The 55,650-nt window shown below is 60.6% G+C and carries 57 protein-coding genes, 1 tRNA gene and 1 pseudogene (1 of these 59 only partly in view); 23 read left to right on the top strand and 36 right to left on the bottom strand.

Annotated elements, in window-relative coordinates:
* The 4 genes from accB to EOC93_RS08875 all read right to left on the bottom strand — a co-directional run.
* Positions 1-112, bottom strand: partial view of an acetyl-CoA carboxylase biotin carboxyl carrier protein gene (gene accB / locus EOC93_RS08890; protein ID WP_095489488.1) — the start only. The gene continues 347 nt to the left of window position 1, outside the view; 112 of the gene's 459 nt are visible here — the first part of the coding sequence; its start codon is at positions 110-112; its stop codon lies beyond the left edge, outside the window.
* 26 nt (positions 113-138) lie between these two features.
* On the bottom strand, positions 139-573 hold the full coding sequence (aroQ, locus tag EOC93_RS08885; RefSeq protein ID WP_095489668.1) for a type II 3-dehydroquinate dehydratase: 435 nt from the start codon (positions 571-573) through the stop codon (positions 139-141).
* A 144-nt stretch (positions 574-717) separates the two neighbouring features.
* The gene (locus EOC93_RS08880) at positions 718-1,521 is read right to left on the bottom strand and encodes a DsbA family protein (protein WP_095489487.1); all 804 of its coding nucleotides are present in this window, start codon (positions 1,519-1,521) and stop codon (positions 718-720) included.
* A 73-nt stretch (positions 1,522-1,594) separates the two neighbouring features.
* Positions 1,595-2,989, bottom strand: a complete 1,395-nt coding sequence (locus EOC93_RS08875; RefSeq protein WP_126106744.1) for a M48 family metalloprotease — start codon at positions 2,987-2,989, stop codon at positions 1,595-1,597.
* Positions 2,990-3,157: 168 nt separating this feature from the next.
* On the opposite strand from EOC93_RS08875, the gene EOC93_RS08870 reads away from it, so the two are divergent.
* Together EOC93_RS08870 and EOC93_RS08865 are read left to right on the top strand one after the other, a co-directional pair.
* A complete protein-coding gene (locus EOC93_RS08870; RefSeq protein WP_127204409.1) occupies positions 3,158-4,306 on the top strand; it encodes an aminotransferase class I/II-fold pyridoxal phosphate-dependent enzyme in 1,149 nt (382 codons plus the stop codon).
* 5 nt (positions 4,307-4,311) lie between these two features.
* Entirely contained in the window at positions 4,312-5,241 is a 930-nt protein-coding gene (locus tag EOC93_RS08865) for a glutaminase (protein WP_164759084.1), read from the top strand.
* An 89-nt stretch (positions 5,242-5,330) separates the two neighbouring features.
* Here EOC93_RS08865 and EOC93_RS08860 read toward each other — a convergent pair whose 3' ends face one another.
* The gene (locus EOC93_RS08860) at positions 5,331-8,261 is read right to left on the bottom strand and encodes a ribonuclease E/G (protein WP_127204408.1); all 2,931 of its coding nucleotides are present in this window, start codon (positions 8,259-8,261) and stop codon (positions 5,331-5,333) included.
* A 674-nt stretch (positions 8,262-8,935) separates the two neighbouring features.
* On the opposite strand from EOC93_RS08860, the gene EOC93_RS08855 reads away from it, so the two are divergent.
* The 6 genes from EOC93_RS08855 to EOC93_RS08830 all read left to right on the top strand — a co-directional run bounded on the left by EOC93_RS08855 (position 8,936) and on the right by EOC93_RS08830 (position 16,382).
* Positions 8,936-10,198 (top strand): N-acetylmuramoyl-L-alanine amidase, encoded by a 1,263-nt coding sequence (locus EOC93_RS08855; protein ID WP_127204407.1) that lies wholly within the window; start codon positions 8,936-8,938, stop codon positions 10,196-10,198.
* A gap of 211 nt (positions 10,199-10,409) precedes the next feature.
* On the top strand, positions 10,410-12,866 hold the full coding sequence (locus EOC93_RS08850) for a penicillin-binding protein 1A (protein WP_126106740.1): 2,457 nt from the start codon (positions 10,410-10,412) through the stop codon (positions 12,864-12,866).
* Positions 12,867-13,008: 142 nt separating this feature from the next.
* Positions 13,009-14,140, top strand: a protein-coding gene (gene prfB, locus EOC93_RS08845) for a peptide chain release factor 2 (protein ID WP_101954579.1) whose coding sequence is annotated in 2 segments (ribosomal slippage) — positions 13,009-13,074 and positions 13,076-14,140 — 1,131 coding nt in all. Because the reading frame shifts where the segments join, the coding sequence is not laid out codon by codon here.
* A gap of 445 nt (positions 14,141-14,585) precedes the next feature.
* On the top strand, positions 14,586-14,972 hold the full coding sequence (locus EOC93_RS08840) for a hypothetical protein (protein ID WP_095489480.1): 387 nt from the start codon (positions 14,586-14,588) through the stop codon (positions 14,970-14,972).
* 109 nt (positions 14,973-15,081) lie between these two features.
* On the top strand, positions 15,082-15,450 hold the full coding sequence (locus tag EOC93_RS08835; RefSeq protein ID WP_095489479.1) for a GFA family protein: 369 nt from the start codon (positions 15,082-15,084) through the stop codon (positions 15,448-15,450).
* A 281-nt stretch (positions 15,451-15,731) separates the two neighbouring features.
* Positions 15,732-16,382, top strand: coding sequence for an OmpA family protein (locus EOC93_RS08830; protein ID WP_095489478.1), 651 nt, complete (start codon positions 15,732-15,734; stop codon positions 16,380-16,382).
* Positions 16,383-16,490: 108 nt separating this feature from the next.
* On the opposite strand, the gene EOC93_RS08825 is transcribed toward EOC93_RS08830, so the two are convergent.
* Together EOC93_RS08825 and EOC93_RS08820 are read right to left on the bottom strand one after the other, a co-directional pair.
* Positions 16,491-16,763 carry a DUF2798 domain-containing protein gene (locus EOC93_RS08825; protein WP_127204406.1) on the bottom strand — a complete coding sequence of 91 codons (273 nt, stop codon included), beginning with the start codon at positions 16,761-16,763 and terminating at the stop codon, positions 16,491-16,493.
* Positions 16,764-16,799: 36 nt separating this feature from the next.
* Positions 16,800-17,684, bottom strand: a complete 885-nt coding sequence (locus tag EOC93_RS08820; protein ID WP_127204405.1) for an NmrA/HSCARG family protein — start codon at positions 17,682-17,684, stop codon at positions 16,800-16,802.
* A 127-nt stretch (positions 17,685-17,811) separates the two neighbouring features.
* Here EOC93_RS08820 and EOC93_RS08815 point away from each other — a divergent pair, with 127 nt between their 5' ends.
* Positions 17,812-18,705, top strand: coding sequence for a LysR family transcriptional regulator (locus EOC93_RS08815; protein WP_127204404.1), 894 nt, complete (start codon positions 17,812-17,814; stop codon positions 18,703-18,705).
* A gap of 193 nt (positions 18,706-18,898) precedes the next feature.
* On the opposite strand, the gene EOC93_RS08810 is transcribed toward EOC93_RS08815, so the two are convergent.
* Both EOC93_RS08810 and EOC93_RS08805 read right to left on the bottom strand, forming a co-directional pair.
* Entirely contained in the window at positions 18,899-20,539 is a 1,641-nt protein-coding gene (locus EOC93_RS08810; RefSeq protein WP_164759083.1) for a DEAD/DEAH box helicase, read from the bottom strand.
* Positions 20,540-20,730: 191 nt separating this feature from the next.
* Positions 20,731-21,504, bottom strand: coding sequence for an NAD kinase (locus EOC93_RS08805; protein WP_127204403.1), 774 nt, complete (start codon positions 21,502-21,504; stop codon positions 20,731-20,733).
* Between the two features lie 253 nt (positions 21,505-21,757).
* Here EOC93_RS08805 and EOC93_RS08800 point away from each other — a divergent pair, with 253 nt between their 5' ends.
* Positions 21,758-21,922, top strand: a complete 165-nt coding sequence (locus tag EOC93_RS08800; RefSeq protein ID WP_245458044.1) for a hypothetical protein — start codon at positions 21,758-21,760, stop codon at positions 21,920-21,922.
* Between the two features lie 38 nt (positions 21,923-21,960).
* Here EOC93_RS08800 and EOC93_RS08795 read toward each other — a convergent pair whose 3' ends face one another.
* The 5 genes from EOC93_RS08795 to EOC93_RS08775 are packed head-to-tail and all read right to left on the bottom strand — an operon-like array spanning position 21,961 to position 26,578.
* Positions 21,961-22,722 carry an MBL fold metallo-hydrolase gene (locus EOC93_RS08795; RefSeq protein WP_127204402.1) on the bottom strand — a complete coding sequence of 254 codons (762 nt, stop codon included), beginning with the start codon at positions 22,720-22,722 and terminating at the stop codon, positions 21,961-21,963.
* A 3-nt stretch (positions 22,723-22,725) separates the two neighbouring features.
* Complete coding sequence (locus EOC93_RS08790) at positions 22,726-23,790, bottom strand: ABC transporter ATP-binding protein (protein WP_127204401.1); 1,065 nt, start codon at positions 23,788-23,790, stop codon at positions 22,726-22,728.
* A complete protein-coding gene (locus tag EOC93_RS08785; RefSeq protein ID WP_127204400.1) occupies positions 23,787-24,569 on the bottom strand; it encodes an ABC transporter permease in 783 nt (260 codons plus the stop codon). The genes EOC93_RS08790 and EOC93_RS08785 overlap by 4 nt, the downstream gene beginning before the upstream one ends.
* A gap of 1 nt (position 24,570) precedes the next feature.
* Complete coding sequence (locus EOC93_RS08780) at positions 24,571-25,458, bottom strand: ABC transporter permease (protein WP_127204399.1); 888 nt, start codon at positions 25,456-25,458, stop codon at positions 24,571-24,573.
* 13 nt (positions 25,459-25,471) lie between these two features.
* Positions 25,472-26,578, bottom strand: a complete 1,107-nt coding sequence (locus tag EOC93_RS08775; protein ID WP_127204398.1) for a spermidine/putrescine ABC transporter substrate-binding protein — start codon at positions 26,576-26,578, stop codon at positions 25,472-25,474.
* A 91-nt stretch (positions 26,579-26,669) separates the two neighbouring features.
* Between EOC93_RS08775 and EOC93_RS08770 the strand changes: the two genes are divergently transcribed.
* Positions 26,670-27,284, top strand: a complete 615-nt coding sequence (locus tag EOC93_RS08770) for a TetR/AcrR family transcriptional regulator (RefSeq protein ID WP_127204397.1) — start codon at positions 26,670-26,672, stop codon at positions 27,282-27,284.
* A gap of 86 nt (positions 27,285-27,370) precedes the next feature.
* The gene (locus tag EOC93_RS08765) at positions 27,371-27,937 is read left to right on the top strand and encodes a DUF2569 family protein (RefSeq protein WP_127204396.1); all 567 of its coding nucleotides are present in this window, start codon (positions 27,371-27,373) and stop codon (positions 27,935-27,937) included.
* Positions 27,938-27,952: 15 nt separating this feature from the next.
* Here EOC93_RS08765 and EOC93_RS08760 read toward each other — a convergent pair whose 3' ends face one another.
* Together EOC93_RS08760 and EOC93_RS08755 are read right to left on the bottom strand one after the other, a co-directional pair.
* A complete protein-coding gene (locus EOC93_RS08760) occupies positions 27,953-28,147 on the bottom strand; it encodes a hypothetical protein (protein WP_126107507.1) in 195 nt (64 codons plus the stop codon).
* Between the two features lie 225 nt (positions 28,148-28,372).
* Entirely contained in the window at positions 28,373-28,618 is a 246-nt protein-coding gene (locus EOC93_RS08755) for a hypothetical protein (protein WP_126106725.1), read from the bottom strand.
* 486 nt (positions 28,619-29,104) lie between these two features.
* On the opposite strand from EOC93_RS08755, the gene EOC93_RS08750 reads away from it, so the two are divergent.
* On the top strand, positions 29,105-29,338 hold the full coding sequence (locus tag EOC93_RS08750) for a hypothetical protein (protein ID WP_126106720.1): 234 nt from the start codon (positions 29,105-29,107) through the stop codon (positions 29,336-29,338).
* 348 nt (positions 29,339-29,686) lie between these two features.
* Here EOC93_RS08750 and EOC93_RS34040 read toward each other — a convergent pair.
* A tRNA-Thr gene (locus EOC93_RS34040) sits at positions 29,687-29,768 on the bottom strand.
* Positions 29,769-29,814: 46 nt separating this feature from the next.
* On the bottom strand, positions 29,815-30,948 hold the full coding sequence (locus tag EOC93_RS08745) for a tyrosine-type recombinase/integrase (protein ID WP_127204395.1): 1,134 nt from the start codon (positions 30,946-30,948) through the stop codon (positions 29,815-29,817).
* Positions 30,949-31,235: 287 nt separating this feature from the next.
* Between EOC93_RS08745 and EOC93_RS08740 the strand changes: the two genes are divergently transcribed.
* The 4 genes from EOC93_RS08740 to EOC93_RS08725 all read left to right on the top strand — a co-directional run bounded on the left by EOC93_RS08740 (position 31,236) and on the right by EOC93_RS08725 (position 33,687).
* On the top strand, positions 31,236-31,442 hold the full coding sequence (locus tag EOC93_RS08740) for an excisionase family DNA-binding protein (protein WP_127204394.1): 207 nt from the start codon (positions 31,236-31,238) through the stop codon (positions 31,440-31,442).
* Positions 31,443-31,510: 68 nt separating this feature from the next.
* Positions 31,511-31,768: a hypothetical protein gene (locus EOC93_RS08735; RefSeq protein ID WP_127204393.1), complete on the top strand. Its 258-nt coding sequence runs from the start codon at positions 31,511-31,513 to the stop codon at positions 31,766-31,768.
* Positions 31,749-33,200, top strand: coding sequence for a hypothetical protein (locus tag EOC93_RS08730; protein WP_127204392.1), 1,452 nt, complete (start codon positions 31,749-31,751; stop codon positions 33,198-33,200). Before EOC93_RS08735 ends, EOC93_RS08730 begins: the two co-directional genes overlap by 20 nt.
* A gap of 307 nt (positions 33,201-33,507) precedes the next feature.
* Positions 33,508-33,687 (top strand): DUF3606 domain-containing protein, encoded by a 180-nt coding sequence (locus EOC93_RS08725; RefSeq protein ID WP_127204391.1) that lies wholly within the window; start codon positions 33,508-33,510, stop codon positions 33,685-33,687.
* 81 nt (positions 33,688-33,768) lie between these two features.
* Here the strand turns inward: EOC93_RS08725 and EOC93_RS08720 are convergent, their stop codons facing one another.
* A complete protein-coding gene (locus EOC93_RS08720) occupies positions 33,769-34,026 on the bottom strand; it encodes an HNH endonuclease (protein WP_127204390.1) in 258 nt (85 codons plus the stop codon).
* Positions 34,027-34,871: 845 nt separating this feature from the next.
* Between EOC93_RS08720 and EOC93_RS08710 the strand changes: the two genes are divergently transcribed.
* Positions 34,872-35,192, top strand: coding sequence for a hypothetical protein (locus EOC93_RS08710; RefSeq protein WP_127204389.1), 321 nt, complete (start codon positions 34,872-34,874; stop codon positions 35,190-35,192).
* Between the two features lie 76 nt (positions 35,193-35,268).
* Here the strand turns inward: EOC93_RS08710 and EOC93_RS08705 are convergent, their stop codons facing one another.
* The 6 genes from EOC93_RS08705 to EOC93_RS08675 all read right to left on the bottom strand — a co-directional run bounded on the left by EOC93_RS08705 (position 35,269) and on the right by EOC93_RS08675 (position 38,292).
* Positions 35,269-35,475 (bottom strand): hypothetical protein, encoded by a 207-nt coding sequence (locus tag EOC93_RS08705; RefSeq protein ID WP_127204388.1) that lies wholly within the window; start codon positions 35,473-35,475, stop codon positions 35,269-35,271.
* A 134-nt stretch (positions 35,476-35,609) separates the two neighbouring features.
* Entirely contained in the window at positions 35,610-35,846 is a 237-nt protein-coding gene (locus EOC93_RS08700; protein ID WP_245461416.1) for a DUF3892 domain-containing protein, read from the bottom strand.
* Between the two features lie 96 nt (positions 35,847-35,942).
* Positions 35,943-36,263, bottom strand: coding sequence for a hypothetical protein (locus EOC93_RS08695; protein WP_127204387.1), 321 nt, complete (start codon positions 36,261-36,263; stop codon positions 35,943-35,945).
* Positions 36,264-36,423: 160 nt separating this feature from the next.
* Entirely contained in the window at positions 36,424-36,789 is a 366-nt protein-coding gene (locus tag EOC93_RS08690) for a hypothetical protein (RefSeq protein WP_127204386.1), read from the bottom strand.
* A gap of 375 nt (positions 36,790-37,164) precedes the next feature.
* Positions 37,165-37,731 carry a DUF3489 domain-containing protein gene (locus EOC93_RS34405; RefSeq protein WP_206532225.1) on the bottom strand — a complete coding sequence of 189 codons (567 nt, stop codon included), beginning with the start codon at positions 37,729-37,731 and terminating at the stop codon, positions 37,165-37,167.
* 378 nt (positions 37,732-38,109) lie between these two features.
* Positions 38,110-38,292 (bottom strand): hypothetical protein, encoded by a 183-nt coding sequence (locus EOC93_RS08675; RefSeq protein WP_127204384.1) that lies wholly within the window; start codon positions 38,290-38,292, stop codon positions 38,110-38,112.
* A gap of 38 nt (positions 38,293-38,330) precedes the next feature.
* Here EOC93_RS08675 and EOC93_RS08670 point away from each other — a divergent pair, with 38 nt between their 5' ends.
* Together EOC93_RS08670 and EOC93_RS08665 are read left to right on the top strand one after the other, a co-directional pair.
* Complete coding sequence (locus EOC93_RS08670) at positions 38,331-39,287, top strand: alpha/beta hydrolase (protein WP_127204383.1); 957 nt, start codon at positions 38,331-38,333, stop codon at positions 39,285-39,287.
* A gap of 117 nt (positions 39,288-39,404) precedes the next feature.
* Positions 39,405-42,803 carry a DEAD/DEAH box helicase gene (locus tag EOC93_RS08665; RefSeq protein ID WP_127204382.1) on the top strand — a complete coding sequence of 1,133 codons (3,399 nt, stop codon included), beginning with the start codon at positions 39,405-39,407 and terminating at the stop codon, positions 42,801-42,803.
* Positions 42,804-43,178: 375 nt separating this feature from the next.
* Here EOC93_RS08665 and EOC93_RS08660 read toward each other — a convergent pair whose 3' ends face one another.
* The 11 genes from EOC93_RS08660 to EOC93_RS08610 form a co-directional block, all read right to left on the bottom strand.
* Positions 43,179-43,883 carry an SGNH/GDSL hydrolase family protein gene (locus EOC93_RS08660; protein WP_245461415.1) on the bottom strand — a complete coding sequence of 235 codons (705 nt, stop codon included), beginning with the start codon at positions 43,881-43,883 and terminating at the stop codon, positions 43,179-43,181.
* 374 nt (positions 43,884-44,257) lie between these two features.
* Positions 44,258-44,668 carry a c-type cytochrome gene (locus EOC93_RS08655; protein WP_127204381.1) on the bottom strand — a complete coding sequence of 137 codons (411 nt, stop codon included), beginning with the start codon at positions 44,666-44,668 and terminating at the stop codon, positions 44,258-44,260.
* On the bottom strand, positions 44,649-45,464 hold the full coding sequence (locus EOC93_RS08650; RefSeq protein ID WP_245461414.1) for a cytochrome c oxidase assembly protein: 816 nt from the start codon (positions 45,462-45,464) through the stop codon (positions 44,649-44,651). Before EOC93_RS08650 ends, EOC93_RS08655 begins: the two co-directional genes overlap by 20 nt.
* 59 nt (positions 45,465-45,523) lie before the next feature.
* Positions 45,524-45,865: a hypothetical protein gene (locus tag EOC93_RS08645; protein ID WP_127204420.1), complete on the bottom strand. Its 342-nt coding sequence runs from the start codon at positions 45,863-45,865 to the stop codon at positions 45,524-45,526.
* Position 45,866: 1 nt separating this feature from the next.
* Positions 45,867-46,472, bottom strand: coding sequence for a cytochrome c oxidase subunit 3 (locus tag EOC93_RS08640; RefSeq protein WP_127204379.1), 606 nt, complete (start codon positions 46,470-46,472; stop codon positions 45,867-45,869).
* Positions 46,469-48,445: a cytochrome c oxidase subunit I gene (gene ctaD, locus EOC93_RS08635; RefSeq protein ID WP_127204378.1), complete on the bottom strand. Its 1,977-nt coding sequence runs from the start codon at positions 48,443-48,445 to the stop codon at positions 46,469-46,471. The genes EOC93_RS08640 and ctaD overlap by 4 nt, the downstream gene beginning before the upstream one ends.
* The gene (gene coxB, locus EOC93_RS08630) at positions 48,442-49,455 is read right to left on the bottom strand and encodes a cytochrome c oxidase subunit II (RefSeq protein ID WP_164759080.1); all 1,014 of its coding nucleotides are present in this window, start codon (positions 49,453-49,455) and stop codon (positions 48,442-48,444) included. The genes ctaD and coxB overlap by 4 nt, the downstream gene beginning before the upstream one ends.
* On the bottom strand, positions 49,452-49,985 hold the full coding sequence (locus EOC93_RS08625) for a c-type cytochrome (protein WP_127204377.1): 534 nt from the start codon (positions 49,983-49,985) through the stop codon (positions 49,452-49,454). Before EOC93_RS08625 ends, coxB begins: the two co-directional genes overlap by 4 nt.
* Position 49,986: 1 nt before the next feature.
* Positions 49,987-50,799: a substrate-binding domain-containing protein gene (locus EOC93_RS08620; RefSeq protein ID WP_164759079.1), complete on the bottom strand. Its 813-nt coding sequence runs from the start codon at positions 50,797-50,799 to the stop codon at positions 49,987-49,989.
* Positions 50,800-50,830: 31 nt separating this feature from the next.
* On the bottom strand, positions 50,831-52,654 hold the full coding sequence (locus tag EOC93_RS08615) for a methanol/ethanol family PQQ-dependent dehydrogenase (protein WP_281033123.1): 1,824 nt from the start codon (positions 52,652-52,654) through the stop codon (positions 50,831-50,833).
* A 59-nt stretch (positions 52,655-52,713) separates the two neighbouring features.
* The gene (locus tag EOC93_RS08610) at positions 52,714-53,493 is read right to left on the bottom strand and encodes a heme-binding protein (protein ID WP_127204375.1); all 780 of its coding nucleotides are present in this window, start codon (positions 53,491-53,493) and stop codon (positions 52,714-52,716) included.
* Positions 53,494-53,708: 215 nt separating this feature from the next.
* Here EOC93_RS08610 and EOC93_RS35335 point away from each other — a divergent pair, with 215 nt between their 5' ends.
* From EOC93_RS35335 to EOC93_RS08600, 3 genes and pseudogenes are all read left to right on the top strand, one after another.
* Positions 53,709-53,834, top strand: coding sequence for a hypothetical protein (locus EOC93_RS35335; protein WP_281033122.1), 126 nt, complete (start codon positions 53,709-53,711; stop codon positions 53,832-53,834).
* Between the two features lie 221 nt (positions 53,835-54,055).
* Entirely contained in the window at positions 54,056-54,565 is a 510-nt protein-coding gene (locus tag EOC93_RS08605) for a DUF892 family protein (protein ID WP_127204374.1), read from the top strand.
* A gap of 326 nt (positions 54,566-54,891) precedes the next feature.
* Positions 54,892-55,526, top strand: a pseudogene (locus tag EOC93_RS08600) (PAS domain-containing protein); the annotation flags it as partial.
* Positions 55,527-55,650: the final 124 nt, after the last annotated feature.

The raw sequence follows: 55,650 nt of genomic DNA, 5'->3' as shown, positions 1-55,650 counted from the left end.
GGACCTTCAAGTCGCCCAGCTCGACCTCGATCTCGGTGAGGTTGGTGTCGTTCAGTATGCCCGCCAGGTCGCGGATAAGCTGCTGGTCAACACCGTTCTTCTTTATCGACATTTTCGAGCCTTCTGTTTGTTGGCCGGTCATAGGCGTGCGGCCAGCGCCTGCAGCGCCAGCGTGTAGCCGAGCGGCCCGAACCCGCAGATCATGCCGACGGCGACCGGCGAGACCATGGAGACGTGGCGAAATGATTCCCGCGCATGGATGTTGGAAAGATGAACTTCGGCGACGGGCAATGGCACGACGGAGCGGATGGCGTCGTGAATGGCGATCGAGGTGTGGCTGTAGGCGCCCGGATTGATGACGATGCCGACAGCCTTGTCGGCGGCTTCCTGTATCCAGTCGACGAGGTCGCCCTCATGGTTCGACTGACGGAAATCGATCTCGAGCCCAAGCGCCGCACCCGCCTGCTTGCAATCGTCAGCGATCGCCGCAAGCGTCTTGCCGCCATAGATGCCTGGCTCGCGCTTGCCGAGCGCGTTGAGGTTGGGACCGTTCAGGACGAAAACCGTTTTCAAAATGCCGACCTTTCCCGCCGCCCGCATCAGCCGGCGCACCGGGCCTCTATACTGGGCTTAGACGCCTGCGAAAAGAGCGCAAGTGGGTTCTTTCGCTGTCCACAACAGGTGGAAAAACGGCTTGCGCCGAAAACCAGCGGTCGATCAGAGTGCGGCCTTGGCCGCCTCGATCTTCTCCGCCAGCACTTCCTGCCCGAGCGCCCCGAATACCACCTCGTTGCCGACCACATAAGAGGGCGTTCCGGTGATGGCCAGCTTGTTGGCAAGGTCATAGGTCTTGGAGAGGGCCTCGGCGATCGACGGGTCCTTCATCTTCTCGCGCAGCGCCGCTTCGTCGGCGCCGAGCGAAAGCGCTACCTTGAGGGCCGCCGCCTCGGTGGCGCGTCCCTGGCCGCCGAGCAGCGCGTTGTGGAACTCGCCGTATTTCTCCGGCATCATCAGGTGGAAGGCCATCGAGACGACGCTCGCCTTCTGCGAATCCGGGCCCAGGATAGGGAACTCCTTGAGCACGAAGCGCAGGTCCGGATCGGCTGTCGTCAGTGCCTGCATGTCCTCCATGGCGCGTTTGCAGTAGCCGCAATTGTAATCGTAGAACTCGACGATGGTGACCTTGCCGTTCGGATTGCCGACGACGCCGTCGAAGGTCGAATTGAAGATCTGGTCCTTGGCATTTTTGATGACGCTGAGGCTGGCAACCTGCTGCGCCTCCTTCTGCTTGGCCTCGAGCGCTTGCTGAGCCTCCAGCAGCACTTCCGGGTTCTTCAAGAGGTAATCGCGGATGATGCCCTCGACTTCGGCCCGGTCAATCTTGGTGTCGGCGGACGCCGCCTGGGCGATCTGCGCGGCATCGGCCTTTGCCGCTTGCGGACTTCCGGTCACGAACCCGAAACCCAGCATGGCGAGAGCGACCGCCACTCCCGTGGTGCCCAGCAGAATTGCCTTGTTCATGGTCCTCGATCCTCTTGCCTGGTTTCCGGCCCCAATTGGTCCGACTATATGTCGCCGCGCACGGCCGGATGGTTCACTTTTTCTTGCCTGATGGTGCGTAGTTTATGATGTCCTGCGCGCGGATCCAGCCCGGCTCGCCGCGCTTCATTTTCATCTGCGCGCGCATTGCGAAGATCTTGGCATCCTTATAGGCGCCGGAATAGAAATGACCTTCGGCGGTCGCAAGGTCGGCGGCCGGGATTTTGCCGAGCTCGCCATAGGCCTGCGCCAGATAGCGATACCCGACCGCGTTTTCCCGGTCGCGCCCGAGGCCTTTGTTGATCTGCACCACCGCTTTCTCCAGGGAATCGGGCGTGCCGACGGCCATCAGCGCCTGGCCGTAGGAGACCGGCAGCAGCCCGGACCTGGCTGGATCGAGGCTGACCGCCTTGGCATAGGCTTCCGCCGCGTCCCTCGGCTTGTTCGCCTTCATCAGGACGTCGCCACGCAATTCCTGGAAATAGGGGTTTTTCGGCTGTGCCTTGATCAGTGCGTTGGTCTTGGCAAGCGCTTTGGCCAGATTGCCATAGAGATAGGCCGTCTGCGCGTCGCCATATTGCGAGGCGAGGCTGCCCGGGTTTTTGCGCATCAGCCGCGATGCGGCAGCCTGGCCTTCCATGTAGGCGGCGATCTTGATGCGCGTCATGTCGTGCCGCTGCTGCAGTGCCGGCGGATCGACCTTGTCGACATAGGGGCTCTGCTTAACCAGCACTTCGAGATTGGCGATGCGTTCCCGCGGCAGCGGATGGCTGATCCGGTAGGGATCGACCTGCGCCCCCGACAGCGAGAGCGCGCTCTGGAAGCGGTCGAAGGTTTTCAGCATGCCCATGCCGGACTGGCCGGTGGCATTGAGATAGGTTATCGCCGAGCGGTCGGCGGTCATCTCCTCGGTGCGCTGATAGGCGAGGATGCTGCGCTGCGCCATCTCGCCGCCGCCAGCCGCAACCCCCATGCCGGCGCCGGCGAGGCCCCGGCTTTTGGTGGTGGCGCCGGCGACGACGGCACCGGCGCCAAGCAGCGTCGCGATGATGGCCATCGTCTTGGCGCGTTCGAGCTGGTTGCGCAATTTCTGCTGGTGCCCGCCGGCAATGTGACCGGCTTCATGGGCGATGACGCCGATGATCTCGTTGGGCGTCTCCGCCGACATCAGGGCACCGGTGTTGATGAACAGACGAGATCCGGCAACGAAAGCGTTGAAACTCTGGTCGTTGACCAGCACGATGTCGACGCCGTCTTCCGGCAGGCCCGCCGCCCTGAAGATCGGCCGCGCATAGTCACGCACCAGCGCCTCGATCTCGGCATCGCGCACCACCGGCACGTTTTGCGCGAAGGCGCTGACCGTGCTGGTCACGGCGACCGTCGCGGCAAGCGAAAGCGTCGCGAAGACGCGCGCTGCCCTGGCAATCGTCGATTTGGGTCGATTCAACATGGCAGGTCCACTGGTAGACGAGCGGGCGAAAGATGAAAAGTCGGCACTGAAACTTTACTGAACTTGTGATCCTCACATCAATCGGGCATTTGTGCGGCGCGGGACGCCAAAGCTCGGCGCCGGCAGCCGGCAGGGGCCGACCCGAGGGCCGACAAGGAATGAGGTCAAATGGTTGTATCGCTTTCGCGTCGCGGCGAAGTCGAGCCGTTCCACGCCATGGACATTCTGGCGGAAGCGAATCGGCTGAAGGCTAAGGGCGTTCCGGTTGTTTCCATGGCCGTTGGCCAGCCGTCCGACCCGGCGCCGGCCGGGGTCAGGGAAGCGGCGGCGAACGCATTGAAGATGGGGCGTATCGGCTACACCGACGCATTGGGTCTTGCGGGCCTGCGCGAGGCAATCGCGCAGCACTATGCGGACCACTACGGGTTTGACGTCTCGCCCGGCCGGATCGCCGTCACCACCGGATCGTCGGCCGCCTTCAATCTGGCCTTTCTGGCGATGTTCGATCCAGGTGATCGTGTCGCCATCGCCGCACCCGGCTATCCGGCCTATCGCAACATCATGGCCGCGCTCGGCATCGAGATCGTCGAGATCGAGCTCGACGGTGATGCCTATCTCCACGCTGAACACCTGAAGGCCGCGCATCGCGAAAAGAAGCTGAAGGGCGTGTTGTTCGCCAGCCCGGCCAATCCGACCGGCGCGATTATCCCCGCCGACGAGCTGTCGGCTCTGGTGACGACGGCGGAAGAGCTCGGCATTGCCGTGATCTCCGACGAGATCTATCACCGGCTGGCTTATGCTGCGCCGGACACCACGGCGCTTGCCTACGGCCGTGACATGACGGTGATCAATTCCTTCTCGAAATATTACTGCATGACCGGTTGGCGCATCGGCTGGATGGTGCTGCCGGAACAATTGGTGCGGCCGGTCGAGCGCATCGCCCAGAGCCTTTACATCTCGCCGCCGGAACTGTCCCAGATCGCCGCGATCGAGGCATTCAAGGCGACTGGGGAATTGGAAGCGGTGAAGGCGCGCTACGCCTGGAATCGCGAGCTTTTGATGAAACGCCTGCCCGAACTCGGCTTTGCGCTGGCGGCACCGATGGATGGCGCCTTCTACGCCTTCTGCGATGTCACCAGGCACACCAACGACAGCATGGCCTTCGCGCGCAGGATGCTGGCCGAGGCGCATGTTGCGGCGACGCCCGGCCGCGATTTCGATCCGCTGCAAGGCCATCGAACCATGCGCTTTTCCTATGCCGGCAGCCACGACGAGATGGTCGAGGCGATGGCGCGCATCGAACGCTGGCTGAAGTAGCGCGAATGCCGGACCTTGAACAAGCTTTGACCGAAGTTGCCGCCGAAATGGCGGAGCGCACGGATCGCGGCGATGTCGCGACCTACATTCCGCAACTCGGCAAGGTCGATCCGAAGAAGTTCGGCATTGCCGCCGTGACCAATGACGGTCGCGTGCTGATGGCGGGCGACGCCGATGAGCCGTTTTCAATCCAGAGCATTTCGAAGGTGTTCACGCTGACATTGGCGCTCGGCAATGTCGGCGACGCGCTGTGGCAGCGTGTCGGGCGCGAGCCTTCGGGCAACCCGTTCAACTCGATCGTCCAGCTCGAGCATGAGAACGGCATTCCGCGCAATCCGTTCATCAATGCCGGCGCCATCGTCATTTCCGACATTCTGCTCGCCGGCCACCAGCCGCGCGAGGCGATCGGCGAGATCCTGCGCTTCATCCAGTTCCTGGCCGACGACGAGACCATCATCATCGACCGCGAAGTCGCGGCTTCGGAACGCGCCACTGGTTTTCGCAATTTGGCGCTTGCCAATTACATGAAATCCTTCGGCAATCTCAACCACGCGCCGGACCTGGCGCTGGGCGTCTATTTCCACCATTGCGCCATCGCCATGAGCTGCCGGCAACTGGCTTTGGCCGGCCGCTTCCTCGCCAATGGCGGCAAGAACCCGGCGACCGGCCATTCCGTGGTGTCGGCCGAGCGCGCGCGCCGCATTGGCGCGATGATGCTGACTTGCGGTCATTATGACGGCTCCGGCGATTTCGCCTTTCGCGTCGGCATCCCGGGCAAGAGCGGCGTAGGCGGCGGCATATTGGGGGTCGTTCCTGGTGTGGCGTCGCTCGCCGTCTGGTCGCCCGGCCTCAACGCCAACGGCAATTCCAGGCTGGGATCGATCGCGCTGGAAAGGCTGGCGAAGATGATGAACTGGTCGATCTTCGCGCCATAGCGTTGGGATCTCAGGCAAGAAAAATCCCGCGCCGTCTTTGGATGGCGCGGGATTTTTTGTCAGAAGATCAGTCTAAGCAACTGAAAGGCTTAGAAAAAACCTTTCTTCTGCCACCAGCCGGCACGCTTCGGCTTGTCCTCGGTCTTTGCCTCGTCGGCAACAGTCGAGGACACGATCGGCTCAACCGGAGCATCAACCGGTGCCGGCTTGCGTCGCGATGGGCGGGCCTTCGGCTTTTCGTCGATGGCGGCCACGGCTGTTTCCTCCGAAACAGGCGCCGGAGCCTCGGCGGAGGCTTCCGGCTCGGCAACCGGTGTCTCGGCGACGGCGTCTGCTGCAGCCTTCTTCGGCTTGGCGGCGCGGCGCGGCTTCTTCGGCTTCTCGGCGCTCGGCGTGTCGTCGTTGGCCGGAGCAAGGTCCGCAGGCTCTTCGACCGGCGTTGCTGCTACCGGCTCGCTGGAGACGGACTCCAAGACGTCGCCTTCGGGACTGTCAGCCGCCTCGGCAGTGCCTACATCGACCTCGCCTTCGCCGTCTTCACGGCGATTGCGCTTGCCGCCGCGCTTGCCACGCCGGCGCTTCTTGCCCTGACCGTCATCCGACGCGTCCACCGCCTCGGTAACGCCGACCTGCGCCTCTTGGTCTGCTTCGGCGCCTTCATCGTTTGAGGCTTCGGAGACGCCATCGGCAGTGGCCGAGAGGGACGCGCCTTCCACGGGGGCGCCATGCTCGCGGTCGCGATCCTTGCCGCCGCGCCGTCTGCGGCGCTTGCGACGCTTGCGGTCGCGGCCTTCGCCATCCTCGGCGAGCCTTGGCTGCTGCGGCTGCTGGGCCTGGCGCGGTTGCTCGGCCGGTGCAACAGCCTCGTCCTCAGCCTCCTCGATGACGATTTCGTCCGCGGGCTCTTCCGGCTCGACATAGGCGGGCAAGGTGCGCACCTCGACGAAGCCTTCAGGCTTTTCCGCCAGCGCGCCGCGGAAGATCGCATAATGCTGGGCGCCAACCGTGTCGTCGGCTTCGACGGTGATGGTCAGGCCGAAGCGGCTTTCGAGTTCCACCAGCGTGCCGCGCTTGTGGTTGAGCACATAGAGCGCGGTTGCGGCCGGCGTCCGCACCGTGATGTGGCTGCGCGAATCCTTGAGCAGGAATTCCTCGATCGCTCGCACCACCATCAGCGCGACAGACGAATCGGACCTGACATGGCCGGTGCCGCCGCAATGCGGACACGGCTTCATCGTCGATTCCAGCACGCTGGCACGGATGCGCTGGCGCGACATCTCCATCAGGCCGAAATGCGAGATGCGGCCGACCTGGATGCGGGCGCGATCGTTCTTGAGGTGATCCTTCAGCCGCTTCTCGACGGAGCGGTTGTTGCGGTTCTCCTCCATGTCGATGAAGTCGATGACGATCAGGCCGGCGAGATCGCGCAGCCTCAGCTGCCGTGCGACTTCCTCGGCCGCTTCCAGGTTGGTGTGAAGCGCCGTGTCCTCGATCGAGTGCTCCTTGGTCGAGCGGCCCGAATTGACGTCAATGGCGACCAGCGCTTCGGTCTGGTTGATGATGATGTAGCCGCCGCTCTTCAGCGTCACCTGCGGCTGCAGCATGCGGTCGAGCTGCGCTTCGATGCCATTGCGCACGAAGATCGGCGTCGTGTCGCGGAACGGCTGCACGACCTTGGCGTGGCTCGGCATCAGCATGCGCATGAAGTCCTTGGCCTCGCGATAGCCCTCTTCGCCGGAGACCTGGATCTCGTCGATGTCCTTGTTGTAGAGGTCGCGCACCGAGCGCTTGATCAGGCTGCCTTCTTCGTAGACCAGGGCAGGGGCCGTGGACTGCAGCGTCAGATTGCGGACGTTTTCCCAAAGCCGCATCAGATATTCGTAGTCGCGCTTGATCTCGGCCTTGGTGCGGCTTTCGCCGGCCGTGCGCAGGATGACGCCCATGCCCTGCGGCACTTCGAGATCGGCGACGACCTCCTTTAGTCGCTTGCGGTCCTGTGCGTTGGTGATCTTGCGCGAGATGCCGCCGCCGCGCGCCGTGTTCGGCATCAGCACCGAATAGCGGCCGGCAAGCGACAGATAGGTGGTGAGCGCCGCGCCCTTGTTGCCGCGCTCTTCCTTCACGACCTGCACCAGAAGGATCTGCCGGCGCTTGATCACTTCCTGGATCTTGTACTGCCGGCGCACCGGCTTGCGGCGATTGCGCGCTTCTTCCAGCGCATCCTCGGCGCCGACCGATTCGACCTCATGATCATCCGAATGCGTAGAGTGCACCTCTTCCAGCATGCCGCGATCATTGTCGGTGGACGTGGCTTCTCCGGCCGACTCCGCCTGCGGCATGGCTTCGGAAATCACATCCGCTTCGATGCTGGCGGCAATGGAATTGGGTCCGCCTTCGGAAGGCCCAGTCTCATTACGACTCGTCTCATCATGACTCGTCTCATGACTGGCGACATCCTCGCGATGTTCCGAAGTCTGGGGCGCCGTCTCCACATTTTCGGAAACGGCATCGACGGTCTCTGCGACCGCATCCTCGCCACTCTCATTGGAGCCGTTCTCGCTGGAATCGGCAGAAACGGGGGAATCGACAGAATCGTCGGAATCGGCCGCACCTGCATCACGCTTGTGCTCGCCTCGGTCGCGGCTCTTGCCACCGCGCCGGCGCCCGCGCCGGCCGCGATCGCGGCTCTGGCGGTCGTCGCCTTCGCCGTCCTCATCGTCCTCGTCTTCAGCCTCCTGCGCTTCCGCGCGCAGCAGCGCCTGACGGTCGGCGACCGGAATCTGGTAGTAGTCGGGATGAATTTCACTGAAGGCGAGGAAACCGTGACGGTTGCCGCCATATTCGACAAAGGCTGCCTGAAGCGAGGGTTCGACGCGGGTTACGCGGGCGAGGTAGATATTTCCTTTGAGCTGCTTCTTGTCCTGGGATTCAAAGTCGAATTCTTCAATACGGTTACCGCGAACGACGACAACGCGTGTTTCCTCCGGGTGGGAGGCGTCTATCAGCATCTTGTTGGGCATTATTTCGTTTCCCCCCGGCAGCCGTCAGCCGCAGCTTGCGGGGCAAAGCCCGCCGCTGTGAGTGTGGATGAACATGGGTGCCGGGCAATTGAATGTCCGCCGGCCGCTGCCTTAGCGCCATGGCGGTGCCGCCCGCAGCCATAATGGCGCGGTTTGCTGCGGACCTTTCCATGATTGCGCTTGAAGCCATCGTAACCAGCAGAACCTTTTTGAACCAAAGCCCGGGAAAACCGGACCAGCTTGTTTGCTCGTACAGAGCCGGCGCGGGACAATCCCGGCCGTTTTCCTCACGCAGGCGTTTCCCCCGCCACGGGCTCACACCTGCGAAATTCGTCGCGATCACCTGATACCTTTTTCGCCTGAAGCGAAAGGAGCCGTCGTTCATCTGACCTGTAGCGGGAAGCTGCGGAGAAGGACGGTTCCAGGATTGCAGTGATCCACCATCGCTTTTATGATTTGGCGGGTTGGAAGGCAACCCCGATTTCGGATGCCGGCAAAAAGCGGTTCCGCAACGGAAGCACGGCTTTAAGCCTTTGGATGAAAAGGCTTGGTTAACCTTCTCTGGATACCAATCGTTAATCGAGTTCGCGGCCTAGCCGGCATTTCGACAAGACGCCGACACTCCGACAAGTAAGATTGGGCGCCTGGCGCCAAACCGGAGCGACTGGAAAGAGATGGGACTGGCAGTCTTCACGCACAAGGGCGGTCGTGCCAGAGACGGTCTCTTCCACGCCGCTTGTCTGCTGTTGCTGGTTGTCGCTTGCCTGGCTTCTTCGCCTGTTTCCTTTGCTGGCGACGCGCCGCTTACCGCGACGACCTATAAAATGGCGGGTGACGCCACCAAGATGCGCATCGTCATGAATTTCGACCGCGAGCCCGACGTCAAATGGTTCCTGCTGCGTGGCCCCCACCGTCTGGTCGTCGACCTGCCAAGCACGAAATTTGCCATCAATGCCAAGGATGTGAAGGCGCGCGGCCTGGTCAGGGGGGTGCGCTACGGCGATCTCGGCGAGGGAGTGTCGCGGCTGATTCTCACCGGCAAGGGCCCGTTCGCCGTCGACAGGCTCGACGTGCTCAAGAATGAAGACGGCAACGGCTACCGCATCGCCATCGACATGTCGGCGGCGTCCGCGCGGGAGTTCGACGCCGCCCTTGCCAATCAGGCGCTGACCACCGGTTCGACGATCTCCCCCGACAAGGGCGGCAGGGTCGGCACCGGGCCGATCTCCAATCCAGGCCATCGCTTCACCGTCGTCATCGATCCAGGTCATGGCGGCATCGACGGCGGCGCCGAGGGTCTGAACGGCACGGTCGAGAAGAACGTCACGCTCGCCTTCGCCACCGAATTGCGGGCCAGACTTGCCGCAGTCGGCAAGTACGACGTGTTCATGACGCGCGAGACGGATCAATTCCTGCGGCTGGACGACCGCGTGCGCATTGCTCGCCAGCACGAGGCCGATCTGCTCATTTCGATCCACGCTGACACGATCAGGGTCAAGGGCCTTCGCGGCGCAACCGTCTACACGGTCTCCGACAAGGCTTCCGATCCCGAAGCGCAGGCGCTCGCCGACCGTGAAAACCTTTCCGACCAATTCGCCGGCATGGAGATCAAGGACGATAACAAGGAAGTGACCGACATTCTGATCGACCTGATTCGCCGCGAGACGCATAGTTTCTCGATGAGTTTCGCCCAGACTTTGGTCGGCCAGCTTTCCACCAGCGTCGGCCTCATCAACAATCCGCAGCGTTCGGCGAGCTTCAAGGTGTTGAAGGCGCCGGATGTCCCCTCCGTGCTGGTCGAGCTCGGCTATCTGTCGAACGCCAAGGATGAGGCGCAACTGCTCAGTGCCGATTGGCGCGGCAAGGCGGCCCAGAGCATAACCAATGCCATCGCCCTGTTCGCTTCAGCCAGGGTCGGAGCAGGAACCGGAGGCTGAGATGCCAGCCGTCGCCCACAACCAGAGGCAGCGTTGCACGACAACAACACCCCGTACTTATTTCCCCGATTCGAGACCGAAATTCCGTGCTGCCGCATTTTCCCCACATGGTGGCGACATGGGTTTTCGATTACTGGTCGGGATCATCTCGAAAGCTTGCGCGAAAGGCGGCTTCGTTTAGGAGATTCCCGAACCAAGGACTGGAGCGGGCATGATTCGTCTCATTGGCTATTTCTTCGGCATCGGCACGGCGCTGGCCCTTTTGGTCGCGGCGGGCGTGGCGATCTATATCAGCCATTTGTCGAAGGATCTGCCCGACTACGAGGTCCTGGCTAAGTATGAACCGCCAGTGACGACCCGCATCCATGCGTCCGATGGTGCGCTGATGGCCGAATATGCGCGCGAGCGCCGCCTGTATTTGCCGATCCAGGCGGTGCCGGATCGTGTCAAGGCGGCCTTCCTGTCTGCCGAGGACAAGAATTTCTACAATCATCCCGGCATCGATATGACCGGCCTTGGCCGCGCAATCATGGTCAATCTGCAGAATTTTGGCTCGGGCAAGCGCCAGGTCGGCGCCTCGACGATCACCCAGCAGGTGGCGAAAAACTTCCTGTTGTCCTCGGACCAGACCTACGAGCGCAAGATCAAGGAGATGATCCTCGCCTTCCGCATCGAGCAGGCCTATTCGAAGGATCGCATTCTCGAGCTCTACCTTAACGAGATTTTCTTCGGACTTGGCGCCTACGGCGTCGCCGGCGCAGCACTCACCTATTTCGACAAGGCGGTGAATGAACTCACCGTGGCGGAGGCGGCCTACCTGGCGGCTTTGCCGAAGGGCCCCTCCAACTATCACCCGTTCAAATATGCCGACCGCGCCATCGAGCGCCGCAACTGGGTCATCGACCAGATGGTCGGCAACGGCTACGTCACGCCCGAGGAAGGCGCCAAGGCCAAGGCCGAGCCGCTCGGCGTCAAGCCACGCCGCTCCGGCACCTATCTGTTCGCCGGCGAATACTTCACCGAGGAAGTGCGTCGCCAGATCAGCGCGCGCTACGGCGAGAATGCGCTCTACGAGGGCGGCCTGTCGGTCCGTACAACGCTCGATCCCAAGATGCAGCTCATCGCCCGCAAAGCCATGCAGAACGGCCTGATGAAGTTCGACACGCTGCGCGGCTATCGCGGGCCGGTGAAGACCATCAGCGTATCCGGCGACTGGGGCGTGCCTTTGAGCGAAGTCAAGGGACTTGACGACGTGCCCGAATGGTCGCTCGCCGTCGTGCTCGACAGCTCGGAGAGCGGCCTGTCCATCGGCCTTCGGCCGACGCGGCAGATCTCGGGCGAACTCGTCAAGGATCGCATCGAAGGCACCGTCAGCCGCGAGGACATGAGCTTCGCCATGCGTCATGTAGTCGACGGCAAGACCGTCAAGGCCAAGTCGCCGGCGGATGTGCTGAAGCCGGGCGACGTCATCTTCGTGCAGAAGAAAGAGGGTACGGACGGAGCCTATATCCTGCGCCAGGCCCCCGAAGTGGAAGGCGGCTTGATCGCCATGGATCCGCATACCGGCCGTGTTCTGGCCATGGTCGGCGGGTTCTCCTACGCGCAATCCGAATTCAACCGTGCCACGCAGGCCATGCGGCAGCCGGGTTCGTCGTTCAAGCCGATCGTCTATTCGGCCGCCCTCGACAATGGCTATACGCCGGCTTCGGTGATCATGGACGGCCCGATCACCATCAAGAGCGGCAACACGACCTGGACGCCGAAGAACTACGATGGAAGGACAGCTGGCCCGGCGACTTTGCGGTCCGGCATCGAGAGGTCGCGCAATCTGATGACTGTGCGCCTGGCCAACGACATGGGCATGAAGCTGGTCGCGGAATATGCCGAGCGCTTCGGCGTCTATGACCGTCTGGCGCCGTACCTGCCGATGGCGCTGGGTTCGGGCGAGACCACCGTGATGCGCATGGTGTCGGCTTATTCGATCATGGCCAACGGCGGCAAGTCGATCAAGCCGACGCTGATCGACCGCATCCAGGATCGCTACGGCAAGACGGTATACAGGCAGGACGAACGCGGCTGCGAAAATTGCAACGCCGCCGAATGGCAGAACCAGCCTGAGCCGGAACTGGTCGACAATTCCGAGCAGGTGCTCGATCCGATGACCGCCTATCAGATCACCTCGATGATGGAGGGCGTCGTCGAGCGCGGCACCGGCGCCACCGTCGCCGAACTCGGCCGCCACATCGCCGGCAAGACCGGAACGACAAACGACGAGAAGGATACCTGGTTCATCGGCTACACGCCCAATCTCGTTGTCGGGCTTTACATGGGCTACGATCAGCCGAAAGGTCTTGGCAAGGGCGCGACTGGCGGCGGCCTCGCCGCGCCGATCTTCAAGGACGTCATGCGCGTGGCGCTGGACGGCACGCCCAATGTCGATTTCAAGGTCCCCGAAGGCATGAAGCTGATCGCCATCAATCGCAAGACCGGCATGCGCGCCAACCCAGGCGACGCTGGCGCCTTTATCGAAGCCTTCAAGCCGGGCACCGGCCCCGCCGACAGCTACTGGGTAATCGGCATGGATGCGGACGGCTCCAACGCCTCCGGCGGTTCGCTGTCGCCACAGGCCAACCAGGCCATCCAGTCCGGCGGCGGCGGGCTCTATTGACATAGGATATGGCATTCTGGGCCGGCTTTCGAGCCGGCCCATTTCGCTTTACAGGCGGCGGTGCCGTCCCTATGTATCGCGCCAACGCAAGCTCTGTTTAAGCAATAGGGCACCATTTCAACACAGGACAGAACAGCCAGCCATGCGCGCGGAAACGCAGAACATTGTCGACGAAATCAGGCAGGCGATTACCCTGCTGAGGAGGCATCTTTGACTGGGATCAGGCCATAAAGCGGCTTGAATACCTGAACGTGCGTGCCGAGGATTCGAGCCTCTGGAACGAGCCGCTGGAGGCGCAGAAGCTGATGCGTGAGCGCCAGGGCCTCGAGGACGGTATCGCCGCAGTCAAAGGCCTCACCCAGGCGCTGGAAGACAATATCGGCCTGATCGAGCTTGGCGAGGAAGAGGGCGACGAGAGCGTCGTCGCCGAGGCGGAAGCGGCGATCCGCTCGATGCGCGGCGAGGCAAAGGCTCGCCAGATCGAGACGCTGCTTTCGGGCGAGGCGGACGCCAACGACAGCTATCTCGAGGTCCATGCCGGCGCCGGCGGCACCGAAAGCCAGGACTGGGCCTCGATGCTTCTGCGCATGTACACGCGTTGGGCCGAGCGGCGCCGCTTCAAGGTCGAGGTGCTGGAAGTGCATGACGGCGAAGAGGCGGGCATCAAGTCCGCCACGCTGCTGATCAAGGGCCACAATGCCTATGGTTGGCTGAAGACGGAATCCGGTGTCCACCGTCTCGTGCGTATTTCGCCCTATGACAGCAATGCGCGCCGCCACACGTCGTTCGCCAGCGTCTGGGTCTATCCCGTGATCGACGATACGATCGAGATCGACGTTTCCGAATCGGATGTTCGCATCGACACCTATCGTTCGTCCGGATCGGGCGGCCAGCACGTCAACACCACCGATTCGGCGGTCCGCATCACCCATCTCGCCACCGGCATCGCGGTCGCCTGCCAGGCCGAGCGCTCTCAGCACAAGAACAAGGCGAAGGCCTGGGAGATGCTGCGCTCGCGGCTCTACGAGGAAGAGCTGAAGAAGCGCGAGGCGGTGGCGAACGCCACCGAAGCGTCGAAGAGCGATATCGGCTGGGGCCACCAGATCCGCTCCTACGTTCTGCAGCCCTATCAACTGGTGAAGGATCTGCGCACTGGCGTCGAGAGCACAAGCCCGTCGAGCGTGCTGGACGGCGACCTCGACGACTTCATGGAGGCCTCGCTGTCGCAGCGCATCGAGGGCGGCGCCGGCGAAGTGGTGGCCGATATCGACTGAAGCTCTTACGCACCAAAGCGGCAGGAACATCACGCTACAGTAACAGGCTCTCACCCTAATTGAGCGGTCGCTTTATGGCTTTGTTTTTTCATCGAATTTTTCAGAACGACTTCTACTTCGGGGGTAGATTCTGCCGGCCTGCCGGCGCTTAGCCCGGAACCACTGCGAGCTGAATCTCGTTATCTGCGATCCCATCTGCCGGGGTTGATGAAGTCACTCTCGTCGACCCCGGCAGTCTGGTTCCGGCTGCAGATGTCGGCGCTCGGCTTGCACAGCAATTTTCTTGCGCCAACAAAGGAATCAGCCCAGCATTCGAAGGCTGGGGGGAAAAAAGCATTTATGGCCGGACGCGGCGTATCTGCGACCTGACGATCCGGCCACTGGGAAGACACGATCCGGGAACGGGCAAGCGAAACGCTTGAACTCGTTGATAGGAACTGCGCCCATGCCTGCTTTCACGACCCGACCGGCCTCAGCCGTCAACACGGCGCGCCGCCTCCTGAATTCAATCATCGCGGTGGTGGCTCTGACGGCCGCCACCATCACATTTGCAGCGGCCGCTTTGGCGCACGACGCCAAGCCGACCGCAGCGAAGCCGCAAGGCTGGAGTTACCCATTCTCCTGTTGCTCGGGTTATGATTGCCGCGCCGTCTCGCAGACCTCGATCAGCGAGCGTCCGGAGGGCTACGTCATCAAGGGGACAGGCGAGGTCGTGGCCTACAGCGACACACGGATCAAGAATTCGCCCGATGGCGAATATCACTGGTGCTCGGTCGCCGGCGCCAACGACGGAAAGACCATCTGCCTGTTCGTGCCGCCGTCGTCCTTTTAGGCGCCACGCGTCTGACGCAGGCAAGCGAGTCTGCTGCAGACGGTTGTCAGAAGCGTCACTTTATGTTGCCTTGCCGCGCGGGCGGCAGGCAATCGGGAGGAAGGCGTTCATGACCATAAAGGCAAGCTGCCACTGCAGGGCGACGACATTCGAGGTCTCGCAAGCGCCGCAGACCGTGACGCAATGCACCTGTTCCTTCTGCTCGAAGCGCGGCTCGTTATGGGCCTACTACACCCCGTCGCAATTCAAGCTCACCAGCCCACTCAAGAATGTCTCATTCTACCAGTGGGGGTCGAAAACGATCAAACACGGTTTCTGCGCCACCTGCGGCTGCGGCACCTTTACCGAAACGCCGGACTGGTCGACCGGCAAGCCGGATTTCGACAATCCGAAGATCAGCGTGAACTCGCGGCTGTTCGACGATTTCGACCTCGATCAGGTCGAGGTCGTCGTCATCGACGGCAAGAATCTCTGGTAGCCGATAGTCTCTGGTAGCCGATCAAAATTGCGCAATATCGCGGCCGTGGAATTTGACCGGGAAAAGCCATAGCAGCCGCCTTTCCCGTTCCATTTTTCGCCGCATTTCATGTTACAAGACATTAGAGCGACGTGCGTCCACTTGGACGCACAAAGTACGCTCTAAGACTTTGAATCTATGCATCGTGCCTTCCGAAAATCGATGATTTTTCGGGTCGATGCGACGGAAGGGCTGATGCGGCGCGCCGTCGGTGGGACCGCGGACTGGAGAGGGACTACCCAATGAAAAAGACTGTGCTCGTCGCCGTGGCGACGGCTGTACTCGTGAGCGCCTGCACCACCACCGATCCGTATACCGGAGAGCAGAAGGTTTCCAACACTGCGGCCGGCGCCGGCATCGGCGCGCTGGCGGGTGCGGGGCTCGGCCTGCTTGCCGGCGGCAACGATCGCCGTAATGCGCTGATCGGCGCTGGCGTCGGCGCGCTCGCCGGCGGCGCCATCGGCGCCACCATGGACCAGAACGAGGCCGAACTGCGCCGGCAGCTTCAGGGCTCCGGCGTCAGCGTCACCCGCACCGGCGACCAGATCATCCTCAACATGCCGTCCGACATCACCTTCAACGTCGACCAGGATGCGGTGAAGCCCGGCTTCTATCAGGTGTTGAATTCAGTCGCACTTGTGCTGAACAAGTTCCGGCAGACCACGGTCGACGTGTTCGGCCACACCGACTCGACCGGCGGCGACCAACACAATTTCGACCTGTCGCAGCGCCGCGCGCTGGCGGTCGCCAACTATCTGTCCGGGCAGGGCGTCGATTCCCGCCGCTTCGCCGTCACCGGCTTTGGCAAGACGCGTCCAATCGCTTCCAATGCGACGGCGGACGGCCGTGCCCAGAACCGCCGTGTCGAGATACAACTTTCACCGCTCACCTGAGCAAGACAAAATTAGAAGACGGCATTGAACATGAGAACGGCCCCGCAAGGGGCCGTTCTTGTTTGCTTTTGCTGAACCGACGAAACGTCGGTGCCTGTCGCTTCGTTTTCAGGGTCGGACCGACTGATCGACAATTGCCGCAACGATCCGGCGCACGATCGGAAGGACAATCAGCAGGCTCGGAAACGCAACAAGCCATGATACGCCCCATGCGTATGACCAGGTCGCTACGAAACCGTTCGTCCAGCCGGTGCCGATCGCCGTCGAAACCGCCGAGATGATGCAGGTCATGAGGATTGAAAGAACGAACGGCATAACCACAGCACTGTAGGAAGGCGGCAGTTTTCTCAGCTTCAACGTCTTGTGCGGTGATGCTTGCATGGAAATCTCCTAGTCAGAAAATGTTTGTGGGCGCGATCAGGCGACCTGTGCCGTTTGCAAGGCTAGTTCTCGGATAAAGCTTCGTAGCGAACGCGGCTCGCGGCCCAAGGCGCAGCGCAACGTCAGGCTGTTTCCGCCGAGACCATATTTGGCGTAGTGTTCATGGACTTTAGCCAGCAGCTGCAATTGGCGGTCATCGTAGGGAAGACGGGTATTTGCCGCCCACTCACCAACGGTCGGCTCGCCAGCAGAAATGGACCGGCCAAGTTCCTCACTCATCATTGAAACGATCTCTTCTCGGCTATGCATACCGTCCGCGCACAGTTCAAGCGTCGCATAAGACAACCGCGCTTCGGTCAATGCGATCGCTGCCACTTCGGCGACATCGCGGTAATCGACACGCGCCAGCTTTGCTGTCTTTGGAAACGGTTCCGAGAAAACGCCGTCCCTAACGATGGACGGCCAGGCTGCTGCGATGTTCTGCATGAAATTGGCAGGATGCAAAATGGTGTATTCCATGTTCGTCGAGTAGAGAGCATCCTCGACCGGCACCTTGCTCGCATGGTTTTTTAGCCTCGTATTGGTCGGCTGGATCACCGACGAGAAGACGAATTTTCGAACGCCCGCTCGTCCAGCGGCCTCGACCATGGCAACACCCATGGCTGTTTCGTCGGGGGCAAAGGCCGGTCCGATGTGGAAGACGCCGTCGACGCCCTCGACGGCATTTCCGAGGCTCTGAGGGTTGCGCAAATTGCCGGTCACGACCTCGGATGCCCCGAGCCTCCGGGCCTTTTCGGCGTTCGCAGGGTCGCGAATGAGTGCTCGAACAGTGGCATTGCGGCGGATAAGCTCAGGCACGACAAATCCGGCAAATCGGCCTGTTGCGCCCACGACCAGGACGGTTGGATCGGGTGCTCGCATGACAATTCCCTTCGATGAAACCTGCCCTTTCGGGATTTCTTCCAGGGAAATAAAACGTCGCGAACAGCGTTACAATTATTTGGCTTTGCGATAGTTTCTCTCGATTTTCGAGAGAAACGGAGATGTCATGAGCCGGATAGACGATTTTGAAGCTTTCATGGCAGTCGTCGAGCACGGAAGTTTGACGGCCGCCGCACGCCGGCTGAACCGCTCACTGCAATCGATCAGCCGGTCTTTGGCGACGCTGGAGGAATCCGTCGGGGTCGAGCTTGTACAGAGAACGACGCGCCGTTCGACACCAAGCGAAGCTGGGGCGGCGTTTTTCCACCGCATCAAACCCGCCATCGACGAAATAAACGACGCAAGACTCCAAGCCGCCAACCAACGATCGGAACCATCGGGCATCTTGCGCGTGGGCGCGCCAGTTCTGTTCGGCCCGGATTTCGTAATACCTGTCATTGCCGACTACATGCGCATGCATCCTCAGGTCGAGGTTGACCTCCAACTCGCCGACGGATTTGTCGACCTTGATGCCGAGGGCCTCGATCTGGCAATACGGATCGGCAATTTGCCGGATTCCAGCTTGCGAGCCAGACGCTTGGGCGCGTTGCGGCGCGTCGTGTTCGGCTCGCCTTCCTACTTTGAACGCCGTGGCCGACCAACGCATCCCTTTGAACTGAGCGAGCACAGTTGCATTGTTCGAACCTCCGACCAGCGTCCAGGCGAATGGATGTTTCAGATCGAGGGGAAACCTCGGGCGTTGAAAGTGGCTGGCAGTTTTCGATCCAATTTGATGGCACCGATCTATGCGGCCGCAGTTCACGGATTGGGTTTGGGCTACTCGCCCCTTTGGCAGATAAGGCATTTGGTGGATGATGGCCGCCTAGAGGTGGTTTTAAGCGACTTCGAGCCGGTGCCAGTGCCGATGCATGCCGTGTGGCCGGAAGGCAGATCATCTTCAGCCAAAGTTCGCGCGTTTCTGGATATGTTGCCGTCCCGCCTGGAATTCAAAAATCTGTAGCCACCGGATCAGGCAAGACAACGCGGCGCGGTCGACGGCCTCGTGGTCATAGCGGCGGTCGCCCCCGCCTAGACTAGAACCGACACGCCGAGATCCAGCTTTCGCGCCACCAACATGAACAAAGCAAATATCAGACATGAAAACGGCCCCGCAAAGGGCCGTTTTCGTTGGCATTTGAGAATTTCTGCTGTGATCAGACCTTGGCCACGATGCGCATGAAGGCGGGCATATCGTCGCCGAAGCCGACGGTCGCATCATTGTCTTCCTGGCGATTGCGGGCAGGGCGGTTGCCGTCGCGCTGCGGCCTGGTGTCGCCACGTTCCGGCGCACGCTGTTCGTTGCGATTGCGATCGGACGAAGCCTTGCGTTCGGGTGAAGCTTGGCGCTCAGATGAAGCTTGGCGTTCGGGGGAAGCTTGGCGCTCGGTATTTTCCGAGCGGATCGCTTCCTTGCGCGCGCGCCGCTCACCGGCATCGGTCACCGCGGTCTCGGCCACCACTGGCTCGCCCACAGTATCCGGTGCTGCATCTTCGCTTTGCCTGGCGTGGCGTTCGCGCGGTTTGCGTTCGCCCCTGTCCTTGCGGTCGTCGTCCTTGCGACCGGCGCGGCGCGGCGCGCCGCGGCCACGGCGGGGAGCATCGTCCTCTCCGCCCTCGCTGGCGACGACGGTCGACAGATCGCCGTCATGCCACTCAATCTTGTTGCCGATCAGCCGTTCGATCGCGTCGATGTATTTCGTGTCGGACTTGGTGGCGATGGTGAAGGATTTGCCCGAGCGTCCGGCGCGGCCGGTGCGGCCGATACGGTGGACATAGTCCTCGGCATGGATCGGCACGTCGTAATTGAAGACGTGGCTGACATCGGGAATGTCGAGGCCGCGCGCGGCAACGTCCGACGCAACGAGGTAGCGCAGTTTGCCGTCACGGAAATTGGCCAGCATCTGCATGCGCGCGCGCTGGTCCATGTCGCCATGCAGCGCGCCGGCGTCGAAATCATATTTCAGCAGCGACCGGAAAAGCTCCGAAACCTCGACCTTACGGTTGCAGAAGATGATGGCGTTCTTCAGCCCGGCGTCCTCGGCCTTTATCAGATTGCGCAGCGTCTCGCGCTTATCCCAGGGTTTCGAACCGGATTTCACCAGCCGCTGGATGATATTGGTGGCGGCCGACGCGGCCTTCGAAACCTCGACGCGCACCGGGGCGTGCAGGAATTTCTCGGTGAGCTTGGTGATCTCAGGCGGCATCGTCGCCGAGAAGAACAGCGTCTGCCTCGTGAACGGGATCATTTCGCAGATGCGCTCGATGTCGGGAATGAAGCCCATGTCGAGCATGCGGTCGGCCTCGTCGATGACGAGGATCTCGACGCCGTTGAGCAGAAGCTTTCCGCGCTCGCGATGGTCGAGCAGGCGGCCGGGCGTCGCGATCAGCACGTCGGCGCCGCGCTCCAGCTTCTTGTCCTGCTCGTCGAAGGACACGCCGCCGATCAACAGCGCGATATTGAGCTTGTGGTTCTTGCCGTATCTGATGAAATTTTCTTCGACCTGCGCGGCAAGCTCGCGCGTCGGCTCGAGGATTAGTGTGCGCGGCATGCGGGCGCGTGCCCGGCCCTTTTCAAGCCGGGTCAGCATCGGCAGCACGAACGAGGCGGTCTTGCCGGTGCCGGTCTGGGCGATGCCCAACACATCCTTGCCGAGCAAGGCGTGCGGAATGGCGCCAGCCTGGATCGGCGTCGGCTCGGTGTAGCCGGCATCGGTGACTGCGGAAAGGACCTTCGGCGACAGGCCGAGGTCTGCGAAGGTCAACGCTTCTTGAGCGATCTGGGCGTCTGAGGACAAGTTTGGCTGTCTTTGGCTGGTTCGGGGGCGCAACGTAAGCAGTCGCGGCAAGCGCCGCGCGCCTGCAAGATTGGTATTGCAGGTAGGCGCAAGCCCACGATTTGTCAACAGAAACGGGCGGGGAACGGCATGATTGTGAAGTCGTAACCTTAATCGCGATGCTTAATCGAGCTGTCGGTCGCTGTACCGGCTCAGTAACGGAACTGTTCGGCGAGAATGCGCTCGTTCCACGAATGGTTGGGATCGAACAGCAGCGTCGCGGTCGCCGTCGGTGATTCCCTGACCGTGACTGTGGTCACGCCCTTGACCTCGGTGTGGTCGGCGGCGGCATTCACCGGCCGTTTTTCCGGCTCCAGAATTTCAAAGCGCACGACCGCCTTGTTGGAGAGCAGCGCGCCGCGCCAGCGGCGCGGGCGGAACGGACTGACCGGGGTCAGCGCCAGCAGCGGTGCGTCGAGCGGCAGGATCGGCCCGTGCGCGGACAGATTGTAGGCGGTCGAGCCGGCCGGCGTCGCGATCATCACACCGTCACAGTTCAATTCCTCCAGCCGCACTTGCTCATCCACGGTGATACGGATCTTGGCCGTCTGGTAGGATTGGCGCCACAGCGCAACCTCATTGATCGCCAAGGCCGAAATCGTTTCGCCCTCTGCCGTCACCGCCTGCATCTCCAGCGGACGGATCGTTTCGGCAACGGCCGCCGCGATGCGCCCCGTCAAACCGCTGGCGCGGTATTCGTTCATCAGGAAGCCGATGGTGCCACGGTTCATGCCGTAGACCTTTTTTCCCGTGCTCATCGTGTCGCGCAAGGTCTGCAACAGGAAGCCGTCGCCACCGAGGGCGACGACAATCTCTGCATCCTCGATGGATGCCTGGCCATAGCGCGCCGACAGGCTTTCCAGCGCCGCATTGGCGTCGGCGGCGCCGGACGAGACGAAGGCGAAACGGTTGGCGGCTTTGCTCATGGCTCCCCAATGGCGACCGGTTGCTGGGGCCGCGCCAGCGCCGGGTTAGCATGGGCGGGCAAATCTGCAAAGGCAGGCATGTGCTGCCCTCTACACAGTGCCGGGAAGCGCGCCGGCCAGGCGCTCGCGCATCGTGTCGAGTGACAAGCGAATGTGATGGTTAAGACGGGGATTAAACTCTCGTAAAGCCGGATCGATCATGTTAGCCGGCAGTGGATGGGCGGCGTGGGGGCCAGCCAGTCGGATCAATCTATTGCCGGTAACACGCCTGATCATCATCGTCCTGATGCTGGGAAGTTTTGCTCTTGCCTTTGCCCAACTGGTGCGCCAGTCCGAAGAGACGAGTTTGAGACCCCAACCCACGGCTTCACGCTGCGGCGATGCCGCCGGCACGCCGTGCCCGCAAAGGGCGCTGTGAATTCGCCATGCACCTCCCGCGATACGTGAGGCCGGTGCCTATCGCGCCTGCAGCAGATGGCAGCCGGCCTGCCGCTTTTGTGCGAGATACTCCTCGATAAGCTGGCGATAGCGCACCTTGCCGAAGCTCGGGAAATGGCCGCCATGCACGACTGCGATATCGAGCTCGCGCATCCGTAACAGCGTCTCGACATAGTCGTCGACGGCTGAATGATAGACATCGTCGATCAGCGGGCCGTCATAGATGATGTCGCCGGAAAGCAGGATGCCAGTCTTCTTCTCGTAGAGCGCGATGCCGCCGGGCGAATGGCCCGGCGTGTGGATCACCTCGAAGGCACGGTCGCCGAGATCGATGATGTCGCCTTGCCCGAGCAAGCGATTGGCCGGCGCCGGCAGGATCCGGTAGCGCGCCGTATCCCAGCCCTGCGGCAGGCCGTCGAACATTGCGTCGGTCGCGTAGCGGTCGGCGACCGTCCATTCATTGCGAGGATCGGCGAGGATTTCTGCCTCGGCCGGATGCACGCAGCGGTCCGGAAATTCGTGATGGCAGCCGATATGGTCGAAATGCGTGTGGCTGGCCACGCAGGTGAGTTTTCGTTCCGTCACCAGCGGCACATGGCGCCGCAGGCTGAAATGGCCGAGGCCAGTGTCGAACAGCAGGTCGCGGTCGCGACCGCGCACATGCCAGATGTTGCAGCGGAAGAACGGCTTGATCCACGGCTCGTGGATCAGCGTCACGCCTTCGCCCATGCGGATGGTTTCATACCAATTCGGAGCGTCGATGACCGGAAGCGTGCCCATGGCTCAACCCGCCAGAGGGATGATGTCGCCAGCGTCGCACGAAACCGCAACGATGTCGCCCGGCCGGACGGCCGCAGCGGCGGGAACCCTGGCGATGAAGTGCAGCGCCGGGTCTTTCTCGGAGACGGCAAGCACGCGCTTGAAGCTGCCTTGAAACACAACGTCGCTCACCTTGGCTGTGCCGAGCCTTATAGCGCCGCTGGCCGCGCCGAGAACGAGATGCTCCGGACGGATGGCAAGGGCGACGGCCGTCCCGGCTAACGCTGTGCCGGGCAGCGAGAACGATCCAGTCTGCGTCGCGACAGTGGTTGTTCCGTCCTTCGCCTTCGTCACCGTTCCCGATATCAGCGTGCTTTCGCCCATGAAGGTCGCGGAAAACCGCGTCGCCGGCCGCGCATAGACGCGCTCGGGCGGCCCTTCGTCCTCGATGCGCCCGTCATTCATCACCACGCAGTGGTCGGCCAGCGCCATCGCTTCCTCCTGGTCATGGGTGACATGGATGAAGGCGGTGCCGACGCGTTTCTGGATTGCTTTCAGCTCGTCCTGCATCTGCCGGCGCAGCTTGAGATCGAGCGCGCCGAGCGGCTCATCGAGCAGCAGCACCGCCGGCTCGATCACCAGCGCTCGCGCCAATGCGACGCGCTGCCGCTGGCCGCCCGACAATTGGTGCGGCTTCTTGTCGAAGGCGGCGGCCAGCCCGACCAGCGCCAACGCCTCGCGCGCCCGCGCGGCACGTGTCGCGGCATCGACGCCTTGCATGCGCAGGCCGAAGCCGACATTGCCGCCGACGCTCATATGCGGAAACAGCGCATAGTCCTGAAACACCGTGGTCGTCGGACGCTTCGCCGGCGGCACGGTGGTGCAGTCCTCGCCGCGGATCAGCACCTTGCCTTCGCTCGGCGTGACGAAACCGCCGAGAATGGAGAGCAGCGTCGTCTTGCCCGAGCCCGACGGCCCGAGCAGGATGGTGTAGCTGCCCGGCTCGATTTGCAGCGACACGTTCTTCAGCACGGTGTGCTGGCCGAAGCGATGCGAAACAGAGCTTATATCGACCAATGGCGCGGTCATGCCGGCTTCCTCCGCAACAGCATCAGTTCGAACAATACCACCAGCACGATGGAGACGGCGAAGACTAGCGAGCCGACGGCGTTGGTCTTCGGATTGAGGCCGGAACGCAACAGGTTCCAGATCTCGACGGGCAGCGTGGTGTCGAAGCGCGTCAGCAGGAAGGAGATCACGAACTCGTCCCAGGAAAAGGTCATCGACAGGAAGAAACCGGCGAAGATCGCCGGCGCCATGACAGGCACGGTGATCAGCAGCAGCACCTTCCATTCGGGCGCGCCGAGGTCACGCGCGGCGCGCTCGATGTTGATCTGGTGGTCGCCCATCTGACTGTAGATGATGGCAAAGCAGAGCGGCAGGTTGATCACGACATGGCCGATGCCGGCGGCAAGCAGCGATTTTGGCACGCCGGCCCAGTTGAACAGCACCAGCAGCCCCATGCCGATGATGAGATAGCTCACTGTCAGCGGCAGCGTGATCAGCCCGCGCAGCAGGGCTGAGCCCGGCAGGACGAAGCGCGCGAAACCCCAGGCGGAGAGGAAGCCCAGCGTGACGGCGATAGCTGAAGAGAGGGCGGCCACTAGAAGCGAATTGACCAGCGCAGAGGTCAGCCGCGTGTCGGCGAGCACGGCGTCGTACCAGCGCAGCGACGGCCCGGTGAAGGGTGGGATCGGAAACGACGTCGCCTGCAGCGAAAACAGCACCAGCACGACGACCGGCAGGAAGATGAAACCATAGATGGCGGCGGCGTAGACCCAGGAGGTGATGCGGACGAGAGTGCGCATCTCAGGCCCGCTCGATCTTCAGCCAGCGGGCGCAAGCGAGATAGGCAACGGTGACGACCGCCATCAGGATGATCGATAGCGCCGAGGCGAGCGGAAAGTCGCCACGCCGGCCGATCTGCATCATCACGAGTTGCGGCATCAAAAGCTCGTTGTTGCCGCCCAGAATCTGCGGCGTGATGTAGTCGCCGATGCACAGCACAAAGGTGAGAAAGGCGCCGACCATGATGCCGGGCAAGGTCAGCGGCAGGACGACATGCAGGAACGTGCGCGCCGGCCCGGCGCCGAGATCGGCGGCAGCCTTGCGGTAGCTGGGGCTGAGCTGCTTCAGATTGGCGAAGATCGTCAACGTCAAAAGCATGACGAAGAAATGCACGAAGCCGATGACCGTGGCCAGCCGTGTGTTGGCGAGCTGCACCGGTTCCATGAACAGGCCGGAGCCGGTCAGCGCGCGGTTGATCACGCCGTTCTGCGCCAGCACCAGCAACCAGGAGTAGGAACGCACGACATAGGAGGTCCAGAACGGCAGCACCGCCAGCATCAGCGCCAGCCGCTGCCAGCGTTCCGGCACCTGCTCGGCCAGGATCCAGGCGAAGGGGTAGGCGAGCAGCACCGAAACCACTGTGACGATGGCGGTGACCTGCAGCGAGTTCACCATCGCCTGCCAATAGGCCGGATTGGCAAAGAACTGGCTGTAGTTGGCGAGCGTGAAGCCACCGCCGTCATGCGCCGTCAGGCTGGAAAACCCCATGGCGATGAAGGGCAGGACGAAGAACAGCAGCGTCCAGCCGAGCGCCGGCGTGACCAGCGCCCAGGGCAGGGCATAGCCCGCCCGGGGCAGGGCACAGCCCGCCCGGGGCAAGGCACGCCCGCTGTTTGTGGCAGCGCTCACGACCGGCGACCGGTCACTGCGCCTGCAGCATTTCGGTCCAGACGTCCTGCATCTTCTTGTCGAGATCGGCGTTCGGCGCCGGATAGGACTGGGCGCGGGCGAGGAAATCCGGCTGCTCGTCGAAGCGCAGAATCTTCTTCTGCTCGTCGCTCAGCGCCGCCTTGGCATTCGCCGGCATGCCCCAATAGCAGGCAGAGGTGGCAAGCCGCGCCTGGCCTTCAGGGCTCATAATGTACTGGATGAATTTCAGCGCCGTGTCCTTGTTTTTGGAATCCTTGAACATCGCTAGCGACTGCGACCACAGCACAGCACCTTCCTTAGGAATAGAAAAGTCGAGGGCAGGGTTCTCCTTGGCCAGCCCGGCAGTCACCCATTCGCCACCGCCGACCAGTATGTCGACCTCGCCAGTCGCCAGCGCCGTCTGGCTGGCGGTCACCTCGCCGACCAGCTTGGCATTGGCCTTCATCTTGAGCAGCTCTTCCTTGATGGCAGGAAGGTCGGCTTCGGTCAGCTCGGCGGTCTTCTTGCCGATCGCCAGCGCTGCCATGCCGATGACCGGCAGGTAATAGTCATAGATGGCGATCTTGCCTTTATACTTGTCGCCGGTCAGCGCAGCCATCGACTGCATGTCGGCCGGATCGACCTTGGTCTTGTTGTAGCCGATCGTGTTGTAGCCGAATTTTTCGGTGATGCCGTAGCGCTTGCCGTCGACGACAGTGGAGCTATCCATCTTCACCTGGGGAAAGAGGTCGGCGAGCGGCAATTTGTCTTCCGGCAGCGGCTCGAACAGGCCTTTTTCCACGCCGCGCGGTATGTCGATGCTGTCGATCACCATCACATCCCAGTCGCCGGGCTGCGACTGTTCGACAATTGCCATGCCGGCGCCGGTGCCCTCGAATTCCTTGACATTGACCTTGACGCCATTGGCCTCCTCGAAGGGCTGCAGCAGTGCCGGGTCGGCGTGATCGCACCAGATCAAGGCGTTGAGATCCGCAGCCTGAGCGAGGCTGCCCGTCGCCAGCAGCAGTGCTGTCGAAGCACACGCGGCGTGGAGATGGCTCTTCAGAACGGAAACCGGATTCTTGGTCGTCGGATTCGGGGTCTTTGGATTGATAGACATCGAGTGTTCTCCCTTGCCTTTTTGGCTTCTGGTAAAAAATTGAACCAATTCTAAAATTGAGTCAATTATGTTTTTATGGCAAATAGCCGATATGAGTGGATTGAGGGCAAGGCAAAAGGCGGATCGGCACCGCCGTATCATCGAGGCGGCGGCGGCGCTTTTCCGCGACGCCGGCTATGAAGGCGCCAAGATCGAGACCATCGCGGCGCAGGCCGAGGTGTCGGTCGGCACGATCTACAATTACTATGAGAATAAGGGCGATATCCTCGGCGCCATCGTCTCGATGGAGGTCAACGAGGTGCTCAACGCCGGGCAGGGCGTCGTCGCCAACCCGCCGGCCAATGTCGGCGACGCGCTCGACACGCTGCTCGGCATCTATATCGAGCATTCGCTGCACTATCTCAGCAAGGAGATGTGGCGGCAGGCGATGGCGATCTCGACGCAACTGCCCGACAGCCCGTTCGGCCAGGCCTACACCGCGCTCGACCGGGCACTGACCGAACAGATCCGCGCTCTGATCGCCCGGCTGCAGGCGATCGGCCTGGTGCGCCGCGATATCGACGGGCAGGCCTTGGGCGAGCTGGTCTTCAACAACATGAACATGATGTTCATCGAGTTCGTGAAACGCGACAAGGCCAGGATTGCCGAACTGCGGGCGGCGATACGAAGGCAGAACCGCATTCTGGTGGCGGCGATCGCGGTTTGACCGCAAGGGTTGAGAAGAACCTAGGCACTACCTTGAATACATGATAGGAGATGATACAACTCAAGGCTGCATTGCATGGAGGGGAAATGGGTTTTTCGTTCTGGCACTGGGCAATACTGTTTTTGCTGATTGGGGTGCCTGTCTTTGTCGCTGTGCAGTCTGCGACCAAACCTTCGCAGAATCCAGCGAGCCTCGTGGGGTTTGGAGGTTGGCTAATGCTGCTTGCGATCCTTCAGGCTTTCTCGCCGCTACGCACACTCGTGTCTTTGGGTTCATCGAGTGAAGGCTACCGACAGCTCATGGCGCTCCCGAATGGCACTTTGGCGGTCTATGGCGAGGTTGCCCTCTTGCTGGCGTTTGTGGTGTTCCAGGTGGTTGTGCTCGTTACGATGCTGCGGCGGAGTTACCGCTTCAAGCAGCTATTCCTGTACCAGTGGTTTGTAATACCAATCGTATTTATTCTGGACACGGCTTGGATTTCAGCGGTTCTTGGCATTCCGGTGAGCCAGGTGCTTGCCGGAAATGCGCTGATAGCGCCTATAGTGTCTTTAGCCCTGACCGGAATTTGGGTCGCCTACGTCTACAAGTCAGTCAGGGTGAAGAACACGTTCACCAAGACGGGCGCGTCTGGTCAAGTCGTAAGTGTGCCATAGAGCCGATCGGCAATTTTACCGAGCATGCTTGGGCCGTGCGCGCGGAAACGGCACGACGGTCAGTGGCGCCTTGCGGAATTCCGCGATGGCTATTTCCTCGATCAGGGAATCCAGCGCCTCGCTGACGCGTTGGCTCGTTTCATCCATGCCGCAGAGCCGGTTTTGGGCGCACTCCAAGAGCTCGCGCGCAGCGGCGAAGTCGCTTCGCATGACATCACCCATTTGATTTTACCCGCCGCCCGGTCATTGTCGGCGCGCTAAATTGAGCGATTGCTAATATACACAGGGGCATTTTAATCGAATGGCTTTAAATGCCCGGTAGCAGGATGCGAGCGGTACCCATCGCCCTGTTGCATCAGTTGGTTCGATTTTACTGAATTTTTCTGATGGCCTGATGGCCTGATGGCCCGGGCTTTGCGTTGCAGACCGCGGGGATCAGTCCTGATACGATCTTGGACGGCTTAGAAATTTTCTGGCGGCAGCGATCTGGCGTCGATGCTCGCGAAGGAAAGTCAGGCTGAAACAAATCGAAAAGGCCAGTCCTGAAAGGATTATCGTTGTTTGCGAGGTTGGATCAGGATCGGGAATTATCAGGAAGCGGAAACCGAACGCCAACGCGAGGGCAACAAGGCTGCCATACATGCCACCAATAAAGGGGGCGATCGTGCGTTTCTGCTCCAACAGAGACTCCTATGGTTTCCACTAGGGAATATAAGCGTTGGAACTGATATGCTACGGTCCCAACCTGTGGAAATCGGGGATGAGCAGATATCGACCGCCTTAAGACGTTCTCACAAGAGGCGCTTGCTGGTGCCCCGGACCGCGATAAGGCCCAAATCCAACTTGAGCGTTCCACCAGAATTTGACCAGAAATCAATCGGATAGAAAGGGCCTCTTCCTCTGAAGCAGTTAAGCCCGTGCACCGCTTTGTACCCGAGCGTTGGACCTACTGTTAACCTCGTTTGGCCGCTTTCAGGTGCCGGCGATTTTGATCGGTTCGGGAAACGGGCTCGCAAGTTTCTTCCAGAGCAATGAGTTCCGCCGCGACCGGCCAAGGCCCGCCATCTGCCCGCGCCAGACCCAATTCGGTGCGATTTCCCGCGTCGGTTGCATCGCAGCCCCAGACACGCTATCATTAGCTTCTTACGTTCCCGGGGGGGAAGGTGGATGAGAATCGTCCATAGGGTCGGTCCAGTTCTAGATCAGGCGATTGCCGCAGTCCTCAACAGGGCCGGCCATGGGGACACCGTTTCGGTCAAAGCAGCATTGAACCAAGTTCGGCAGGATGCACCTGGTTTGGTCGCATCCAACGACGATTTAACCGAAGCTATCCTCGAAGTAGCTGCTGCCCTGGGCCTGTTCGTGGCTTTCGATGAGCGCGATACGTTCAATCCAGCTTAGTTATCCGACGAGTTGCGTTCAAAGCTGAAGGTGACCGTTATGGCAACCCGAGATTTCGATCGTGGCTTCCGAGAATTGTTCGGAAGGCAATCGCCGGAAGTTATATTGGCTTCCTTCCGCCTCTATTTTGACAGCGTCGGGTAAGACGAAATCCTTTTTGCCATCCAGCACCATCGCGACAACAGCCTGCTTCGGCTCAATTGTGGTTTGTCCGAACTGGCACTGGTAGCGTTCCGACCATGAACCGAATACGATGCGGGGTTGGTTCCCCCGTAGGTTCCCCCGGACAAACGATCTGGGATGATCCCAAACCAAGGCCGTTGATTTTATTTTGTTTATTCGAGTTTCTGGTGCCCCCGGACGGAATCGAACCGCCGACCTTCGGTTTACAAAACCGCAATTGCTTATTGATTTTACTAGATAATTTGGCCCCGTGTTGCATATATGTTGCATGGACTCCGTTGTAACACGCGGAATCAACCAAGAAGGGCGGTTTCCATCTCGGCAATTTTTGCGCGGTCGTAGTCTTCGGATTTGAACAAATATCCATAAACATCGTACGTCATTGCAAGCGATGCGTGCCCCATCAAGTCCTGAACTTTCTTAGGCGGAAAGCCTTGCTCGATGAATAGCGCAGCCGCGGCGTGGCGGAGGGCGTGAAGGCTGTACTTTGCGTCGACTATCGGCTTGCCGTCTTCATCCTTCTCCTCTGTCTCAACCGTGACGCCTGCCTTTATCTGCACCGGCCAGAACATGCGGTGAAGCAGATTGGCGTGCCCCTCGACGTTGCCTTCGCCGTTGGGAAACACGAGGTCATGCTCGCCTTTCGGGCATTCCTTGCGCCATGCCTTGAGCATCGTCACAGTACTATCCGAAATCGGGATGTCGCGCGTGCCCGCGTCCGATTTGGGTGGGCCGAACTTATTGTATCGATCGACGCGCCGCCGAACATGAACGATGCCAGCATCTAGGTCGACGTCGCGCCATTGGATGCCGCGAAGTTCGCTGGCGCGCATTCCTGTTAACATTGCGGTGCGAACGAAGGGGATCCACCGCGCTGGCGTGTGCTTCAGAATGGCTCGCAGTTCGTCCTTGGTGGGCATCTCCGGCCGCTTCTTGTCGCGCGTGGCTGATGGCATCTGAATGTCGCGAGCTGGATTGATAGCGGCATGGCCGCGGGAAACAGCGTGCTTATAGATCGAGGTGAGGGCACCATGAACCTTCGCCAGGGATGATGCAGACATTGTTCCGGTAAGATCATCTATAAAAGTCTGTATCGCGGGCGAGGTGAGTGCAGCCAACTTCGTGGCGCCGAATTTAGGCTTTATGTAAAGTTCGTATGTCGACTTGTAGCGCGCAACAGTGGCGCGCTCCCTGCCGTTCTTCTCCGCCTGCGCCAGCCAAAGCTTTGATGCCTTGTCGACTGTGATGCTTGCGCTATCCGCGACATGCGTACCAGATCGAACCTGCCCGCGCGCCGTCAATAGGAAGTCGTCTGCAGCCTTCTTGGTGGCGAATTGCTTATGTCTCCGCTTGCCGCCGCCATCGCGGTAATCGGCCTGCCAAACGATTTTCCCAGATGGAAGTTCGCGCTTTCGAATCGTTGCCATGGTCTGTCGTCTCCTTTGGAAAGGTGACGTTATATGACCATCGGTTTTTATGCAACACGTTGCAACACGAGTAATAGGTGCAACACGTCGCAGCCAGCGAAATAACTTGACTTAAAAGGCGAAAACGACTATAAGTTGTAATAAGTCGGCGCTTGCCGCCGCGACTCGCTTCTCCCGCCAAATTGAACGGCGGCCCTAACCCCAGTCTTTCACATTCAATCTTTGAACGCGCGTCGGCGTGTGTGGATTTCCGCGCCTCATGGGCGTTGGTTACAACGGGGAATTTCATGACAACAAACGACAACTCACCGCTTGCCGCCGATATCCTGCGCGGCGCTGACGCGATTGCCAAACACCTCGGCTTTCCGCGCCGCGCTATTTATCATCTCGTCTCGAAAGGCGGCTTGCCGCACTTCCGTCTCGGCGAAACCGTCTGTGCTCGCAAGTCGACGCTGGGTGCTTGGATTGAACAACAAGAGGCGAGGGCTGCTTAACCGCACCCCGATAACAAAAACCCACCGCGGAACCAACTGCGGCAACTTCCTAAACGGGAACCACCCACTTGCACATTTTAAGCATCAAACCCGAGCCACCAGGCTGCGGGAACGTCATCGCGCGCTTCGACGTCGCGCTGACTGACGAATTGCGCCTGTTCGGTTTGCGTCTCACCGAACGCACGGCCGGCGGCTACGCGGTATATGCACCGAACGCAATGGGACGCCGCTGCGCGACTTTCTCGGAAAAACTTGTTCACGAAATCGCCCGCGCCGCACTCGCCGCGCTGAAGGAGCCGACGCCGAATGACCGCAACGCATCCTAAGCCATCGCTCACCCGCGAATATTGGACACACAACGTAGGCGAACCGACCGGCCCAGTTGCGCAGTTTAGGATGTCACAGCTTATAGACTATGATCTGCGGCTGACCGATCCGGCGCGCATCGTCTATCGCTTCTTGATTGGCTGGTACATGCGCAGCAACGGCGATGCGCTTGCATCTGTTCGGCACATCGTGACTACCATGAGAACCCGTGCCCCTGATGGCGCTAGGCATCTTTCCCGCTCAGCCGTGCAGCGGGCGATTATCCTCCTCATCGAAACCGGATGGCTTGTGCGTCGCTTCACTGGGAAGGGGCGCAGCGGCTCGCGGTATGTGCCGGTGCTCAACGTCTTGGAGCTTGCCGCACAGGGCAGCTTGCCATCGGTAGAAATCGATAGCGTCCCACTCTACCGGGACACAAACGAGGAATCCGTAGCGTCCCACTCTACCGGGACAGAGGTGTCCCACTCTACCGGGACACTGAGCGCCGTAGCGTCCCACTTGCCGGGACAAAGACCCTCATACATTAACCCGTCGACAGACCGGGTTACATGTAAGGAGGACAATGAATGCGCCGCGGCTATGCCGCCGCCCGTGTCTGGGCTTTCGCCCGCCACGGCGGGACCGGCGCAAGGTAAAGAGAAGACGCCATTCGAAGAACTCTATCGCGAGTATGGAGTCCGCGCAGAAGTTGGTGCCGCAAGGCGCGCGTATGACGAGCTTGCGCCAGACGCAGAGTTGCATGCTGCGATGGTGGATTCTGCGCGCGCATGGCGGGAGGCGGCTGGTGGAAGCATTGAGCGAATGCATCTGCGGCGCTGGATAGCAGAGCAGCGATATCTGGAGGATCCAAAAGGCGAGAGGAAGACGAAGGAACGGAAGCCCAAGCCAGCCAAGCCTGCGAAGGACGTCGAAGCGGCAAAGCCTGTGCCGGCAAAGCCAGTTGCCAAGCCAGCGGATCCCTTCCGGCCGATGCGACAGGTCTTCACAATCCTTGAGGCAAATGAAGTGACGGTAGACGAGGACAAGTGGCTCGATCTAGTTCTCGTGGACGAAGATGGCAAAGGCGAAGATATATCGATCTGCGTGGAGGCGCCGGATGAGGACCGCCAATGCAAGGGGCAGAGAAATCTCGACCGAATCCTGAGCGCTACCGGCCTGATCTCGTGCGACGACGCAAGTAAGCTTGTCGGCGAAAAATTCGTGCGAGCACTTTACAGCAAGTTCGGTGAATTCGAATACGAGCGTGTACCGGAAAATAATGCAGGATTCGTCGTCGTAGACGAGCCGCGGCCTACTGCTAGTGCTCCCCGGAATCGCGTGCGCTTTGTACCGCGCTTCTCAATTGTGCCGAAGGCACAAACCGCCACTCGGGAAAAGGCAAAGGAATGGGCTGCGAAATTTAATGACGACGAAATGGGAGAGGCAGCATGACACTATTCGACCGACCAGACACCGCGACAATGAGCAAAACGCCTATGTCGGCTCGCCGAGCTCTGCCTCGTTTCTTGCCGTCGGCGGGCGCTCGTCATCGACAGGCGGCAATAACAATGCTTCGGCCTCGGCGCGGCCGTAGTCTCTACCGATTTGAAATGCCAAGTACAGCGCGCCAAGGCTGAATAATAGTCGAAGCATGGTGTCTCCCTTCGATTCATAACCCGACGAGCGGCAGTTTTGTTCCGCATCGTCGGAACCTCAAGGTTCGACACTCGTTGCCACCGATTGGCGAGGAGACGCAGAGATGGCCCGAAAGAAAACAAGCGACACGAGCCGCGTAGTGAAGGGGCAAGAGCTTGAAGTCGAGCACCTGGCGGAGGTGACGGACGTGACGCCCAAACAGGCGCGGGCGCTGCTTCGCAAACATGGCGCCGACTGGCAGCGGCTGAAGGACGAAGCCGAAAACTTGAAGCAAGAGGACTAGGTATCCAATCTCCGGCCGGATGCGTTTCCGCCGTACCAACCGGTGGGTCCGTTTACGACCCACCGGGCTTGGCACTTATTTCTACCTGCCAGACTCGACAACATATTCGATAGTCAATGATGCACCTTTGCCCTTGGGAGGCGCCGATATAACGCGGTCAGCGTTACCCTTGCGGGCATACATCACTTCGCAGCAGATCGGCATGCGATGATTTCGACCGGGATAACCACCAACTGACCGATGGAGCTTTCCCGAATTGACGCTGACACTCTTCGCTCCTCGATCTGCTGCGTGGGCAAGCATTTCGGTAAGTGCTGTTTCGAACTGTTCTTTAAACATTAGTGACTCCCTTTGTCTCTGCCTCGCCAATTGATGAGATCCTAAATGCCGCGTCTCTGTTCATTCGTTAGTTACCCCATACGACTTCAGTAACTGTTGTTGCGGAAATACAACAACAGTTTGTTTCTACCGTCCCGCGCCTTGCGGAAACGGACTACCCGGCCTGGCCGGTTCACGCCCTTCTGGCGAAGGGTTTTCATGGGGAATCCGAATGTCATTTAAGCAACTCGATCGCCTCGCCCGCGAGGCCGGCGAGGGCCGATTGCTCGCACTAGAAACGGATTACGGCCGGCGGATACTATCGTTGATGTAGGGTGGCGCATTAGACGGCCTGTCCATAGGCTTCCGCGTTAAGCGCTCGTCACCTGGCAGCGGCACAAGCAAACGCTGGCTCGAGGAGATCAATCTTCTGGAAGTCAGCATAGTTGACGAGCCGAGCAACGACGCGGGTTGCTGTGGTTAAAGAGTCGGCATCCGCTGTCGATCTGGATAGCGCGCTAGCCCGGCTGGCCGAACGGATACGATCCCTATGCTAAGAGCGGGACACAGCCTCCCGCGCGTTACGCATGCGGGCGCGCGAGAGGCAAAAAACTGTAATAGTAATAGCGCTAGTTTGTGGTCCTACGGTCGGCGCCGCTGGGGATGTGATTGACCCCCGCGGGGGGGGGTTACCAAAATCTCTAAAACGGCAGGTTTTTGGCTACCGGTTCGGCCACAACGCGCACATTTTTCCAATTGAAAATATGGGGGTCGGGTCAACGTTTGGGATCGAAAGAAACTCAAAGGGATGCAAATGTACCCACGCAAAATCAACTGAACTCCACAACCCTACTGAAGAAGTCAGCATGCCAAGACTGGTAGCCTTTATCATCGCCCTCACTGCAATCACGACATCTGTGCATGCATCGACCCTAGATGAGGTCTGCCAGATGATGGGTAGGTTCGCAGAGGAAACAATGAAAGCCCGCCAGCACGGGATTCCGCTTCAAAAGGTTCTCGATATCGCGGCAAAGAGCGATGTGGAGATAATGCGCAAGGCCCTCCGGGCCATGGCAATCGAGGCGTGGAACCAGTCGCGTTACGGCACCGAAGAGATGCAGGACCGCGCTATTGGCGAATTCCGTGACCAAGTACAGATGACATGCCTGCAACAGGGTGGCTTATAGGCTCAAACCATCATTCTCGTGGATTGGTCGCCGCCTGTGGACGATGATATCCGGTGGGGGTGGTGGTTTAGGTAGTTCAGTACCAATGGAAATAGACGCCTATTGGGAAAATCGCACCAACTGCAGCTGCAGCAGACGCAACCGCGGCAACGGCCAATTCCCATGTCCCTAAGGTAATGCGTTGCTTCAAGACGACGGCTTGCCCACGCCAGAACAACTGGCCGGCATCGTCAATCTGAAAGCCGTCTAATTCGTCCATGCCGATCGTTCGAACTGCCATCATTTGTCCTTTCGCTGCCGGAAGTCCGCGACCGGGGGTAAAGCGGAAAGTCCGATGAAGAGGTCGCCGCCAGCAATTAAGCCGGCGACGACCGATCTCAGTTAACTCACGCGCACTCGGCGAGTGCGAGCAAATTGTCATTCCACTGGCCGTCGGCGTAGGTGCGGACGTACTTTACCGTTCTGCCCGTTGACCACACCGATATTGGCGCGCTTGCCGCCGACCAATGTGTAGAAGGTATTTGTCTTTTCTTCTATCCATTGGATGACTTGAGCTCTAGTCCATTTCCCGGTCGAATTCCCGAGGTGGGTAATACCTTCATGGGTGTTCTGCCGAGGCAGTTTATTGATACAAGTCACTTGAACGTCTGACATAGAATGCTCCTTTCGAGCGAAGTGGAGCATTCGCATCTGGCATCTTGGGAGGATGTTTATCCATGGTCGTAGCTCCTGTGGCTTGCAAATAAAGCCTCAGGACGCTTTTCTATGCGGAACTTGATTAGCAAGTAAACAGATAGCCTTTTTCTTCACAACAACAATGTGTGAAGCAATTATGTCAGCATTGCTGGCATATTGGCGCACCGCATTCCTTGCGGCCCTTTCATAGGATCCCCCGCCATGAACAATTTCGATGCGCTTTACGCTCTCTTCGCTTGCAATCTCGAGTTCCGCCAGTTCTGCAAAAGCTATGGTTTCGCCCGGCCACATTTGTTTTGCGCTGGGAAGGATGAACGAACCGAAATGGGCCGCGCCAGACCTGAAATCCCCAGCATGAACTTTCACCTTGGCCACTCTAAATCTCCCTATCTTCAGGTTCTGATCGGCTGCTTGCTCGTTCGGGAACGGCTATCTACAAATTGGCTGACTGGATGAGAGTCCGCATCTAACGGTGTGTGCCGCTACGACACTGACGGGGTCGATCCCCCGTCCGACCTCGGCCTTTCCCAAGAAGCTAGCGGTCACTCCTCTCCTTCGCCTTCATCCAGCGGCATGCAATTCCCGTTCTCGTAACTCCGCCGGAATCGATCAAAATGGCAGTAGTGCGGAACTTCTCCGCGCACGTTTGGATGTCGCCTAAGATCGTCTTGCAAATCGATTCCGGCACCGGCCGAAGATCAACCGTCGGGCGGTTGAGGACCATAAACCCTAGCGCTGGAAACTCGCCATCCAGCCATTCTTGGAAAGTCGAGCCTTTGCCATCAAAGGAGTAGAAAGACCACTCGTTCAACCCGCCGGGCTTTGTCCCGAGCATTGATATGATCAGCCGACATTCGTAAGGTATGGCCGTTACCCACGAGGCCAGTTGCATGTCGGTCACGGCACTCTGCTTGGTGGCTAAGTCGGCTGTGCGCCCTGGCCTGGCACATGTCCAAAATATCGCGCCGCCATGCTCTGCTGGTAGTTGCCAACGTTTGAGCTGATGAAGCCTCTTCATGGTTCCAATCCGCCTATTGCTGGACCCGATCGCGCGCGCTTCGCCGTTAAGACCCTTTCCGCACTAGGAGAGTTGCCAGCACGTTCTGCATTGCGACATGTTCCTGGCTATTGATCGCAACCTCCCAAGTGTCATTGTGCTTGTGCCAGGCTAGGTTTGCGTTTCATAGCGCCTGCCTAAAGGCTTTCGGATCTATACCCACCGATCGAGCCATATCCGCGGCGCTGGTTATCTTGGCCGCCGCACTCGCCGCTTTTGTTATCCAGAACCGGCGCGATTGCCCACCGCCGTAATATGAGGCGTGCCGCCATAGTCACGGGCGATCGCCTTCGTGTCATTGATACAGCTGAAGGCGTCCCAACCAGTTGCCCGGTTTAGTTCCGCCAAGGTAGCGCCCTGAGGTCGATGCAGGAGATTGTACATGATCCTACGTTTCGTTCCGAGGCGGGGCTTGTCTGACGAGGCCATTGCAGCTTTCTCCCTACTCACGTCTTCATAGCCGGCACTACCTTCGCGCTTTCCGCCAACCCGCAGCGCGTGCATCCGCCTCAGAACAAACCAGCGCTCGCCCTTCGCCTTAGCGATCTTCGTATCGGCATAGAACTTCTGTCCAGGCATGTGGTAGATGCGCTCGCCGTCGGCCGAGATGTTGCCCTTGATGTTGCAACCAGAGCCAAGCAGACCGAAGCCGGTCGATTGCTCTCTGACCGTCTCGACCTTGTCGGCGTTCGCATCCCGCCAGTCCCATGGCTGATCGAAGCGGCCCTGCCAAACTCCGCGATGCGCGGCGACAACAGGGTTCCGAACCGGAAGCAAAATGTCCATCGATCATTGCGCAGCACCCGCGTCCGGCATTCAGCGTAGCATGGCTGCCCGGATGAAGACCGCAGCGGCCAGAACGACGATGGCGGCAATCACCAAGACCGGGCCATATCTGCGCGGCTGGACGTCCGGCTGGTCCTCAGCGGGCGCATCGCATTGGCATAGCTCACCTGGTTGGTGAACTTCGGCGCTTACGAGGCCGACATCGCATCTTTTGCCGGAGCATTGCCGGCGGACTCCGCGAATCGATGCCGGGCGCGAAGGGGACCGACCCGGGCACCGTCGCGGCTGCGGCTCCCGTGGAAACGGACGCCTCGCGCCCTTTGCGGGCTTCGCACAAAAGGTGCTGCGTCGGTCATCATCGGAATCCTTTTCAGGGCATCAGTGTCTTGAAAGCTCCGACGAGCGGAAAACCAGCAGAACCTCCTTCCAGGAACAACGGGCGATCAAGCGGGTTAGGCTGCCGGCGAGAAATCGGTAATCAAGGAGCAAAGATGCTTGGAAAGCTTCGCGCCGGTTGCGCGGCGGTTCGGCAACAGCATCACGCATGTCGAGAGTGGTCATGCCTATCCACATCGCGGCGGCCGCTAGTGGTTCGCGGCATGAATAGGACAACAGCAGCCGCCGTGCTGCTTGGCGCCGGGTTGGCTGGCCTGGCGTTGTACAACGGCGCTCGCGCCAAACGCGCGCTTTTCTCGCGTGCGTCGGGGCGCTTCGTCGAGGCGGCAGGAGTACGCCTGCACGTCCTTGAGCAGGGCAGCGGGATGCCGTTGATCCTGCTGCACGGAAACGGGTCGTCGGCCGAGGATTTCAAGACCAGCGGCATGCTCGACGAGGCGGCCAAGAGATACCGGGTGCTCGCCTTTGACCGGCCCGGCTTCGGCAGGAGCACGCGACCGCGAGGAAAATGGTGGACGGCGGCCGCGCAGGCCGATCTCATTCATGCCGCCGTCTCGCAGCTTGGGATCGAAAGGTATCTCGTTCTGGGGCATTCCTGGGGTGCGTCGGTGGCTCTCCAGCTTGCGCGCCGTCATCCCGCCTCGGTCGCCGGCATCGTGCTTGTTTCCGGCTCCTATCATCCACCGCCGCGCCTCGGCCTCGTACTGGCGGCGCTGCCGGCCTTGCCTGTCGCCGGTGGTGTTTTCCGCCACACCTTGCTGCCGCTGCTTGTGCGGATTACCTGGCCGCTGACCATGGCCAAGATATTCAGCCCCGGCATAATCTCTGCCGAGTTTGCTTCGTCGACAAAGGACGTCGTCAGCCGGCCATCGCAACTGCTCTCGATCGCTGCGGAGGCGGCACTGATGCTGGCCGCGGCACTGGCCGGCGGCCGCTCCGCCCGGTACAAGGAGCTGTCGCTGCCCACCGGTATTGTTGCCGGGGCCGGCGACCGGTTGTTCGACGCCCAGGCCGAGGCTATTCGACTGCAAGCCGAAATTCACGGTTCCCTTGTCGATATCATCCCGCACGCCGGCCACATGGTCCACCACGCCGCACTGAAAGCCGTTCTCGCCATGGTCGACAAGGTCGCTGCTGCGGGCAGGGGCGAACCTGCATGATCCACTTCACCGCCAACACGCATTTCAGCGATCTTCGTATGGCGCATCGATCACCGTCCGCTCCCAACGGAACGCCGGGCGCCGCGCGGCCGTTGTCCCGGGATCGGAAGGTGAGACGTGGATAGAGAGACCTCCAATGCCGGAAAGGCTGAGCAGGCCGAGCAATTTGATGGCGCGTCTGCGAAACAGTGCGAACTTGCAACAGGAGGAGAAGGCGACACACCGCCAGCTGCCGCGGTAGCTGCGGCATTGATCAGCGCTTTGGAAACCACTCGAAATGGGGACCTGCTCCATATCGCGAGTTCCGAACGCAGTGCCGCTGACATCACACAGGCATTGCGCCGCTTCCTCCCAGCAGCTGACATCCTGTATTTGCCGCCGTGGGATTGCCTGCCATACGACAGGGTGTGGCCCACTCGCGCCACTATGGGACGGCGGGTCAGCGTTCTTCATGCTGTTGCGGCCGCTACGAAAGGACCCCGCATCACGGTTACTTCGGTCGAATCTGCCCTACAGAGGGTACCGCCTCCCTCGGTAATCGGCCAGGGTTTCGCCACCCTGCAGATTGGGCAAAAGGTGGACCCGAGGGCACTTCGGGTATTGGCTGAGAGAACTGGATATGTTGTCGACGATCGGGTCGATGAACCAGGCGAGATAGCCATCCGCGGCGATCTTATCGACGTTTTTCCTGCTGACCGTGACTGCCCTGTTCGTGTTGTACTGGGGGTTGGCGGCGCCATCTCCGAACTTAAGACATATGACCCAATCACTCAACGAAGCGAGCGATCGCTGCACAGAGTCATAGTTGGCCCGGCGTCCGAGCTCATGTTGGAAGCTGGCAACGAGTTCGACCCTGCAGCGATGCGCACGATCCCGATGGAGGAACGTCTAGTCTCGCTCTATTCCGACTTGCCGGCGCTCTTCGATGTGGCATCAACAGCTTCCATCTGCTTCCTGGATGGATTGGAAGAAATCTCGCTCGCTCGCGTCTTGGACCTCATAGAGGACGCGTGGCGCGGCAGGCGGCAAGTATCGGCGATGGCGCGGCCCGCGGCGAAACAATTTTATTTGTCGCGTGAGGAATGGGACGACTCGCTACGGGATCGCCATTGCTTGCGTCTTACGATCCCGGTTGGCCGAATTCCCAAATTCTTCCACCTGCCGCGAGCCGCGCACGAATTCGCCGAGTTCGCCCAGGCGCGCGCAAGCTCGGGATTTAGTGTGGTGGTCACAGGCGAAGCTTCGGAACTGCGCCGAGCAGAGCGGCTGCTCGACCGTAAGTTCGGTCGCAACATGGACCCAGTCGCCGATTGGCCGCAAATCCTCTCTGTCGAAAGAGGCTCTCTTCTCAGGGCGGAATTCGATCTCACGGAGGGCTTTGTCGACGAACCATCCCGAATTGCGGTCATTGCGGCAGCGGACATATTCGGCCCGTCATCGACTGCAAACGCGGGCTCCGGTGGCGGCATAGTCGAACCCGAACTGCGGGTCGGCGATCTGGTTGTCCATGAAGACCATGGCGTGGGCGTCCTTGCCGCGATCGAACAAATTGAAGTGGCTGGCCTGCAACAGGATGTCGTGAAGCTTGAATATCATGGTGGCGCTTCCTTGCTGGTACCAGTGGAGGAGTTTGGCCGTATATGGCGCTATGGATCCGAGCCAGATGCGATAGCCTTGGACCGACTAGATGGTGAAGGCTGGAAGAAGCGGCGCCAGTCTGTAGTCCGCGAGATCGAGAAGGTGGCCAAGCGGCTGGTCGCCATTGCGAAGGCCAGGTCGTGCCAGTCCGCCGAATTGATCAAGCCGCCGCGTGCCGACCTTGCTCGCTTCGCGGCGCGATTCCCTTACCCCGCGACCCCCGACCAAGCCGCCGCAATCCGAGCCGTGATGGATGACCTGTCCTCGGGCAAAACGATGAACCGGCTGGTCTGCGGCGACGTCGGCTTTGGAAAGACCGAGGTGGCGCTTCGGGCGTGTGCTGCGGCCGCGTTTTGTGGCAAGCAGGTTGCTATCGTTGCGCCCACCACGGTGCTCGCGCGTCAGCACTACGAGACGTTCTGCCGGCGTTTCGCAGGGTTCAACATCCAAGTTGCTCACCTTTCCAGGGTGGTCGGATCGACAGAGACAAGGAAAGTGAAGGACGGTCTGAGAAGCGGCAACATTGCAGTCGTGGTCGGGACCCATGCTGTTGCGGCCAAAGGGGTGTCCTTTAGCCATCTCGGGCTGCTCGTAATCGACGAAGAGCATCGGTTCGGGGCCAAGCTGAAGCAATCACTGCGACGGTTGGCGCCATGCCTCCACACACTGACCATGAGCGCTACGCCGATACCCCGAACGCTTCAATTGGCGATGGCGGGCGCGCAGGAAGTCAGCGTCCTGAACACACCACCTGCCAAGCGGCGTCCGGTTCGCACCATCCTGGCTCCTTTCGATGCCGGCTCGGCCAAGGCTGCTCTATTGCGCGAATACCGCCGCGGAGGACAAAGCTTCTTTGTCGTTCCACGCATAGAGGACATCGAGACTGTCGTTGAACAACTGGGCAGGCTGGTTCCGCAGCTCTCGGTGAAAATCGCGCATGGCGAAATGAAAGGGCGTGAGCTGGACGAGATAGTTGTCCGGTTCGCCGCAGGCGAAGGCGACATTTTGTTGGCCACTGACATCATCGAAAGCGGACTTGATATACCGCGGGCAAACACCATTCTCGTATGGCGGGCTGACCGTTTCGGACTTGCACAACTCCACCAGCTTCGGGGTCGTGTAGGCAGAGGAAGGATGCAAGGCATTGCACTTCTCTTGACCGAGCCCGGCAAGGAATTGGCTGACGCCACAAGGTCCCGGCTTTCGGCTCTTGTAGCTCTCGACCGGCTTGGCTCTGGCCTGGCCATCAGCCAAAGGGACCTCGACCTGCGCGGCGCCGGCGATCTTTTCGGCGAAGAACAGGCGGGCCACGTCAAGCTGATCGGCGTCGGGCTCTATCATCGACTGCTCCAGCGTGCCTCATCGATTGCTCGAGGCGTGCCCGGCTCTGACACGCAACTTCCGGACATCAACTTGCAGGCCGGAGGGTCATTCCCAGAAAGCTATGTGCCGGAGCCAGCCATACGCCTCAGCCTGTATTCGCGGTTGTTCCGCATGAGCACGCATTTTGATATCAATGCATTTGCCGATGAGGTGGAGGATCGCTTCGGAGCCATGCCGAGCGAAGTGGCCACGCTGCTGGAGGTAAGCCGACTGCGAATAGATGCAGCGGAGTTAGGCTTGAGCCAGGTCGACGTAGGACCCGAAGCGATTGCGATCTCCTTTCGCACAAAGGCCTCCGCATCGGTCCGGCAGAATCTTATTGGGCTGGACGGGTTCGAATTTCGGCGAGGCCGCTTGATCTGCAGGCCATCAACCAAAGCAGGTGTCGCAAAACTCGAAGTTCTACGAAGCGTGATCGATTCCATTCGCTCGGCACACCCAGCACGTGAGCTAAACGCCAGAACGATTGCCGGTCAAAGCACAATCGGCCCTTAGCGGCCCAGGCTGCGAATTGCGTGTACCGACATATTGTTCCACGAGAATCTTCAAGCTGTCGCATCTCGCCTTTTCAGAGCGTCACAGGACTCACGCCGGGGGTCATCGACGCCGTTTCAAAATCCCCGACTATGCGCAACCGAGCGCGCAGCTCACATCGTGAAGAGGCAGACACGCCTCAGGGCCGCTGAGGCGGTGTTTCGCCACCGTTCTCGCCTCAGACGATCGCGATTGGCTAGGGGTGGATTACAAGACGCATGTTCTGGCGCAACCGCGACTTCTAGAATGGTCGCCGGCTATGTCCGCTTCCAGAACATGGCAAAGCTGACCTTAACGGCTTAAACGCGGCGGATTGGCTCAGCCAATACCGGCGCTCTAGCGAACGATCAGTTCGGCGCGCCCGCTTCGGAATTCGTGCTTGGTAAGAAATGAAACGATCGCTGCAGCGATTTTGCCTCCGCCCTGTTCCGAAGGCTCGATGGCGTTGGCAAAGTCGGCGTCCTCGTCGCAGATAATGCGAAGGTCGATCACTGGAACGCCGCGCCCAGCGGCTGCCCGTGTAATGCAGTCATTGAGGACCGAGAGGGCCGTTACCGCAATGCGCCTCTCCTCAGGGTTTGCATACCGGACGTCGTAGATCGTACAAACGGCGGTGGGCAGTTTGACAGCCAGAACGGCATCCAGCGTCGACCGATACTCTAGGCAAAACTGCTCTCTTATTTCGGCCAGTTTTAGCAGGGCGTCGGCGACGGACCGCGACGGAGCGTCCAAAACAGAGGAAACGCCGAGCGCGTCGTTACCTCCCATGCTGACCACCAGATGAGTGGCGTCGGCTGGCAGACGGTCCAGCTGCTGGCGCACCCCTGCCATGACGCTGCCGTCTACGGCAAGCAGGTCGGCCGACCATCCGATCGGAAGCTGGCGCACCAAATGGGCCAGTACATCTGCTCCGCCGGTCACATAGGCACGATTGTCAAAAACCGAATCGCCAAGAAGCACAATTTTGTTCGTCATACCCGCATCCTCGGCGAAACTGGCTTGCATGGGCGCGAATGCCGGTCCCGCCGCAGCGGCCAGCAAGAAGCTCCTCCGCGATACCGGGAACTTGACCAGACTTGCGTCTCCATGGGCTCTCGCTCGCCAAGTAGTTAGCGGCGAGGCCGGGTGCGGCAACACCGTCCGAATTAAACGCCGGTCGCCCCCAGACGATTGGTCGCTATGTCTCTGGAGGGCTCCTTACTACCTGAAATCAATTAAGCTGCCTAAACCACGGGACTTTCGATAAGAACGGCCGCGCTCGCTCGGCATAGTATTCTACCCTCCTTGCAACAACGACAATGGAGAGCAAGATGACCAGCACCAATAATCTCTACAGCCGACAGCTTTTAAGAGAAGATCAGCGCGAGGTCGACTTCCAGTTCAGGACCGCTGGTCGGGATGACAAGCTTTTAGCTTCATCTGAGCGCATACAAATAGGCCGCGACGTCGCGAGCCTCCTGCTCCGAAATGCCGGTCGAAGGCATTGCCGTATGCGGATTGATTTCCCTGGCGACCCGAATCCAGCGGATCAGGTTCTCTGGATTATTGGACAAAACCCCGCCGACATAAACCTTGGTGGCCAGCGTGGCGTCCAAGCGCGGGCCGACCAGTCCATGCGCGCCGGGGACGCCGGTGATTGTATGGCAACCGGCGCAACCATTGGCCATCATGATCGATATGGCACGGGTAGCAATGCCACCGGTTGCATTATTGGCTTCCCGTATGACCCTATCAGTGCGTTGTAACCACCATGTCAGCGCCGCTAAAATCGCCAGCACGACAATGGCGCTCGTGCCGAAAACCAGCCTAGACAGGTCGGAACGCAAGCGACGCCTCCCGGCTTTTCTGTCCGCTCGAGCGGATCCACAAGCCCGCCAGTAACAAAGCAGCTCCGCCGTAGATCAGGCCGGCCGGAACCCACATGACCAGGCCGGCGAGTTGCTGGTCCTCAAGCGGACTGAGGCGCCACAATTGCGCGCCGGCGGCATTGTCGGGGTACCAAAGTCTCGGCGAGACCACGAGCAGCACCCCAAGCAGACCGGTGTGCAGCGAAGTGAAGAAGAGATGCATGACTGCGCTGCCATAGGTTTGTTCACGGCCGGGACGCGGCAGCAGCGCCCACCAGAACAAGACGCCGGTGCCGAAGAAGCTGGCATGCTGGGCATAGTGCAGGAAACCGCGTTCAAGCGCAGCCTCGAACGGCGCCGGCACGTGCCACGCCCATATCGCGATAGCATGCAGGATGGTGGCGGCGACGGGACGGCTCGTCGCGGCCCAGACGGCCTGAAGCATTTTCGCGTGCCCGGCTGCGCCAAGCGTCTGCCGTAGCGAGATCGGCAGTGCCCACATCATCGCAGCCACCGGACGGGAGGCGACCAGCAGAGGCGCTGCGACCGCCATGAGCAATTCGTGCTCGATCATATGTGCGGTGAATACGCGCTCGCCCAATGCATGAAGCGGGCTGACGAGCGCAGACGCCAATACGGCCCAGCCCGCAGCGAACAGCAGGGCCTGTCGCGATCGCAACGGGCGGCCGCGACCGCTCCTACGCCACAGTCGAATGGCGCCTGCCGCATAGAACAATGCGATCGTCGCCAACGGCAGCGTGATCGGCAGCGCCATCGTCCACCCCGGGGCGCTGCCGCCATAGCAGATCGAGGTCGAGAAGAGCGCATCGAAGCTCATCGCACACACTCGTCGAGAATGAGCGAGGCGGCGCCTTGCATGATGATGACCAGCGCAAACAGCACTGCAGTCAGAATGCCCAGATTGCCAACAAAAGCTTCAGTGCCGCGCGTGCGCTCCGGTTTGAAGGAGGCGCCGCCCTGTTGCCGTGCCCGCCACGATAGCGCCCCGCCAACCAGAGACATTATCGCAAGCACCAGTGCGATGAAGGGTATGACAGGAATCCGGTGGGCGCACTGCCATTCCACAACGGCGTAATTCAGTTGCGTCGACACGGCCCAGGCCAAAGGCCCCGACAAGAGACCGGCCCATGAGGTGCCTGACTGAAGCGCGCGCATCTCAATCAAGCCTCGGCATCCAATAGATTAGGAGATAGATCGGAATCCAGGTCACGACCACGAAGTCCCAGTAGAAGACGTTGTCACCGACGTCAGCGAAACGTCGGCCACTGTTGGCGTGGCGCGTGAACATCAAAGCGGTCAATACCAGCGTGTCGCCGACATCGGTGATCAGGTGCGCGGTGTGCAGGCCGAGCATGACCCAGAGCATCGAGCCGTAGGCGTTGGTGTCCCAATAGATGTTGAGGGCTGGAAACTCGAACCAGCGCACGACAAGCGGCGCGATTCCGAGCAGCGACATGACTACGAGGCCGATGCGCACTGGCAGCATCTCGCAAGCCTCGGCATGGCGCTTTAATATGTGGTTGGGGACCAGGCTGGCGAGCAGCAAAAGCGTCACAATCGTGCCCGGCCAGTGGTTCGGCGTCGGCGCGCTCAAAGGCCATTGCGGTGACAGGTACGCGAGGTAAAGATAACTCCCCGCCGCGATCGCAAATCCCATGCCTTCGAGCGCCATGAAGGCGAGAGTACCCCACCAGGTCGGGGTGCGCGGTCCGTGCCCGAAGGTCGGGAGCTCGGAAAGATCTACGGCAGGACGCTGTTTCATTCCTCATCCTCCGCACCGCCTTTCGGCCAGAACCAGCCGATCAAAGTGATGGCGATCGGTCCGGCTCCCCAAACCACTGCCCATGGGCTGAAGATCGAGTAGAGAAAGGTACCCCCGACTGCGAGGGCGGCGAATAGCGGCCAGATCGACGGCGTTGCCGATTTCTCGCGCACGTCCGGATGCGCCTCCGCCACTGTCGAGACGACCAGTTCGCGTGCATCGACCCGAAGCCCCGTCGCTACGGGAAGCGTTCCGCGTTCGGCCCATAGCGGCTCGACGTGCATCACGATCGGAATTCGGGTGAAATTGTAACTCGGCGGCGGCGATGACGTCGCCCATTCCAATGTGCCTGCATTCCAGGGATTGTCGCCGGCCGGGGCGCCCCTCAAGGCGCTGTGCACCAGATTTATGGTGAAAAGCGCGAAGCTCACAAACAGAACGACCGCGCCAGCGGTGATGAACAGATTGATGTCACCCCAGCCGAGCTCCGCCGGATAGGTGTATACCCGTCGCGGCATGCCCCAGATGCCGACAATGTGCATCGGGAAGAACGCCGTATTGAAGCCGATGAAGGCAAGCCAGAAATGCCAGCGCCCGAGGCGCTCGTTCATCATCCGGCCGGTGATCTTGGGAAACCAGAAATAGGCGGCGCCCAGCAAGGGAAATACCGACCCGCCGATGAGCACGTAATGGAAATGCGCGACCACGAAATAGGTGTCGTGAACTTGCAGGTCCAAGGGCACCGAAGCCAGCATTACACCGGTCAGACCACCGGCGACGAAAATGAAGAAGAAGCCGAACACGAACAACAGCGGCGTCCGGATGATCGGCCGACCGTCCCAGAGCGTCGCCAGCCAGCAGAATATCTGCAGTCCGTTCGGAATGGCGATCAGCATGCTCGACGCGGTGAAGAAGCTCGCGCCGAGCTTGGGCAGACCGGTGGTGAACATGTGGTGAACCCAAAGGCCGAACGACAGGAACCCAACGGCGATTAGCGACAGCACCAGCCCTAGATACCCGAACACCGGGCGCCGTGCGAAGGCGGCGATGATCGAGGAGACCATCCCGGTCGCCGGCAGGAAAATGATGTAGACCTCGGGATGGCCGAAGAACCAGAAAAGATGCTGGAAGAGCAATGCGTCGCCGCCTTCGGCGGGGTTGAAGATATGGGTGCCGACCAGCCGGTCCAGGATCAGGAACGTCGAGGCGATCATGACCGCCGGCATCGCGAACACGACCACGAAGGAGGTGACCAGCATCGCCCAGACGTAGAGCGGGATCTTGTCAAGCGACATGCCAGGAGCCCGTTGCTTCAGAACCGTCACGATGGTTGCGACCGCGACCGCTAGAGCAGAGACCTCGGTGTAGGTAATCATCTGCGCCCAGACGTCGGCGCGCTTGCCTGGTCCGAATTCGGGACCGGACAGCGGCACATAGGCGAACCATCCGACATCAGGCGCCATGTTGAGCGCGAACGACACCCAGGCGAACACGCCTCCCGACAGAAAGATCCAGAAGCTGAAGGCGACAAGGCGCGGAAACGCGATATTGCGGGTGCCCACCATCAGCGGCACAAGGTAGATGCCGCTCGCCTGCACGATCGGTACGGCAAACAGGAACATCATCGTCACGCCGTGCATCGTGAACAACTGGTTGTAGAGGTCCGGCCCGATCAGCCCGCGCTCGGGGCCCGACAGTTGGACGCGCATGGCGACCGCGTTCAGCCCGCCGAGGCACAGGAACACGAAGGCGGTGATCAGGTAGCGACAAGCGACAATTTTGTGATCGACGGTCGAAAGCGCGCCGATAATGCCAGATGCGGTCTGCCACGTTTGCGCAAGCCAGCGGTCAAGGCTGACATCGTCGAGGCCGGTGTCGCGCGGGCCGTCGCGCTCAGGGGCCAGATCGCCTTTTGAGGCCAAGTCACGTTTGTGGGTCGAGTCACCTTCGTGAGCAAGGTCGGCGCTGCTCATCTCAAGCCCTCAAGATAGGCGACGATCGCATTCAACTCATCGCCATTCAGATCCACCACCGGCATATGGGCGCCCGGCTTGATCCCCTGCGGATCGGCTATCCATGCCGCAAGGTTGCCGCGGCTCATCGTCAACGTTCCGGCTGCGAGCGTTTGCCTGCTGGCGACATGGGTCAGGTCGGGGGCGACCGTGCCGCCGGCGATGGTGCCGCCGATCTTGTGGCACATCACGCAGGGCCTCTTGAGGAACAGGTCATGGCCCGCTATCGCCTCGGGCGAGGCAGGCGGGGCAGCCGGCCTCAGCTGGTCGTCCAGCCAGGCCTCGAAGACGGGCCGAGGCTTGGCGATGACGAAGGTGCTCATATTGGCGTGCTGAGCACCGCAGAACTCGGCACACTGGCCCCGATAAACGCCGGGCTTGTCCGCCTTGAGATCGAGAACATTCTCGTGACCCGGAATGAGGTCCAGTTTGCCGGCCAGATTCGGCACCCAGAAGGAATGGATGACGTCGGTCGAGGTGAGAATGAGCCGCACCGGCTCGCCTGCCGGGATGTGGATCTCGTTGGCGGTCGTCAGAATGCGGTTCGGCTGGCTGTTTTCATAACGCACCTCCCACCACCACTGATGCCCGGTCACGCGGATTGTCAGCGCGGCATCCGAGCCGATGGCAGCGAGCGTCCTGTTGGCGAAGAAGCTCAACAGCGTTAGCCCGATCAGGATCACCGCGGTGGCCCCGAGCGCCGCAAAAACAATTCGTGTCTTGTGGCGCTCGGAAGCGGCGTCGAGGACAAGCGGATCGTCGATCGGTCGTGCGCGCCGGATCAGGGTCGTGATCAGCACGATCATTACCAGGAGCCAGACCACGGTGCAGAGCGCGGTGAAGAACCAGATCAGCCACGCGAGCTCGCTCGCTGCCGGGCCCTTCGGATCAAGGGCGGATTGCCAGCCGCTGCATCCTGCAAGGGGCAGAATGGAAGCTGCGCCGCACACCACCCAAACAAGGCGTCTCACGGCGACTTCCCCAGTGTCGCGGCATTTGGCAGGCGATTTTCGGATGGGTGCACCATCATGTCGTCGTCGCGCCCAGGCGCGGCGGAGGAGGGTACGTTGCCGCTCAGCGAGCGGACAAAGGCGGCAAGTTCCCAGATCTGGTCGTCGGGGACCCTGTCACGGAAGCTCGGCATCCCGTTCGGGCGTCCGTCTCTGATCGTAGCGTGGATGCTTTCGATTGCACCTCCGTAAATCCACTTTTCGTCCATGAGCGCTGGTCCCATGCCGCCACCGCCATTGGCATGGCATCCCGAACAGTTGAACCAGTTGAACAGACGTTTGCCCTGGCTAAGATGGAACGCGTTTGCCTCGAACGCTGCTGCCTTGTTGTCGGACGGAGACGGCCGCTCGCCGCCTGGCGTAAGGACAGTGACCGGCGTCGGCTGCTTGCCGGAGCCGAGTGCCGACTGAGGGCGGGTGTCGCGTTCCTCGCGCTGGCATCCGGCGATGGCGAGCATTGCGAACAACAGCAAGGGAAGGCAGCGGTTCATTTCAAGGCGCTCCAGCAGTATCGAGCCGGGGCAAGCCATACTGCGCCAGAATCGCGTTGATCTCGGCGCGGTGCTTTGCGAGGGCAGCGTCCACTTCGCCGCGCAGCACATCATCCTCGTGCCGCACGCCCATCGAGATGTCGTAGATCATCGGCAATTGCGGACCGTCTATCCGCGGCTCAACCGGCGTCATCCGCAGCGCCACCTTCTGTCTGGCGGCAAAGTAGCCGGCCAGCGGACCCCAGACGACGGCCATATCGATTTCGCCACTCGCGACCGCTTCGATGATGCGCGCCGGCGGATTCGGCGCAGAATAGTCACCATAGACCGGGAAGCCGGTAAGATGGCCGACGATGCCACGGCGCCCGAGCGCCTGGGCGGGTGGGGAGTTGGCGCCATCATCGCCGATTAGTTGGACACCGATGCGCAGACCACGCAGCCGAGGATCGTTGAATGAGCTGACTTCCGGCGCCTCCTTGCGCGTCACGAAGACGTAGGACGAGCGGTAATATGGCGCGGTGGTGCGCAGTATTTCGAGATTGGCGGGCGTGCCGGGGACGAGATCACACAGACCGGCTTTCAACGTGTTGCGGATGAAGCCGCGGTGCTGCGCCCACCATGTATAGGAAAGGGTTGCGCCAAGTTCCCTGGCGATGATCCCCACGATCTTGTTTTCAAAGCCTGCACCGCTGGCGTTGGAGAAGGGCATGTTGTTGGGATCGGCGCATACCCGCAGCTCGCGCGCATTCGCCGGGGCGGCGACAAGGGACAAGGTTAGTACGCAGATTGTCGCGACAAAATGCCGGGAACGCATTCTCCCCCGTCGCGCAGGCCCGCCGATCGGTTCAAGGCAGCCGGAATACATACAGCGTACCTCCCGGCGTGGTTACGTCCTTCAGATCCTTCATGACGTTCGCGAAGCCGAGCGCAGCGGTGGCGTCGCGCGGGTCGAGATCCCCCGACACGATGGCACCTGCCCAGCCACCGACACCCGACAAGATCGCGACATATTGGTGCCCGTCGGGACCGCGATAGGTGATCGGCTGGCCGATGATGCCGGAAGAGGTCTTGAACTGCCAAAGCAGTTTCCCGGTCGTGGCACTCACCGCCTTGAACCAGCCTTCCATGGTTCCATAGAACACGACATTGCCGGCGGTAACGACGGCACCGCTCCACACCGGAAAGTTCTCCTTCAGGATCCATGCCGGCTTGGCGGCGGCGACATTCCAGGCTGTGAATGCACCGCGATGTCCGCCCGGCCCAGCGATCATGCGGACATTCATGCCGACATACGGCGTGCCGGCGATGTAATTCACCTCGACGCCTTCTTCGTCCATGCACAGATTGTTGTGCGGGATGTAGAGCAAGCCGGTCTTGGGCGAGAATGCCGAGGGCTGCCAATCCTTCAGGCCGGATGCGGTCGGGCAGATGTTGCGTACGACCTTGCCGGTGCTGGTCTCTTTCTCGGGATTTACTATCAGTCGGCCTGTCTTGAGGTCGACTCCCTTGCTGGAATTGACTGGCCCGAATGGTACCGCGGACAAGACCTCGCCCGTCGTGCGATCCAGCAAGTAGACATAGCCGTTGCGTTCCGGCCGGACGAGCACCTTGCGGGGCTTGCCCTGCCAGGTCATATCCAGCAACACCTGCTCGTTGATGCCGTCGTAATCGTGCAAATCGTGCGGGGTCCACTGATAGAACCATTTTGCATTGCCGGTGTCGGGATCGCGGGCAAAAATGCCGGACGTCCACTTGTTGTCGCCGGGTCGCAGGTCGGGATTCCAGGGACCGGGGTTACCGGTACCATGGAAGATCAGGTCCAGATCGGGGTCATAGGAAATCCAGCCCCACACATTGCCGCCGCCGATTTTCCAGGCGTCCGGCGGCCACGATGTGACGCCGAGATCCTTGCCTTTGTCCATGTCGTAATGCGGCTTGAAGTCGGGGCCGATCAGCACCTCGGCATCCGGGCCGGTGCTGTAGGCCGTCCAGATGACATGCCCGTCGCCGGCGTCAAGCGCCTTGATCCAGCCGCGCACGCCCATTTCGCCGCCGGAATTGCCCACCAGAACTTTGCCCTTTACCATCAGCGGCGCCATGGTGATGGTCTCGCCGATGTTGATGTTGCCGATATGGGTATTCCAGACCGGTTTGCCGGTGGCCGCGTCGACAGCGATCGTGTGTCCGTCGAGCGTGTTGAAGTAGATACGCCCGTTGGAGAAAGCCGCACCACGGTTGACCACATCGCAGCAGGCAACACCCTGCGCAGCAGGCTCGGGATTGGGCTCGAACTTCCACTTCATCGGTGCGCCGGGTCTGGCGAGATCAAGCGCGTAGAGAATATTGGGAAAGGGCGTCACGATATACATCGTGTCGCCGACAACCAGCGGCGCAGCCTCCTGGCCCTTGTTCACGCCGGTCGAGAAGGTGAAGGCTACCTGCAGGGTCTTGACATTGTCTTCAGTGATTTCAGCGAGTTCGCTGTAGCGAGTCGAAGCATAGTTCTTCGCCGGCATCGTCCACTGGCCATCGTCAAGTGGGGCTGCTGCAGCAGGCGGCCTTATGGCAGGCTCCGCCGGCTGGGCGACCGCTCCGGCCACGAGCGCGAAGCCCACCAGCAAGGTCCAGCCGATCATCCCCAATTTGGTACGACCATCTATCCTGGCCATTGCCTTGTATCCCCTCTGGCAGGCGCCCCAAATCTTCACCGCCACCTGTTGCACCTGTTTCATTCGTGCATCGAGCCGCCGACCCCGGCGCCGAGCTCCGCTGCTATGTCCGCCTCGCTTCCGGCACATAACGGATGGCCCCAGCCGGAAGCGCTCTTCCCGCCGGGGTCAAGATCATAGACGATGGCGTCTTTGCGATTTGGATTGACGCCGGCCGGCACCTTGTCCAGTCCAAGCGCAGCACGCGTGCGCCATGCGACATTGTGATCGGCACAGGAGGAATCGCCGCTTACACCAAGCCCCCCGATGATCCCTTTTTCATCGTAAAGCGCCAGACCGCCGCCAAATGCGACTACGCCCCCGACGAGCTTTCCCGTCAGCGGGTCGTTGGAACCTCCAAATGTCGTAGGATTGCCGGCATAAGCGGCCGCCTGGTTGACAGGGTTGGTGGCCTGCAGGCCGAACAGGGGGCCGCCCGGCTGGACCGCCGCATAGAGGTTAGCGGTCGAAAGCGCCATGTGGGCAAGGCTGAGCCCGTTGGCCGTACTGGCCTTTTCGGCTGCAACCAGGCGGCTGCCGGGCCATTGGGCGTCGGGCGTGGGACCGCTGAAGGCGACGGCGCAGACTGCTCCGTCGCGAGCGACGATCGCCGCCCATTCATGGGTGTCAAAGCCGCCATTGCCGGGGCCGCCGCTCGCCTTAACGCTTGCCTTGAGGGCGCTGAGGAGTCTGCCATGGTCAGCAGGGCACGGCGCTTGCGCCCAGGCTTTTTGCTCGACGTAGCCGATCGTCAGCAGGAACACACCCAATGCTACTGAGGCAGTCCAATGACGATCCATCGCCCGCGCCGCGTTTATTGAACTCCCCTAACGCATGAGAGGCGCAGAAGTGCCAAACGTCATGAAATAAAATAGCAGATTGATTTGGCTTAGAATCAGCGCGGTTGAGTTCGAACAGTGAAACGGTTCTGAGCCCTCGCGGTTGTGAGGGGCGGGAACCAGCCTCTGCAAGACACGTTGCTAAGTCATCAACCTTCACCAAAGGGATCGGTGCAATGGCGAAAGACATACCTCGCGAGGAAGAGCAACGCGGCACCGGAAAAGTCATCATGTGGGGCGCCGTAATCTCCGCTGTGCTTTTTGTTGCCCTCATGGCCATATTCATCCTCGGGCCGATCTGATCTGGTTGCGGGATTTCGAACTGTCTTTCAGCTGGCTTGCGTGATCAGGCCATAGCCACCGCGCGCGTTGGACCCCAACCTGCCGGGCGGCGCTCTACTTTCTCAAGCTCCCAAAGCGGCGCCGAGTATTAACAAATGTAAAGCCCGTCGGGCGATCGGAACTAACGGTCTGTGGCGACGTTGCGGTGGCAGGAAAACTATGCTGACCAACGGAGACAGACATGACAGACTCGAAAGAACGTCTGGCGCAGTGGCTTCGCGACGCTCACGCTATGGAAGAACAAGCCGAGACCATGTTGAGCGGCCAAATCGGGCGTCTTGAAAATTATCCCGAGATACGCGACCGGATGAGGATGCATCTGGAAGAAACGAGGGAACAAGCAGAACGTCTCGAACAATGCCTCGATCGGATGGGGGAAGGATCATCGACGCTGAAGGATGCCGGCGGCAAGTTAATCGCCATGGGGCAGAGCATCAGCGGTATTTTTGCAGGCGACGAGGTGATGAAAGGATCGCTGGCCAGCTACACATTCGAGCATATGGAAATCGCCAGCTACAAAATGCTCATTGCCGCAGCCGGCGAGGTCGGCGACGCCGAAGTGCAGAGAGTTTGCGAACAAAACCTCCGCGAGGAAGAGGCGATGGCCGATTGGCTGGGAAGCAAACTCGGCACGGTCACCGCCGAGTTCCTGCGGCGCGACGAGCGGGACGCTGACAGCGCGAAACGATGACGTGCCTGTAAATTTGATTGAACGAAAGCGTTATCGCGTTCTGGGCGCCCTTTGGCGGCACTAGACTGATCGACGCCGCTTTCACGTCCCGGGATCCATGCGCGCAAGGGGACAGCGTATCGCGTTTTGGTGCAGCTAGAGCACTCAGCGCAGTCGTGGGAGCCGTGGGCCTGTGTCTGCGTGCCGGAGGCGCGATCGGAGTGTGTCGTTAGACGCGCGGCGGTTGGGCGACGCTCGTCTTCTGGCCAGACGCCTGGCACGGCGCGATGCAGTTCCAGCTTTGGCGATGGCGGGCACACTGCATTACGCCCAGAACAGGCGCGCAAATGACATCTAATTCAGAGAAGGCCGAGGCGGTCGAGCAGTTGCTTGACACACCTGATCTTGCGACCGCACTGGAAAGCGAACAGTTCAAAAAATTCCTTGACCAGGTGCCGATCGCCATAGCGGTGCGGAGCTGACCGCGGAGGAGCGTGTGGTCTACGTCAATCCGGAATTGAGAAACTGTCAGGCCTGACGATCAGGCTCCTTTCGGGCACGGTCATCCACCAGCAGAAGGGCCGGCCTCGCCCCGAGGCCTTTGCCGAGGAAACCGATTTTGTCGGTGCCTTCCGGCTGGAGCGCGTCGGGGACAATCCGGCTCTTGTCGACGTTTATTCAAACATAATCGTGGAGGACAATGGCAAGATCTGCTTCCGGCTGGTGGCGCTGGTCAACTTATCGGCCCATGGCGAAGCGGGGGATCAGCGCTCGGTGGAGGAGCGTGTGGTGGATACATCCCGGTGTCAATAAACGTCGCCATGCCGGCGGGACTGGTCGTGAACGAATTGCTGACCAATTCACTAAACATGCTTTCCAGGGGCGAAAACATGCTTTCCACGGGCGCGAAGGCGGCACGATAACGCTACACAGCATCGTCGATGGCGACGGCTGCCGGGTCATAGTGGCTGACGACGGGATTGTTCCCCGAACCTTTCGACGATGAATATTTCCGCCATTTGCAATGGGCTCACCTGTCGGCGGGGGCGCCGGTGGCGGCATGCGGTGGGCAAAACGCACCCCGCACGTGCTCACCCCCGGCATGC

The sequence above is a fragment of the Mesorhizobium sp. M6A.T.Ce.TU.002.03.1.1 genome (genome assembly GCF_003997275.1).
GTDB classification, from domain to species: Bacteria; Pseudomonadota; Alphaproteobacteria; order Rhizobiales; family Rhizobiaceae; genus Mesorhizobium; species Mesorhizobium mediterraneum.
Note: the sequence above shows the minus strand (reverse complement) of the source record. Positions and strands in the feature narration are given on the sequence as shown.

What these genes read in the sequence shown, in the direction of transcription:
- EOC93_RS08880 (WP_095489487.1), bottom strand. Translation starts at nt 1,521, where the DNA reads ATGAACAAGGCAATTCTGCTGGGCACCACGGGAGTGGCGGTCGCTCTC.
- EOC93_RS08875 (WP_126106744.1), bottom strand. Translation starts at nt 2,989, where the DNA reads ATGTTGAATCGACCCAAATCGACGATTGCCAGGGCAGCGCGCGTCTTC.
- EOC93_RS08870 (WP_127204409.1), top strand. Translation starts at nt 3,158, where the DNA reads ATGGTTGTATCGCTTTCGCGTCGCGGCGAAGTCGAGCCGTTCCACGCC.
- EOC93_RS08865 (WP_164759084.1), top strand. Translation starts at nt 4,312, where the DNA reads ATGCCGGACCTTGAACAAGCTTTGACCGAAGTTGCCGCCGAAATGGCG.
- EOC93_RS08860 (WP_127204408.1), bottom strand. Translation starts at nt 8,261, where the DNA reads ATGCCCAACAAGATGCTGATAGACGCCTCCCACCCGGAGGAAACACGC.
- EOC93_RS08855 (WP_127204407.1), top strand. Translation starts at nt 8,936, where the DNA reads ATGGGACTGGCAGTCTTCACGCACAAGGGCGGTCGTGCCAGAGACGGT.
- EOC93_RS08850 (WP_126106740.1), top strand. Translation starts at nt 10,410, where the DNA reads ATGATTCGTCTCATTGGCTATTTCTTCGGCATCGGCACGGCGCTGGCC.
- EOC93_RS08840 (WP_095489480.1), top strand. Translation starts at nt 14,586, where the DNA reads ATGCCTGCTTTCACGACCCGACCGGCCTCAGCCGTCAACACGGCGCGC.
- EOC93_RS08835 (WP_095489479.1), top strand. Translation starts at nt 15,082, where the DNA reads ATGACCATAAAGGCAAGCTGCCACTGCAGGGCGACGACATTCGAGGTC.
- EOC93_RS08830 (WP_095489478.1), top strand. Translation starts at nt 15,732, where the DNA reads ATGAAAAAGACTGTGCTCGTCGCCGTGGCGACGGCTGTACTCGTGAGC.
- EOC93_RS08825 (WP_127204406.1), bottom strand. Translation starts at nt 16,763, where the DNA reads ATGCAAGCATCACCGCACAAGACGTTGAAGCTGAGAAAACTGCCGCCT.
- EOC93_RS08820 (WP_127204405.1), bottom strand. Translation starts at nt 17,684, where the DNA reads ATGCGAGCACCCGATCCAACCGTCCTGGTCGTGGGCGCAACAGGCCGA.
- EOC93_RS08815 (WP_127204404.1), top strand. Translation starts at nt 17,812, where the DNA reads ATGAGCCGGATAGACGATTTTGAAGCTTTCATGGCAGTCGTCGAGCAC.
- EOC93_RS08805 (WP_127204403.1), bottom strand. Translation starts at nt 21,504, where the DNA reads ATGAGCAAAGCCGCCAACCGTTTCGCCTTCGTCTCGTCCGGCGCCGCC.
- EOC93_RS08795 (WP_127204402.1), bottom strand. Translation starts at nt 22,722, where the DNA reads ATGGGCACGCTTCCGGTCATCGACGCTCCGAATTGGTATGAAACCATC.
- EOC93_RS08790 (WP_127204401.1), bottom strand. Translation starts at nt 23,790, where the DNA reads ATGACCGCGCCATTGGTCGATATAAGCTCTGTTTCGCATCGCTTCGGC.
- EOC93_RS08785 (WP_127204400.1), bottom strand. Translation starts at nt 24,569, where the DNA reads ATGCGCACTCTCGTCCGCATCACCTCCTGGGTCTACGCCGCCGCCATC.
- EOC93_RS08775 (WP_127204398.1), bottom strand. Translation starts at nt 26,578, where the DNA reads ATGTCTATCAATCCAAAGACCCCGAATCCGACGACCAAGAATCCGGTT.
- EOC93_RS08770 (WP_127204397.1), top strand. Translation starts at nt 26,670, where the DNA reads ATGAGTGGATTGAGGGCAAGGCAAAAGGCGGATCGGCACCGCCGTATC.
- EOC93_RS08765 (WP_127204396.1), top strand. Translation starts at nt 27,371, where the DNA reads ATGGGTTTTTCGTTCTGGCACTGGGCAATACTGTTTTTGCTGATTGGG.
- EOC93_RS08760 (WP_126107507.1), bottom strand. Translation starts at nt 28,147, where the DNA reads ATGCGAAGCGACTTCGCCGCTGCGCGCGAGCTCTTGGAGTGCGCCCAA.
- EOC93_RS08750 (WP_126106720.1), top strand. Translation starts at nt 29,105, where the DNA reads ATGAGAATCGTCCATAGGGTCGGTCCAGTTCTAGATCAGGCGATTGCC.
- EOC93_RS08745 (WP_127204395.1), bottom strand. Translation starts at nt 30,948, where the DNA reads ATGGCAACGATTCGAAAGCGCGAACTTCCATCTGGGAAAATCGTTTGG.
- EOC93_RS08740 (WP_127204394.1), top strand. Translation starts at nt 31,236, where the DNA reads ATGACAACAAACGACAACTCACCGCTTGCCGCCGATATCCTGCGCGGC.
- EOC93_RS08730 (WP_127204392.1), top strand. Translation starts at nt 31,749, where the DNA reads ATGACCGCAACGCATCCTAAGCCATCGCTCACCCGCGAATATTGGACA.
- EOC93_RS08725 (WP_127204391.1), top strand. Translation starts at nt 33,508, where the DNA reads ATGGCCCGAAAGAAAACAAGCGACACGAGCCGCGTAGTGAAGGGGCAA.
- EOC93_RS08720 (WP_127204390.1), bottom strand. Translation starts at nt 34,026, where the DNA reads ATGTTTAAAGAACAGTTCGAAACAGCACTTACCGAAATGCTTGCCCAC.
- EOC93_RS08710 (WP_127204389.1), top strand. Translation starts at nt 34,872, where the DNA reads ATGCCAAGACTGGTAGCCTTTATCATCGCCCTCACTGCAATCACGACA.
- EOC93_RS08705 (WP_127204388.1), bottom strand. Translation starts at nt 35,475, where the DNA reads ATGATGGCAGTTCGAACGATCGGCATGGACGAATTAGACGGCTTTCAG.
- EOC93_RS08700 (WP_245461416.1), bottom strand. Translation starts at nt 35,846, where the DNA reads ATGTCAGACGTTCAAGTGACTTGTATCAATAAACTGCCTCGGCAGAAC.
- EOC93_RS34405 (WP_206532225.1), bottom strand. Translation starts at nt 37,731, where the DNA reads ATGGACATTTTGCTTCCGGTTCGGAACCCTGTTGTCGCCGCGCATCGC.
- EOC93_RS08675 (WP_127204384.1), bottom strand. Translation starts at nt 38,292, where the DNA reads ATGACCACTCTCGACATGCGTGATGCTGTTGCCGAACCGCCGCGCAAC.
- EOC93_RS08670 (WP_127204383.1), top strand. Translation starts at nt 38,331, where the DNA reads ATGAATAGGACAACAGCAGCCGCCGTGCTGCTTGGCGCCGGGTTGGCT.
- EOC93_RS08650 (WP_245461414.1), bottom strand. Translation starts at nt 45,464, where the DNA reads ATGGCGCTGCCGATCACGCTGCCGTTGGCGACGATCGCATTGTTCTAT.
- EOC93_RS08645 (WP_127204420.1), bottom strand. Translation starts at nt 45,865, where the DNA reads ATGCGCGCGCTTCAGTCAGGCACCTCATGGGCCGGTCTCTTGTCGGGG.
- EOC93_RS08640 (WP_127204379.1), bottom strand. Translation starts at nt 46,472, where the DNA reads ATGAAACAGCGTCCTGCCGTAGATCTTTCCGAGCTCCCGACCTTCGGG.
- ctaD (WP_127204378.1), bottom strand. Translation starts at nt 48,445, where the DNA reads ATGAGCAGCGCCGACCTTGCTCACGAAGGTGACTCGACCCACAAACGT.
- EOC93_RS08625 (WP_127204377.1), bottom strand. Translation starts at nt 49,985, where the DNA reads ATGAACCGCTGCCTTCCCTTGCTGTTGTTCGCAATGCTCGCCATCGCC.
- EOC93_RS08620 (WP_164759079.1), bottom strand. Translation starts at nt 50,799, where the DNA reads ATGCGTTCCCGGCATTTTGTCGCGACAATCTGCGTACTAACCTTGTCC.
- EOC93_RS08615 (WP_281033123.1), bottom strand. Translation starts at nt 52,654, where the DNA reads ATGGCCAGGATAGATGGTCGTACCAAATTGGGGATGATCGGCTGGACC.
- EOC93_RS08610 (WP_127204375.1), bottom strand. Translation starts at nt 53,493, where the DNA reads ATGGATCGTCATTGGACTGCCTCAGTAGCATTGGGTGTGTTCCTGCTG.
- EOC93_RS35335 (WP_281033122.1), top strand. Translation starts at nt 53,709, where the DNA reads ATGGCGAAAGACATACCTCGCGAGGAAGAGCAACGCGGCACCGGAAAA.
- EOC93_RS08605 (WP_127204374.1), top strand. Translation starts at nt 54,056, where the DNA reads ATGACAGACTCGAAAGAACGTCTGGCGCAGTGGCTTCGCGACGCTCAC.